This window comes from Pseudomonas sp. Sample_23 (assembly GCF_004307595.1).
In the GTDB taxonomy this organism is placed as follows: domain Bacteria; phylum Pseudomonadota; class Gammaproteobacteria; order Pseudomonadales; family Pseudomonadaceae; genus Aquipseudomonas; species Aquipseudomonas atacamensis.
This window is the reverse complement of record NZ_RCNX01000043.1, coordinates 1-56,332: the sequence shown is the minus strand read 5'-3', so window position 1 is coordinate 56,332 and position 56,332 is coordinate 1. Positions and strand designations below refer to the sequence as shown.

Genomic DNA, 56,332 nt, shown 5'->3' with positions numbered 1-56,332 from the left:
TCAGGTCAGGACGTGCCTTGCGGTCGTGATCCTTGTCGATCAGCACGGCGGTGTGCACTTTGCGCGCGCCGGCGTGTTTGCAGAAGTCGATGATCGCGCCCAGGGTGTGACCTTCGTCGAGAATGTCGTCGATGATCAGCACGTCGCGGTCGATGAACGAGACTTCCGGCTTGGCTTTCCAGAACAGGTCGCCGCCGCTGGTTTCGTTGCGATAACGGGTCGCGTGCAGGTAGGACGCTTCCAGCGGGAATTGCAGATGCGTCAGCAGTTTGCCGGAGAAGATCAGGCCGCCGTTCATCACGCAGAACACCACCGGATTGCTGTCAGCCAGTTGTTCGTTGATTTGTGCACCGACGCGGGCGATGGCCGCCTCGACTTCAGACTCGGTGTACAGGCAGTCAGCCTCTCGCATGATTTGACGGATATGCTCGAGATCAGCGGACATGGCGCTCTCCAGGGGTTGGCGGAATTGGAAAAGCGGGCAAAGGTACGCATCCCGCGAGGTCGAATCAAGCTCTTATGGACTAACGTACAGAATGTCCTATAGGACATCACCCTCGGATAGATTAATCTAGGCCGGTTTTTTTGCCCGCCGCCGGAGCCTTTCCCATGCCCATCCTCGAGATCCGCCATCCGCTGATCCGTCATAAACTCGGCCTGATGCGCCGCGCTGACATCAGCACCAAGAATTTCCGCGAGCTCGCTCAGGAAGTCGGCGCCCTGTTGACCTATGAAGCTACAAAAGATCTGCCGCTCGAATCCTACGACATTGCCGGCTGGTGCGGCACCGTGTCGGTGGAGAAGATCGCCGGCAAGAAGATCACCGTCGTGCCGATCCTGCGTGCCGGTATCGGCATGCTCGAAGGCGTGCTGAGCCTGATCCCGGGCGCCAAGGTCTCCGCTGTGGGCGTTGCCCGCAACGAAGAAACCCTGCAAGCGCACACCTATCTGGAAAAACTGGTACCGGAAATCGACGAGCGCCTGGCGATGATCATCGACCCGATGCTCGCCACCGGCAGCTCCATGGTTGCCACCATCGACCTGCTGAAAAAGGCCGGTTGCCGCGACATCCGCGCCATGGTCCTAGTGGCCGCACCGGAAGGCATTGCTGCTGTCGAACAGGCGCACCCGGACGTGACCATCTACACCGCGTCCATCGATGAACGTTTGAACGAGCACGGCTACATCATTCCTGGGCTTGGCGATGCTGGTGACAAGATCTTCGGCACCAAGCAGAAGGACGCGTAACCATGCAGCAAGAGTTCAACGATCCGCTCTGGCGCACGGTGCTGTCCGGCGCGCAGATGCTGTTCGTGGCCTTCGGCGCCCTGGTGCTGATGCCGCTGATCACCGGCCTGGACCCGAACGTGGCACTGTTCACCGCGGGTCTGGGGACGATCCTGTTCCAGATCGTCACCGGGCGACAGGTGCCGGTGTTCCTCGCGTCGAGCTTCGCTTTCATCACGCCGATCATTCTCGCCAAGGGCCAGTTCGGTCTTGCCGCGACCATGGGCGGGGTGATGGCGGCCGGTTTCGTCTACACCTTCCTCGGCCTCGCCGTGAAGATCAAAGGCACCGGTTTCATTGACCGTTTGCTGCCACCGGTGGTGATTGGTCCGGTGATCATCTCCATCGGCCTAGCCATGGCGCCGATTGCCGCGAACATGGCGATGGGCAAGGCCGGTGACGGCACTGAACTGATCCACTATCAGACGGCGATGATGATTTCCATGCCGGCGCTGCTGACCACGCTGATCGTGGCGGTCTTCGGCAAAGGCATCTTCCGTCTGGTGCCGATCATTTCCGGGGTGCTGGTGGGTTTTGCCATGTCGTTCTATTTCGGCGTGGTCGACACAGCGAAAATTGCTGCAGCGCCATGGTTCGCCCTGCCGCACTTCACCGCGCCCGAGTTCAACTGGCAGGCGATTCTGTTCATCGTTCCAGTGGCGCTGGCCCCGGCGATCGAACACATCGGCGGCGTGATTGCCGTGGGTAGCGTGACCGGTCGCGATTACCTGAAAAAGCCGGGCCTGCATCGCACCCTGCTCGGTGACGGCATCGCCACCACCGCCGCCGGCCTGTTCGGCGGCCCGCCCAACACCACTTACGCCGAAGTGACCGGCGCGGTGATGCTGACCAAGAACTACAACCCGAAAATCATGACCTGGGCGGCGATCTTCGCCATCACCCTGGCGTTCATCGGCAAGTTCGGCGCGCTGCTGCAGAGCATTCCGGTACCGGTAATGGGCGGGATTCTGTGCCTGTTGTTCGGATCGATCGCAGCGGTGGGCATGAATACCCTGATCCGCCACAAGATCGACCTGGGCGAAGCGCGCAACCTGGTGATTGTTTCGGTGACGCTGGTGTTCGGTATCGGCGGCGTGCTGGTCGGCACCGGCACCGGTCCGGATGACTTCGGCCTCAAAGGCATCGCGCTGTGCGCGGTGGTGGCGATTGCGCTGAACCTGATCCTGCCGGGCAATGATGGCTGGAAGCAGAAGAAGGCGGATGAGCCACTGATTTAACCCCCGCAATGATCGTTCCCACGCTCCGCGTGGGGATGCCTCAAGTGACGCGGAGCGTCACGGGCTGCATTCCCACGCAGAGCGTGGGAACGATCACTGTGTGAGCGGGCTTGCTCAGAGGGCCAGCGGCGCTCGTTCGCAGAGCGTGGCCAGCGCCTTGGCCCATTGCGGGTCGTCGTTCAGGCACGGCACCAGCAGCAACTCCTCGCCCCCCGCTTCGCGGAACTGTTCCTTGCCGCGATCGCCGATCTCTTCCAGCGTCTCGATGCAATCGGCAACGAACGCCGGGCACATCACCAGAATCTTTTTCACCCCGCTTTTGGCCAGTTCATCCAGCCGCGCTTCGGTATACGGCTCGATCCATTTCGCCCGGCCCAGGCGCGACTGAAACGACACCGACCATTTGCCGTCCGGCAGGCCCATGCTTTTGGCGAAGGCGGCGGCGGTGCGGAAACACTGCGCGCGATAACAGGTTGCCAATACCGCCGGCGAGGCGGTCTGGCAGCAATCGGCGCCTTTGAGGCAGTGGTTGCCCGTCGGATCGAGCTTGCTCAGATGCCGCTCCGGCAAGCCGTGAAAGCTCAGCAGCAGATGATCGTAATTCTGCTGCAGATGCGGACGCGCACTGGCGGCCAGTGCTTCGATGTATTCCGGCTGATCGTAGAACGGTTGCAGGATCGACAACTGCACATCGAGCTTCTTCTCGCGCAGTACGCGCCGGGCTTCTTCGATCACCGTGGTCGTGGTGCTGTCGGCGAACTGCGGGTACAGCGGCGCCAGCGTGATCTTCTTATGTCCCGCTTTGACCAGACGCAGCAGACAGGTTTCGATCGACGGCTCGCCATAACGCATCGCCAGATCCACCGGGCCGTGTTTCCACGTCCGGGTCATCTGCTCCTGCAAGCGGCGGCTGAGCACCACCAGCGGCGAGCCCTCTTCCCACCAGATCGAGGCATAGGCGTGTGCCGATTGTTCGGGACGCTTGATCAGGATCAGCGACACCAGCAACCGCCGCAGCGGCCATGGCAGGTCGATCACGTAGGGGTCCATCAGAAATTGATTGAGGTAGCTGCGCACATCGGCCACCGAGGTGGAGGCCGGAGAGCCCAGGTTGACCAGAAGCAAAGCGTGATCGGTCATGCAACGTCCTATTTCAGAGGCGGCTGGAGAGATCATCCAGAGCCGCGCGTAAATCCGTAAAGCGGAAGCTGAACCCCGCTTCCACCAGGCGTGCCGGCGTCGCACGCTGGCCGCCGAGCAATAACAGTGACAGCTCGCCGAGCATGACTTTCAGCGCCAGGGTCGGCATCGGCATGAACGCCGGGCGGTGCAATACACTGCCCAGGGTCTTGGCAAATTCGCGGTTGCGCACAGGTTTCGGCGCGCAGGCATTATAAGGACCGCTGGCCTTATTCCGGTGCAGAAGAAAATCAATCAGGGCGATTTGATCTTCGATGTGAATCCACGGCATCCACTGTCGACCATTGCCCAAAGGCCCGCCCAGCCCGAGTTTGAACGGCAGCAACAGCCGCGACAAAAAGCCGCCCTCGGCCGACAGCACCAGACCGGTTCGCACCAGCACCACGCGGATGCCGAGGTTCTCGGCACGCAGCGCGGTCTCTTCCCAAGCGATACACAACTGACTGGCGAAGTCGTCGATGCCGGGCGGTGATTCTTCAGTCAACTCGCGTTCGCCACCGTCGCCGTACCAGCCGATCGCCGAGCCGGAAATCAGCAGCGCCGGTTTCTGCGCGCGAGTTTCCAGCCACGCCAGCAGCGTTTCCGTCAGGGTGATGCGGCTGCTCCACAGCAACGCCTTACGGCGATGGGTCCAGGGGCGGTCGGCAATCGGCGCACCGGCGAGATTGACGATCGCATCCAGCGGCTCTTCGCCGAGGTCCTCCAGACGCGAAATTCCGCGCACTTGCGCGCCGCAGATCTGCGCGACTTTTTCCGCGCGGCGACTCCACACCGTCAGCCGATGGCCCTGCTCCAGCCAGTGCCGGCAGAGCTGACGTCCGATCAAACCAGTACCGCCGGTCAGCAATATGTGCATGACATCTTCCTCGCGTGGCGTTTAACCCGGATCACTAGTCTATTTTTATAGGCAGGGATCTTTTCGATCGGGCAGGCTCTATGGTTTAACAATAGGCCAAGCTGTCAGAACGAGAACGCTAGAAGTTATACCAAAAAACAGAATTGTACAGGTTTGATCGACGGCGTAGTCTGTACAGAAAGGTAAACGAGGCCCCTATGACTGTACCTATCGCAATCATCGGCACCGGCATCGCCGGGCTCTCCGCCGCTCAGGCTCTGACAGAGACCGGGCATACCGTTCAACTGTTCGATAAAAGCCGCGGCAGCGGCGGGCGCATGTCGAGCAAGCGCAGCGACGCCGGCTCGCTGGACTTGGGCGCTCAATACTTCACCGCGCGTGACCGGCGCTTCGTCACCGAAGTGCAGCGCTGGCAGAGCCAGGGCTGGGCCGCCGAGTGGGCGCCGCAGCTGTACACCTTCCAGGGCGGCCAACTGAACATGTCGCCGGACGAGCAGACCCGCTGGGTCGGCACGCCGCGCATGAGCGCCATCACGCGCGGCCTGCTCGATGGCCTGGACGTGCAGTTTGCCTGCCGCATCACCGAGGTCTATCGCGGTGAAGAACACTGGCATCTGCAGGACGCCGATGGCTGCACCCACGGCCCCTTCAGCCATGTGGTGATCGCCACACCGGCACCGCAAGCCACCGCGTTGCTGGCCGCCGCACCGAAACTTGCCGGCGTCGCGGCCGGGGTGAAAATGGAACCGACCTGGGCGGTCGCCCTTGCCTTCGAAACCCCACTCGATACGCCGATCGAAGGCTGCTTCGTACAGGACAGCCCACTCGACTGGCTGGCGCGCAACCGCAGCAAACCCGGGCGCGACAGCACTCTCGACACGTGGGTGCTGCATGCAACCAGCGCCTGGAGCCGGCAACACATCGACCTCTCCAAGGAAGCCGTGATCGAGCATCTGCACGGTGCGTTCGCCGAACTGCTGCACAGCGCCATGCCTGCGCCGACCTTCAGCCTCGCCCACCGCTGGCTCTACGCCCGCCCCGCTACCGGCCATGAATGGACCACACTGGCTGATGTCGATCTGGGCCTGTACGCCTGTGGCGACTGGTGCCTGTCGGGCCGCGTTGAAGGCGCCTGGCTCAGTGGTCAGGAGGCTGCACGTCGCTTGCACGAACACCTGCAATGAATCGCATCAATCCGCGCAAATTGCTGCTGTCGAAGTGGACAGCAGCCCATCCGCAAAATCGCGAAAAACATTTTCTGGTCACCGAACTGATCCGCGACGAGGAAGGTACGGTGCTGGAAGTTGAATTGCAGGCGGTGCTGACCCAGCGTAGCGAGCGACTCGATTGGCAGGTGCTGAAAGACAGCGAGCACTGGTTACTCGGCTGGAAATAGATTTCCCTTGCGGTGGCGAGCCTGCTCGCGAAAGCGCTGTATCAGATTCGAATTCGTCGACTGCCCCACTGCTTTCGCGAGCAGGCTCGCTCCCACAGATCAACGCCGCACAAAAATCTTATACAAATCATTTGACTTGTACATCCATCGATCTATGCTGAGGAAAAGTTGTACAGCGATAACTCTCTGTACAGGTATAGATTCGAGGTGCTCATGTCTACTGCTTCCCTGTCCAAGCCGAAGATCGCCATCAGCGCCTGCCTGTTGGGCGAAGAAGTGCGCTACAACGGTGGGCACAAGGAATCGCGGCTATGCAGCCGTACCCTCACCGAATATTTCGATTTCGTCCCGCTGTGCCCGGAAGTCGCCATCGGCATGGGCATTCCCCGTGAGCCGATCCGGCTGGTCGGCGACCCTGAACAACCCGAGGCCGTCGGCACCGTCGACCGGACCATCAACGTCACCAGGCCACTGGCCGAGTACGGCGAGAAAATGGCCGCCGAGTTGCAGGACCTGTCCGGCTACATCTTCATGCAGCAGTCGCCCTCCTGCGGGCTGGAACGGGTCAAGGTCTATCACGACAACGGCGCGCCAGTGAACGGTGGCGGACGCGGCATCTATGCGCAGGCATTCTGTGCCCAACATCCGGATCTGCCGGTGGAAGAAGCCGGGCGCCTCAACGATCCGGTGCTGCGGGAAAACTTCATCACCCGCGTCCTGGCCTACAGCGCCTGGCAGCAAGTGCTCGCCGAGGGCCTGAGCCGCCGCGCCCTTACCGAGTTCCATTCGCGCTACAAGTACCTGCTGATGGCGCACAACCCGCTGCAATACAAAAACCTCGGCAAGATGCTCGGCAATATGGCTGACAGCGATCCCGCCGAGCTCGGCCCGCGCTACTTCAGCGAGCTGATGGCCGCGCTGAAGAAATGCGCCACGCGCGGCACCCATTGCAACGTGCTGCTGCACCTCAGCGGTTATTTGAAACAATCGCTGAGCGCCGAAGACAAACAGGAAATGCAGCAGATCATCGGCCAGTACCGCCAAGGCATCGTGCCGCTGGTGGTGCCGTTGACGCTGCTCAAACACCATTTTCGACTCCATCCGGACCCGTACATCGCGCAGCAGGTTTACCTGCAGCCGCATCCGGAAAACCTCAGTCTGCGAAACGCGATCTAATGAACGATAAAACCGACAGCAGCGCTCGGGAAGACCTCGGCGCCGACTTCAAGAAAGCCCTCGACGAGGGCTGGTTGCCGATTCGCGAAGTCGCGCGGCAGACCGGCGTCAACGCCATCACCCTGCGCGCGTGGGAACGTCGCTACGGCCTGGTGGTGCCCCAGCGCACGCCCAAGGGCCATCGACTGTATAGCGCTGAACATGTGCAGCGAATCATGGCCATCCTCACTTGGCTCAACCGTGGCGTTGCGGTCAGCCAGGTCAAGCCACTGCTCGATGCGCCGCAGGCCTTCACGGAAACCGTGGAAAACGATTGGCAGCGTCTGCATCAGACGTTGTTGTCGGCGGTCACCTCGCTCAATGAGCGCGCGCTGGATGACAGCGTCAATCAGGCCATCGCCTTGTATCCGCCACGGACGTTGTGCGAGCAATTGCTGATGCCGCTGCTGGCCGAGCTCGAACAGCGCTGGCAGGGCCAGTTCGGCGCACAGATGGAACGGACGTTTTTCTTTTCCTGGTTGCGCAGCAAATTCGGCGCACGCATCTACCATAACAACCGCCAGCTGCATTCGGCGCCGCTGCTGTTGATCAATCATTCCGACCTGCCGCTGGAGCCACATCTGTGGCTGTGCGCATGGCTGATCAGCAGTGCCGATTGCCCGGTGCAAGTGTTCGACTGGCCACTGCCGGCCGGTGAACTGGCGCTGACCGTCGAGCATCTGCAAGCCCGTGGCGTGCTGCTGTATTCGAGCAAAGCCATGCAACTGGCGCAGTTGCCCAAGCTGTTGGCGAACGTCAATTGCCCGACCTTGATTGCTGGCCCCACGGTGCACATTCACCACACCGAGTTGTCCGCACGCACCGCCCAGACTGCCGATCTGTTCCTGGCTGAAGATCCGCTTGCCGCACACCAGGCGCTGCTCGAGCGCGGATTGATTTGATGATGGGTTTAATCACATGCAACTGATCTGGCTGCGCAGCGACCTGCGCCAACATGACAACACCGCCCTCGCGGCCGCCGCAGCGCGCGGCCCGACTGTGGCAGTGTATCTGTTGAGTCCGCAGCAATGGCTGGAGCACGACGATGCGCCGTGCAAAGTGGATTTCTGGCTACGCAATTTGCGCGAACTGAGCCAGAGCCTCGGCGCGCTGAACATTCCGCTGTTGATTCGCAGCGCGCCGCACTGGGATCAGGCACCGGCAGAATTGCTCAAACTCTGCCGGCAATTGAAGATCGAGGCGGTGCACGTCAACGAGGAATACGGCGTTCACGAAAGCCGTCGTGATGAAGCCGTGGCCGTAACGTTGCAGGCCGAGGGCATCGAATTCCACAGTTACCTGGATCAGTTGCTGTTCAAACCCGGCACGATCCTGACCAAGACCGGCACCTATTTCCAGGTGTTCAGTCAGTTCCGCAAGGTCTGCTACGAACGCCTGCACCGCTCGATGCCGGCATTGATCAAAGCACCGGGCAAACAGGCCGCGCTGGGTATCGAAAGTGACGCAATTCCGGAGGCGGTCAAAGGCTTCGCCACGCCGAGCGAATCCCTGCGCGCCTTGTGGCCGGCCGGCGAGCAAGAGGCGCGGCGCCGCCTCGACACCTTCACCGACGCGCAGATCGACTACTACCGCAGCGAACGCGATTTCCCGGCCAAACCCGGCACCAGCCAATTGTCGGCGTACCTCGCCGCCGGGGTGATCTCGCCACGCCAGTGCTTGCACGCTGCACTGCAAAGCAATCAGGGCGAGTTCGAAAGCGGCAAAGTCGGCGCAGTGACCTGGATCAACGAGCTGCTGTGGCGCGAGTTCTATAAACACATTCTGGTCGGCTACCCACGCGTCTCCCGGCATCGCGCCTTCCGCCCGGAAACCGAAGCGCTGGCCTGGCGCGATGCGCCGGAAGAACTCAAGGCCTGGCAGGAGGCACGCACCGGACTGCCGATCATCGACGCGGCGATGCGCCAATTGCTCGAAACCGGCTGGATGCACAATCGCCTGCGCATGGTCGTGGCGATGTTCCTGACCAAAAATCTGTTGATCGACTGGCGCGAGGGCGAACGCTTTTTCATGCGCCACCTGATCGACGGCGACCTGGCGGCCAACAACGGTGGCTGGCAGTGGAGCTCATCGACCGGCACCGACTCGGCGCCGTACTTCCGTATCTTCAACCCGTTGAGCCAGTCGGAAAAATTCGATGCCGAAGGCGTGTTCATCAAGCACTGGTTGCCGGAACTGGCCGGGCTCAACAAGAAGGAAGTGCACAATCCGGCGGCAGCCGGAGGACTGTTCGGCGTGGCCGATTATCCGGCCCCGATCGTCAACCTCAGCGCCTCACGCGAGCGTGCGCTGACGGCGTTCAAGAACCTGCCGTCGCGCCAGCCTGTGGGCGGCAGCGATGAGTGAATTCCTGCGCAGCTTCGCCCGCGAGTTTTGCGGGTTGAACAAAGACAACCTGCATCGCCTCGGAGAGCTGTACAGCGACGACATTCATTTCACCGATCCGCTGCACGAAGTTCAGGGCCTGCCACAACTGCGGGATTACTTCAGTGAGCTGTACGCCAACGTCAGCGATCTGCGTTTCGATTTTCACGGCTTTGACCAGATCCGCGAAGGTGAGGGTTACCTGCGCTGGGTCATGAGTTATCGCCATCCGCGCCTGGCCAACGGTCGGGAAATCAGGGTCGGTGGCTGCTCGCACCTGCTCTGGCGCGACAAGGTTTATCGCCATCGGGATTATTTCGATGCCGGGGCGCTGCTGTATGAACACTTGCCAATATTGGGCCGGGCGATTGCCTGGCTGAAAAGGAGAATGGGATGAGTCGTACACCTCCACGGCGGTATTGGTTGACCGGCGCCAGCAGTGGCATCGGTGCAGCCTTGTGTGAGGACATTCTGAAAAGCGGCGCACACCTGGCGGTCAGCTCGCGCTCGGCCGCGCCGCTCAAAGTTTTGTCCCAGCGTTACCCGGGCCAGGTGCTGGTGGTGCCCGGCGATCTGACCAACAGTCAGACCGTGCGCGAAATCGGTGAGCAGATCGCCGAGGCCTGGGGTTCGCTGGACAGCGTGATTCTCAACGCCGGCACCTGTGAATATGTCGACGCGCGCCAGTTCGATTCGTCGATCATCGAGCACGTGGTACGCACCAATCTGCTCGCCAGCAGCTATTGCATCGAAGCCGCCCTGCCGCTGCTGCGCAAAGGCACGGCGCCGCACCTGGTCGGCATGGCCAGCTCGGTGACTTACCTGCCGCTGCCACGGGCCGAAGCCTATGGCGCATCGAAGGCCGGGCTGCGTTACCTGTTCGAATCGCTGCGCATCGATCTGGCGGATGAAGGCATTGAAGTCACCATCATCAGCCCGGGTTTTGTCGAAACGCCGCTGACCGAAAGGAACGATTTCCCGATGCCGCTGAGCTGGCCTGCGGATAAAGCGGCGCGGCACATCTTCGCCAAACTCAAGGACCGTCCGCTGGAAATTGCCTTTCCGGGACTGTTCATGGCCGCTCTGTGGCCGCTGTCGAAACTGCCCGCCCGCGCGCAATTGGCGATCGGCAAACGCATGGTGCGCAAGAACCCTCCGCAGCGGGACCCGATATGAAAATCGCCGTAATTGGCAGCGGTATCGCCGGGCTCACCTGCGCCTACCTGCTGAACCGCCGCCACGACATCACCGTGTTCGAAGCGAGTGACTGGGTCGGCGGCCATACCCACACCGTACCGGTCAGCGTGGCCGGGCAATCGTTCGCCATCGATACCGGTTTCATCGTGTTCAACGACTGGACTTACCCGAACTTCATTCGCTTGCTCAACCAGCTTGGCGTGGCGTTCAAGCCGACCGAAATGAGCTTTTCGGTAACCGACCCGGACACTGGGGTGGAGTACAACGGCAACAACCTCAACAGCCTGTTCGCCCAGCGCAGCAATCTGTTGTCGCCGGGGTTCTGGGGCATGCTGCGCGACATTCTGCGCTTCAACAAAGAAGCCCAGCGCGACCTGATCGAACTGCGCATCGCCGCTGACACCACCCTCGATGATTACCTCAAGGCTGGCGGCTACGGCGAGCGTTTCATCCTGCATTACATCGTGCCGATGGGCGCGGCGATCTGGTCGATGCCGATGGCGGAAATGCTCAATTTCCCGCTGCAATTCTTCCTGCGTTTCTTCAAGAATCATGGCCTGCTCTCAGTCAGCGATCGTCCGCAGTGGCAGGTCATTGAAGGCGGTTCCAGTGCCTATGTGGCGCCGCTGACTGCTTCATTCAGCGACAGGATTCGTCTGAACTGCCCGGTCAAGCGCGTCGAGCGCAACCAGCACGGCGTGGTTATCCACAGCCCGGCCGGCCTCGAACATTTCGACAAAGTGGTGTTCGCCTGTCACAGCGATCAGGCGCTGAACCTGCTGGCCAACCCGAGCGACGCCGAGCGTTCGATTCTCGGTGCCCTGCTCTACGCCGACAACGACGTCGTGCTGCACACCGACACGCGCCTGCTGCCAACGCGCAAACTGGCCTGGGCCAGCTGGAACTATCGCCTCGGCGGCGCCGGCCATACGCGCGCGGCGGTCACCTACAACATGAACATTCTGCAGGGCATCGAGAGCGACACCACGTTCTGCGTCAGCCTCAACCAGACTGCCGGCATCAGCCCGGATAAAGTGCTGGCCCGCTATACCTACGCCCACCCGCAATACACCCTCGCCGCAGCGGCCGCGCAAAACCGTTGGGGCGAACTCGATGGCGAGCAGCACACGCATTATTGCGGCGCCTACTGGGCCAACGGCTTTCATGAAGATGGCGTGGTCAGCGGGCTGCGCGTAGCCGCCGCGTTCGGTGAAACCCTGTGAACAGCGCTCTGTACAGCGGCGTCATCGGCCACCGACGTTTTTCGCCGCGCCGCCACGAATTCCGCTACCGCATCGGTTTGCTCTACCTCGACCTGAGCGAACAGGACGCCGTGCTGGCCCTGTCGCCACTGGCCGGGCGCAGCCGCTTTGCGCCGTTCTCGTTTCGCGAAACCGATTACCTGAAAGCCTTCACCGGCAAGGGCATGCGCCTGATCGACGCCGTGCGCCAGCAGGTCGGCGCAGCCATCGGTCATGAGCCACAAGGCGCGGTGTGCCTGCTGACCCAGCCGCGCAGTTGGGGGCTGTCGTTCAATCCGGTGAGTTTCTTCTATTGCCATGAAGCCGACGGGCAACTGGCGGCGATCGTGTGTGAAGTGACCAACACGCCATGGCGCGAGCGTTATCACTATGTGCTGCCGGCGCAGACGCCGACCAGCCTGGTGGATTTCCATCAGCATTTCGCTGTGGCCAAGGCGTTTCACGTCTCGCCGTTTCTGCCCCGCGACCTCGAATACCGCATGAGCTTCAGCCCCGCTGCGCAAAGCCTTGGCGTGCACATGGCCGATTGGCAGGGCAACGAGAAACTGTTCGACGCCACGCTCAATCTGCGCCGCGAATCGCTCGATCGACGCAGCCTGCATCGCTACCTGCGGCGCTTCCCGTGGATGACTGCAAAAACCGCTCTGGCGATTTATTGGCAAGCGCTGCGACTGCTGCTCAAGCGTGCGCCGATCTTCCCTCACCAGGCTGCCGACGGCAGCTTTAAAACCGCCACTGTGCCTCCGAAGGAGCCGCACCATGAAATCCTCTAGCCTGCCGCTCGGTCGCTTCAGCACCAACGGTTTGACCGGCTCGCTGCTGCGCCGTGGCGTGTTGCGCCAATTGGCCCAGCTCAAACACGGACAATTGATGGTCGTCGAGGATGGCGAACAAATGCTTTTCGGCACCCCGGGCAGTGCTCTGCTCGGCGAAGTCCATGTACTCGACCCGGCCCTGTGGGGCATGGTCGCCAGCAGCGGCTCGATCGGCGCCGGCGAAGCATTCATTCACGGCTATTGGAGTTCGCCGGACCTGACTGCTGTGGTGCGCGTGTTCGTCAGCAATCTCGATGTACTCGATGCCATGGAGGGTGGCTTGGCGCGTCTGGGCCGGCCCTTCGTACAAGGCCTGCACTGGCTCAATCGCAACACGCGCAAGGGTTCGCAGAAAAACATCGCCGCGCACTACGACCTCGGCAATGAACTGTTCGAACAGTTTCTCGACCCGACCATGATGTATTCCGCCGCCCAGTTCCTTTCGCCGAGCGACACCCTGGAACAGGCGCAACTGAACAAACTTGAACGCATCTGCCAGAAACTCGCGCTCAAACCCAGCGACCACCTGCTGGAAATCGGCACCGGTTGGGGCAGCATGGCCCTGTACGCTGCGCAGCATTACGGTTGCCGCGTGACCACTACGACGCTGTCGAAAGAGCAGTTCGCGTTCACTGCCAAGCGCATCGAACAACTGGGCTTGCAGGATCGCGTCACCCTGCTGCTCAAGGACTACCGCGACCTCAGCGGCGAGTACGACAAACTGGTGTCGATCGAGATGATCGAAGCGGTCGGCCATCGGTTTCTGCCGACCTACTTCAAGCAATGCGCGCAGTTGCTCAAAAGCAACGGCCTGATGCTGCTCCAGGCGATCACCATTCGCGAGCAACGCTACGAACAGGCCAAGCGCAGCGTCGACTTTATCCAGCGCTACATCTTCCCCGGCGGCGCCCTGCCATCGGTGCACAAGATGCTCGATGTGGTCAGCCGCGAAACCGACATGAACCTGCTGCACATGGAGGATTTCGGCCTGCATTACGCCAAGACCCTGCGCCTGTGGCACGAGAACTTTCGTCTCGCCCATGGTCGCCTGAGCGAACTGGGCTACGACGATTATTTCCTGCGTTTGTGGGAGTTTTATCTGTGCTACTGCGAGGGCGGATTCCTCGAACGCACCATCGGCACCGCGCAATTGCTGCTGGCCAAACCGGCGGCGATGACCGCGCCGCTGCTCGGGCGCTTCGATGCGTGAGCGAATCGCCAATGCCGTGCTGTTTCAGCTCGGCTGGCTGGCCTGCGTGCTCGGCGGCAACAGTTTATGGCTGTTGCTGGCGGTGGCGGCTCTGGTGATTCATCTGCGCTGGATCAGCAGTTGGGCGGCAGAAGGTCGTTTGATTCTGTGCGTGGTGATTGTCGGCACGGCGGTGGACAGCGTCTTGCGTTACCTCGACGTGTTCCGCTTTGCAGACGCCTCACCGCTGATTCCGCTGTGGCTGATGCTGCTGTGGGCGCTGCTCGCCACCACGTTGCGCCACTGCCTGGCCTGGAGCGCGCGGCCATGGTGGCTGGCCAGCGCACTTGGCGCGGTGGGCGGCGCACTGTCGTACTACGCTGGCGGACGCCTGGCGGGCGTGCAATTTCCCTATGGCGAGGCGGCGACGCTGATCGTCATTGGCCTGCTCTGGGCAGGCTTGTTCCCACTGTTGCATTTGATGGCGCGGCGTCTGGCGCCGTGAGCGTCCGTCAGCGCTTTCACACCCACAGCGATCACTGCCTTACACTGCCACGATGAAAACCATCCCCCACACACAAATCGCCGAACCGGCGGTCACCTGCTCGACCTGTGCGGCGTGCTGCTGCCAGCTCGAAGTGATGCTGATCACCGACACCGGCGTACCTGATCGCTTTATCGATACCGATGAATGGGGCGGTGAAGTGATGCTGCGTCTGGACGACGGCTGGTGCGCGGCGCTGGATCGCGACAGCATGATGTGCACGATCTATGAACGACGCCCGCTGATTTGCCGCGAGTTTGAAATGGGCGCGCCGGAGTGCATCGAAGAGCGCCGGGGTATTGCGACAGCCTACCGCTGATTTCTTTGACAACGCAGAAACAACTGTGGGAGCGAGCCTGCTCGCGAAGGCGGTGTGTCAGCCACCATTTGAATTGACTGACACTCGGCTTTCGCGAGCAGGCTCGCTCCCACGTTGGTTCCGCGTAGCGGCGTGTTACAGCGGCATTGTGTAATGCAGCGCGTAGCTTTCTACACCATCGTTGTCGCTGGACAGGCCGGCGTTGGAGTAGTGCGTGGCGCGGATGCCGACTTCGTGGCCGCCGTTGAAGCGCAGGCCGACACCGATGCGGTCTTCGAACTGGAAGGAGCCGCCCAGTTTGTTGCTTTCGTATTCGGTGTTGGAGAAGAACGCCGCGCCGATACCCGCTTCCACGTACGGTTTGACCGACTGACCGGCAAACTCGTAAACGAATACAGGCGAGAACGACAGGCTGTTGTTGCTGGAAGTCTTGTCACCTTCCCAGTACGTGTAGGCACCGCTCCAGTAGCCAGTCAGGCGACCCACGTCGCTCTGCAGCCAGCTCTTGTCCCAGTCGAAATTCATGCCTAAGCGATACGTCATTGTCGAATCGCTGGTACCGCCGACGGCGAATTCAACGCCAGCGGCTTGTGCAGAAATGCTTTGCCCCATCAGTGCGGCCGCAATCGCGGCCAAGCAGAATAGTCGCTTCACTTTGAAACTTCCTTTTCCGGAACGATCGTTTGGTTTTTAGTTGCTGCTGTCGCTATAGAAATCCGCGCTTGGTCAGAAGTTCAGCGTTTTTTTAGTTATTTCACATTTTTTTTACAAGTCGAAGTTTTGCACATTCGACGCAGTTTGGCCCAGCAACGGTAGGATTTTTCTGAGGGATTGCGGATCGCCGCTGGTCCAGAACTTCACCGGCTGGCTCGGACGTTGCGCCAGCAGATCACGCTCGGCGAGCAGGCGCTGCAACTGCCGGGCCACGGCAGCTCCGGTATCGATCAGGCTGACATCGTCGGCGATCATCGACCTGAGTAACGATTTGAGGAAGGGATAATGGGTGCAGCCAAGAATGATTGTGTCGCAGTTTTGCGCCAGCAATGGAGCGACGTAACCTTGCAATAAAGTGCGTAATTCGGCGCTGTGCAGATCACCCGTTTCGATCAGTTCGACCAGTCCCGGACAGGGCTGGGTGATGACTTTTATGTCAGCCGCGAAACGATCGAGCAACGCGGCAAACTTTGCGCTCTGCAACGTGCCGGTCGTGGCCAGAACGCCAACCACGCCGCTTCGCGTGGCCGCTGCGGCCGGTTTGACCGCCGGCTCCATGCCGACAATCGGCCAGTCCGGGAAATCACGACGCAGGTCGGCAACACCGGCCACGGTCGCGGTATTGCATGCCAGTACCAAAGCCTTGGCACCCTGCTCGCGAAAAAATCCTGCCATCGCACTGCAACGCTGGCGGATGAATTCCGGGGTTTTCTCGCCGTAAGGAATGTGCCCGCAATCGGCGACGTAAAGCAGCGATTCGTTGGGCAGCAAGCGCTGAATTTCGCCGAGGACCGACAAGCCGCCGACCCCGGAATCGAACACGCCGATCGGCGCTTCACGCATGGCGGGCGCCACAGACGCTGCAACCCGGATCACGCTTGACCCGTAATTCACGGAAGCGCGAGCCCAAGGCGTCGATCAACAACAGTCGCCCCACCAAGGGTTCGCCAAAGCCGACCAGCACCTTCAACGCTTCCAGCGCCTGCAAGCTGCCGACCAGACCGACCAATGGCCCGACCACGCCGGCCTCGCTGCAGGTCAGTTCGGCTTCGCTGCCGTGTCCGTACAGGCAGTGGTAGCAAGGGCTTTCGGCACGCCGTGGATCGAACACCGACAGCTGCCCTTCCAGACGAATCGCCGCGCCACTGACCAGTGGCTTGCACGCGGCAACACAAGCGGCGTTAACCGCCTCGCGCGTGGAAAAGTTGTCCGAGCAATCGAGCACCAGATCCACCGCCGCCACCGCTGCGGCGAGCGAATCCTCGTCCAGCGCCTGACGATGGGCGACCAGTTGAATCTCGGGATTGATCGCGCCCAGGCGCTTGAGCGCCGAGTCGACCTTGGACATGCCGACACTGTCGGTGTCGTGAATGATCTGCCGTTGCAGGTTGGTCAGATCGACCGTGTCGAAATCCGCCAGATGCAACTCGCCGACGCCCGCTGCCGCCAGATACAACGCCACCGGCGCGCCGAGACCGCCAAGGCCGACGATCAGCACGCGGCTGGCCTTGAGCTTCAGTTGCCCGTCGATGTCGATGTGTTGCAGCAGAATCTGCCGGCTGTAGCGCAGCAATTCCTGATCATTCAGCACGGCAGGCGCCCCAGACTGATGCGTTGATGGCCGCCCAGATCGGTGCGGCTGTGGACTTCTTCAAAGCCACGGGTAAGCAGCAGATCACGCACGGCTTCGGCCTGATCATAGCCGTGTTCGAGCATCAGCCAGCCGCCGGCTTCAAGATGATCCGGCGCCTGCGCAACAATCAGGCGCAGATCGTCGAGGCCATCTTCACCGGCGATCAGCGCACTGGCCGGTTCGAAGCGTACATCGCCCTCGACCAGATGCGGATCGGCGGCGGCAATGTACGGCGGGTTGCTGATGATCAGTTGAAAGCGCTGGCCTTCAAGGGCGCTGAACCAATGGCTGCTCAGCACCGTAGCGTTGTTCAGATGCAGACGCTGGCGATTGCGTTCGGCCAGGGCCACGGCTTCAAGCACACGATCCACGGCGGTGACTTTCCACGCCGGGCGTTCGCTGGCCAAAGCCAAAGCAATCGCGCCACTGCCGGTGCCCAGATCGAGGACCTTGGCCGGGGTTGCCGGCAGCAGCTCAAGAGCTGCCTCTACCAAAAGTTCTGTATCGGGACGCGGGATCAGCGTGTGCGGCGCGACTTCCAGATCGAGTTTCCAGAAGCCCTGCTGGCCGAGAATGTAGGCCACCGGCTCGCCGCTACGCCGCCGTTGCAGATATTCGGCAAAGGTCAGCGCAGCCTCGCTCGGCACGATGCGCTCGGGCCAGGTGTGCAGGAAGCTGCGCGACTTGCCCAATGCGGCGGCGAGGAGCAATTCAGCGTCCAGACGTGCAGTCGGCGAGTCCGGCAACTCGGCAGCGCGCAACAGGCTGGCGATGATGGTCATTTATTCACCTATCGCTGCGAGTTGGTCAGCCTGATATTCGGCCAGCAACGGCTCGATCACGGCTTCGACGCCACCGGCGAGAATTTCATCCAGGGAATACAGGGTCAGGTTGACGCGATGGTCGGTGACCCGGCCCTGAGCGTAGTTGTAGGTGCGGATACGCTCGGAACGATCGCCGGAGCCGACCAGCAACTTGCGCTCACTGGCAATCGCGTTGGCTGCCGCTGCGTTCTGCTGATCGTTGAGTTTCGCCGACAGCCACGCCATCGCCCGGGCACGGTTCTTGTGCTGGGAGCGTTCTTCCTGACACTCGACGACGGTGCCGGTCGGGATGTGGGTAATGCGGATCGCCGAGTCGGTGGTGTTGACGTGCTGACCGCCAGCGCCAGAGGAACGGTAGGTGTCGACACGCAGATCCGCCGGGTTGATCTCGATGGCTTCGCGCTCGTCCGGCTCGGGCAATACCGCCACGGTGCAGGCCGAGGTGTGGATCCGGCCCTGGGATTCGGTGGCCGGTACGCGCTGGACGCGGTGCGCGCCGGACTCGAATTTCAGCTTGCCGTAAACGTTGTCGCCTTCGATGCGCGCGATGACTTCTTTATAGCCGCCGTGTTCACCTTCGTTTTCCGAGAGGATCTCGACGCGCCAGCCACGCCGCTCGGCATAACGCGAGTACATGCGGAACAGGTCGCCGGAGAAGATCGCCGCCTCGTCGCCACCGGTGCCGGCGCGGATTTCGAGGAAGACGTTGCGCCCGTCATTCGGATCTTTAGGCAGCAGCATGCGCTGCAGATCGGATTCCAGCGTGACCAGCAACTCCTTGGCTTCGCGAACTTCTTCCACGGCCATTTCGCGCATGTCCGGGTCGTTGTCCTTGAGCAGCGCCTGCGCGTCTTCAAGATCGCTTTGTACGCCGAGCAGCTTTTTATAGGCGGCCACTACCGGCTCGAGTTCGGCGTACTCCTTGGAATAGGCGCGGAATTTGGCCTGATCGGCAATGACTTCACCGTCGCCGAGCAGCGCGGTCAGTTCCTCGAAACGGTCCTGGAGAATGTCCAGCTTGTTGAGCAGTGACGCTTTCATTGCGGTTTTTTATCCGAAAAACTATCCGGTGAGCCCTCAAGGGCAAAGAGTTCCTGGGCCATGGCCAGCGCATCGAGGCGGCCTTCGGCAGACAGCTTTTTCAACTGCACGCTGGGCGCATGCAAGAGTTTGTTGGTCAGGCCACGGGCCAGTTGTCCGAGCACGTCTTCGGCGTTGCCGCCGTTGGCCAGCAGACGCAGGGCCTTCTGCAATTCCTCGTCTCGCAAGCGTTCGCTCTGTTGACGATAGGCCTTGAGCACATCGACCGCCGCCAGTTCGCGCAGGCGCACCATGAAATCGTCGGCGCCGACCGAGACCATTTCTTCCGCCGCTTGCGCAGCGCCCTGACGGCTCTTGAGGTTCTCGGCGACCACTTCGTGGAGATCGTCGACGCTGTACAGGTAAACGTCGTCGAGTTCGCCGACTTCCGGCTCGATATCGCGCGGTACGGCAATGTCGACCATGAAGATCGGCTTGTGCTTGCGCAGCTTCAGCGCACTTTCCACCGCGCCCTTGCCCAAGATCGGTAACTGGCTGGCGGTCGAACTGATGACGATATCGCTGCGCACCAGCTCCGCCGGAATGTCCGAGAGCAGCACCGCGTGAGCGCCGAACTGCTCGGCCAACTGACTGGCGCGCTCCAGTGTACGGTTGGCAACGACGATGCGCTTGACCCCCAGCTCATGCAAATGGCGCGCGACCAGCGTAATCGTCTCGCCGGCACCGATCAGCAGCGCCTGGCTGCGTTGCAGATCGCTGAAAATCTGTTTCGCCAGGCTCACTGCGGCAAACGCCACCGACACCGGGTTCTCGCCAATTGCAGTATCGGTACGCACCTGTTTGGCGGCATTGAACGTTGCCTGAAACAGCCGCCCCAGCAGCGGGCCGATGGTGCCGGCCTCGCGGGCCACGGCGTAGGCCGACTTCATCTGGCCGAGAATCTGTGGTTCGCCCAGCACCAGCGAGTCGAGCCCGGAAGCGACGCGCATCATGTGACGAACAGCCGCATCGTCTTCATGCACATAGGCACTGGCGCGCAGCTCGTCGAGGCTCAGATGGTGATAATCGGCCAGCCAGCGCAGCACGACATCGGCCGACAGCTGATCCTGTTCTATATAAAGCTCACTGCGATTGCAGGTGGAGAGGATCGCGGCTTCGCGGCTGTCGGTCAGTCGGCAGAGCTGCTGCAAGGCCTCCACCAGCTGCTCAGGGGTAAAGGCCACGCGCTCGCGGACGTCTACTGAAGCAGTCTTGTGGTTGATACCGAGTGCAAGGAAGGCCATTCAAGGTCGCTGGTGGTGACGTGAAGCCGGCAATTGTCCTACTTCGAAAGATTCAGAACAACTACCGCTGACTATTGTCCCAATCGTCAGCCCCTATAATGGCCACAATTGAGTCTCGGTTATGTTTGGCCGAAGGCTTGTGTCATGATGATCCGACCGCAGGTTAGTCGTCCTCTTCCTATATGAATAGATCTTCCGCGTTGCTCCTCGCTTTTGTCTTCCTCAGCGGCTGCCAAGCCATGGCGCCCGTTGCGCCGGACGGCACCCCGCCGGTCGAAGACACCACGCCCGCACCTGAAAAGCCCAAGGTTTACGGCTCATTCAGCGAGGAAACCGTGTTCAGCCTGCTGAGCGCCGAACTCGCCGGCCAGCGCAATCGTTTCGACATTGCCCTGGACAACTACGTGACCCAGGCCATCAACACCCAGGATCCGGGCGTTTCCGAGCGGGCTTTCCGCATCGCCGAATATCTGGGCGCCGATCAACCGGCCCTCGACACCGCGCTGATCTGGGCGCGCAACGCGCCGGACGATCTCGAAGCGCAACGCGCCGCCGCCGTGCAACTGGCCCGCGCCGGGCGCTACGACGACTCCATGATCTATATGGAGAAAGTCCTGCAGGGCAAGGGCGACACCCATTTCGATTTCCTTGCGCTGTCGGCCGCCGACACCGATCAGGAAACCCGCAACGGTCTGATGAAAAGTTTCGACCGTTTGCTTGAGCGCCACCCGAACAACAATCAGCTGATTTTCGGCAAGGCTCTGCTGTTGCAACAGGACGGCGACAATCAAGGCGCGCTGACTCTGCTCGAAGACAACCCACCGGAAGACGGCGAAATCGCACCGATTCTGCTGCGTGCGCGCCTGCTGCAATTGCTCAACCGTGGCGACGAAGCACTGCCGCTGTTGCAGAAAAGCATCAGGAAATACCCGGAAGACAAGCGCCTGCGCCTGACTTACGCGCGCATGCTGGTCGAACAGGACCGCATGGACGACGCCAAGGCAGAATTCTCCACGCTCGTTCAGCAATACCCAGAAGACGATGAACTGCGTTACTCGCTGGCACTGGTGTGCCTGGAAGCCAAGGCGTGGGATGAGGCCAAAGGTTATCTGGAAGACCTGATCGCTCGCGAAAGCCATGTCGATTCAGCGCATCTGAACCTCGGCCGGATTGCCGAAGAGCGCAACGACCCGCAAGGCGCGCTCATCGAATACGCCCAGGTCGGTCCGGGCAATGACTATCTGCCGGCACAGCTGCGTCAGGCCGATATCCTGATGAGCAACGGCAAGACCGCTGAAGCGCAGAGCAAGCTGGCGGCCGAGCGTGACGAGCAACCGGATTACGCGATCCAGCTGTATCTGATCGAATCGGAAAGCCTGTCGGCCAACAAACAGGACGACAAGGCCTGGAAGGTTCTGCAACAAGCGCTGCAGAAATACCCGGACGATCTCAATCTGCTTTACACCCGCGCCATGCTCGCGGAGAAACGCAATGATCTGGCGCAAATGGAGAAAGACCTGCGCCTGATCATCAAGCGCGACCCGGACAACGCCATGGCGCTCAATGCGCTGGGCTACACCTTGTCCGATCGCACCACCCGCTACGCTGAAGCGAAAACGCTGATCGAGCAGGCGCACCAGATCAATCCGGAAGACCCGGCGGTACTCGACAGCCTCGGCTGGGTGAACTATCGCCTGGGCAATCTGGACGATGCGGAGAAATACCTGCGCCAGGCGCTCGAGCGTTTCCCCGACCACGAAGTCGCCGCGCACCTTGGCGAAGTCCTCTGGGCCAAGGGCAATCAACGCGAAGCCAAACAAGTGTGGGGCAAGTTCCTCAAGGATCAGCCCGACAGCACCATTCTGCGCAGCACCATCAAGCGCCTGACCGGATCCGAGAATCTTTAAACCATGCTTTTGCGCCACGTTATTGTTTTCAGCTTCATCGCCCTGCTCGCCGGCTGCTCGGGGTTCGGCACTCGCGAATCGGTCGAGGGCCACGGCAGCCCGGCCCAGTGGGCGGCAAACAAACAGCAACTGACCGGCCTCGACGGCTGGCAGATCGACGGCAAGATCGGCATCCGCGCGCCGAAGGATTCCGGCAGCGGCACGCTGTTCTGGCTGCAACGTCAGGATTACTACGACATTCGCCTGTCCGGCCCGCTGGGTCGTGGTGCGGCACGGCTGACGGGGCGTCCGGGCAAAGTATCACTGGAAGTCGCTAACCAGGGCCGCTACGAATCGCAATCTCCTGAAGCCCTGCTCGAAGAACAGCTGGGCTGGAAATTGCCGGTATCCAATCTGGCCTGGTGGGTTCGTGGCCTGCCCGCTCCGGAAAGCAAAAGTCGCTTGAACCTGGACGCCAACAGTCGTCTGGCCAGCCTTGAGCAGGACGGCTGGAAAGTCGAATACACCGCCTACACCGAACAGAATGGTTACTGGCTCCCCGAGCGCATCAAGCTGCACGGCACCGACCTTGACGTAACGCTGGTGATCAAGACCTGGCAACCGCGCAAGTTGGGGCAATAAAGCATGACCGCTGCACGCCTGACCCTGCCCTCACCGGCCAAACTCAACTTGATGCTGCACATTCTCGGTCGCCGTGAAGACGGTTATCACGAATTGCAGACGCTGTTTCAATTCCTCGATTACGGCGATGAACTCACTTTCGCCGTGCGCGATGACGGCGCGATTCAACTGCACACCGAGTTCGCCGGCGTGCCCCACGACAGCAACCTGATCGTGCGCGCGGCGAAGATGTTGCAGCAACAGTCCGGCTGCGCGCTCGGCATCGACATCTGGATCGACAAAGTCCTGCCCATGGGCGGCGGCATCGGTGGCGGCAGTTCGAATGCGGCGACGACCCTGCTCGGGCTAAACCATTTGTGGCAACTGGGCTGGGATGAAGATCGCCTGGCGGAACTGGGCCTGTCACTGGGCGCCGACGTACCGGTGTTCGTCCGTGGCCATGCGGCATTTGCCGAGGGCGTCGGCGAGAAACTGACCCCGGTCGAACCCGAAGAACCGTGGTATCTGGTGCTCGTGCCGCAAGTCGCTGTTAGTACGGCAGAAATTTTTTCCGATCCTTTGTTGACACGTAACACACCGCCCATTAAAGTGCGCCCCGTTCCCGAGGGAAACAGTCGAAATGACTGCTTGCCGGTGGTAGCAAGGCGTTATCCAGAGGTACGTAACGCATTGGATTTGTTAGGTAAATTTACCGAAGCAAAGCTCACCGGAACTGGAAGTTGTGTGTTTGGGGGCTTCCCAAGCAAAGCTGAAGCTGATAAAGTCTCGGCCCTTCTGACAGAGACCCTTACAGGGTTTGTAGCGAAAGGAAGCAACGTTTCGATGTTGCATCGCAAGCTGCAAAGTCTGCTCTAAAGGAATCAAGTGCCCGGCACTTGAAAGCAACAGATACAGGGGCGTCGCCAAGCGGTAAGGCAGCAGGTTTTGATCCTGCCATGCGTTGGTTCGAATCCAGCCGCCCCTGCCATTTTCTCTACTCATCCAGGTTACCCTCAGCCTCTAGGTACTGCGCGTGTCCAAGATGATGGTCTTTACGGGGAATGCCAACCCCGATCTGGCTCGGCGTGTCGTACGTCAGCTGCATATCCCTCTCGGTGACATCTCTGTCGGCAAATTTTCCGACGGCGAAATCACAGCCGAGATCAATGAAAACGTTCGCGGTAAAGACGTCTTCATTATTCAGCCGACCTGCGCTCCGACCAACGATAACCTGATGGAACTGGTAGTGATGGCTGACGCCTTCCGCCGCTCCTCGGCTACTCGTATCACTGCTGTTATTCCTTATTTTGGTTATGCCCGTCAGGATCGCCGTCCGCGTTCCGCACGTGTGGCTATCAGCGCGAAAGTCGTTGCTGACATGCTTACCGTAGTCGGCATCGACCGTGTTCTCACGGTTGATCTGCATGCTGACCAGATTCAGGGCTTCTTCGATATTCCGGTAGATAACATCTACGGCTCCCCGGTTCTGGTGGATGACATCGAAGATCAGCGCTTCGAAAACCTGATGATCGTGTCCCCGGACATTGGTGGCGTCGTGCGTGCACGGGCTGTTGCCAAGTCGCTGGGCGTCGATCTCGGGATCATCGACAAACGCCGTGAGAAAGCCAATCACTCTGAAGTGATGCATATCATCGGTGATGTCGAAGGGCGTACCTGTATTCTCGTCGATGACATGGTCGATACCGCCGGCACCCTGTGCCACGCGGCCAAGGCCCTGAAAGAGCATGGCGCAGCCAAGGTCTTTGCCTACTGCACACACCCTGTGCTGTCGGGCCGGGCCATCGAGAATATCGAAAATTCCGTGCTGGACGAGCTGGTGGTGACCAACACCATCCCGCTGTCCGCTGCAGCACAAGCCTGTGCACGTATCCGTCAACTGGATATCGCACCGGTTGTTGCCGAAGCGGTTCGCCGCATCAGCAATGAAGAATCGATCAGCGCGATGTTCCGTTAAGGGCCCTGCCCTTCGCGAAATGTCTCGTTGACGAAAAGCGCCCCGCCCCGGCATTCCTGTCGGGGCGGGGCTTTTTTGCCCATACCGTGTTCGGCGCTGGTCGCAAACGCCACTCGGTCATGGCTATTTTGGAGATACAAAATGAACGATTTTACTCTGAATGCTGAAGTGCGTTCCGACCTGGGGAAAGGTGCGAGCCGCCGCCTGCGTCGTCTCGCCGCTCTGGTTCCAGCTGTTGTTTACGGTGGCGACAAAGCCCCTGAATCCATCAGCATGCTGGCCAAAGAAGTTGCCAAACTGCTCGAAAACGAAGCGGCTTACAGCCACATCATCGAGCTGAACGTTGGTGGCACCAAGCAGAACGTCATCATCAAGGCTCTGCAGCGTCACCCGGCCAAAGGCCACGTGATGCACGCTGACTTCGTACGCGTTGTTGCCGGCCAGAAACTGACCGCCATCGTGCCTGTACACTTTGTTGGCGAAGAAGCTCCAGTGAAGAAAGGCGGCGAAGTTTCGCACGTTGTTGCTGAAATCGAAGTGACCTGCCTGCCAAAAGATCTGCCTGAGTTCATCGAAGTCGACCTGTCGAAAGCAGAAATCGGCACCATCATTCACCTGTCGGACCTCAAAGCTCCTAAAGGTGTTGAGTTCGTTGCTCTGGCACACGGCGATGACAAGGCTGTTGCCAACGTCCACGCTCCACGTGTTGCTGCAGAACCTACCGAAGAAGGCGAAGCAGAGTAATTCACTCTGTCATGCCGGAGTGAGCAAGTAACATCGCGGACTGGAACGTAGCGAGAAAGCGGGCGAGAACGCGGAGTTTACATCCATGGTAAATGAGCATTTTTCGTCCACTTTCGCCGCTTTCCCCGATCGCGGCGATGTTATCCACCACTCCAAGGAAGGGCCCCTATCGTGACTGCCATCAAACTGATCGTTGGCCTGGGAAATCCAGGCGCTGAATACGAACAGACCCGGCATAACGCAGGGGCCCTTTTTGTTGAGCGCATCGCCCACGCACAGAATGTGAATCTTGTGGCCGATCGCAAATATTTCGGCCTGACCGGGCGCTACTCGCATCAGGGTCAGGATGTTCGTCTGCTGATTCCCACCACCTACATGAACCGCAGCGGCCAGGCCGTGGCGGCACTCGCCGGTTTCTTCCGCATCAAGCCTGAAGAAATCCTCGTGGCGCATGACGAACTCGACTTGCCTCCGGGCGTTGCCAAGCTCAAGCAGGGCGGCGGCCATGGCGGTCACAACGGGTTGCGCGACATCATTGCGCAACTGGGCAATCAGAATACGTTCTACCGCCTGCGGCTTGGCATCGGCCATCCGGGCGTTGCCAGTATGGTTTCAAATTTCGTCCTGGGTCGTGCGCCACGCGCCGAACAGGAAAAACTCGATGCCAGCATCGACTTTGCCCTCGGCGTGCTGCCGGATATCCTCGCCGGGGAATGGAACCGCGCGATGAAAAACCTGCACAGCCAGAAGGCCTGACTTTTACCCGAGGGGAAACACCATGGGATTCAATTGCGGCATCGTCGGCCTGCCTAACGTCGGCAAGTCCACCCTGTTCAACGCCCTGACCAAATCCGGTATCGCGGCCGAGAACTTCCCCTTCTGCACCATCGAGCCGAACAGCGGCATCGTGCCGATGCCGGATCCGCGCCTGGAAGCTCTGGCGGCCATCGTCAATCCGAAGCGCATCCTGCCGACCACCATGGAATTCGTCGACATCGCCGGCCTCGTCGCCGGCGCCTCGAAAGGTGAAGGCCTGGGCAACAAGTTCCTGGCCAACATCCGCGAAACCGACGCTATCGCTCACGTGGTGCGCTGCTTCGAAGACGACAACGTGATCCACGTGTCCAACAGCGTCGACCCGAAACGCGACATCGAAATCATCGACCTGGAACTGATCTTTGCCGACCTCGACAGCTGCGAGAAGCAACTGCAGAAAGTCGCGCGCAACGCTAAGGGCGGTGACAAGGACGCCGTGGTTCAGAAGGCTCTGCTCGAGCAACTGATCGCGCACTTCACCGAAGCCAAACCGGCGCGCAGCCTGATGAAGAACATGAGCGCTGACGAAAAGGCAGTGATCAAGGGCTTCCACCTGCTGACCACCAAGCCGGTCATGTACATCGCCAACGTTGCCGAAGATGGTTTCGAGAACAACCCGCACCTTGACGTGGTCAAGGCCATCGCCGAAGAAGAAGGCGCCATGGTCGTTCCGGTGTGCAACAAGATCGAAGCGGAAATCGCCGAGCTCGACGACGGCGAAGAGAAGGACATGTTCCTCGAGGCCTTGGGCCTGGAAGAGCCTGGCCTGAACCGCGTGATCCGCGCCGGCTACGAAATGCTCCACCTGCAGACCTACTTCACCGCCGGTGTCGAAGAAGTCCGCGCCTGGACCGTCAAGGTCGGTGCCACCGCCCCACAGGCCGCTGGCGTGATCCACACCGACTTCGAAAAAGGCTTCATCCGTGCCGAAGTCATCGCCTACAACGACTTCATCCAGTACAAAGGCGAAGCCGGCGCCAAAGAAGCCGGCAAATGGCGTCTGGAAGGCAAGGATTACATCGTCAAGGACGGCGACGTGATGCACTTCCGTTTCAACGTCTAAGCAACAGCCGGGCAAGAAAAAGCCGCGTTTGATACGCGGCTTTTTTGTGCCTGAAATTCAGTGACTGAGTATATTTCCCCGTGGGAGCGAGCCTGCTCGCGAATGTGGCGTGTAAGCTAAGCATTCGTCAACTGACCCACCCATTCGCGAGCAGGCTCGCTCCCACAGTTCGATTCGTCTGTTCAGGCCTTTCTGGTACGCGGTAAAAAGATCGCCAACACACCAAACAACGGCAAGAACGAGCACAGGAAGTACACATACTCAATCCCGTGCACATCCGCCAGATGCCCGAGCAGCGCGGCACCAATCCCGCCGAAACCGAACATCAGGCCGAAGAAGATCCCGGCAATCATCCCGACATTACCCGGCACCAGTTCCTGCGCGTACACCACGATCGCCGAGAATGCCGACGCCAGAATGAAGCCGATCACCACGCTGAGAATGCTGGTCCAGAACAGATCGACATGCGGCAGGATCAAGGTGAACGGCGCCACCCCCAGGATGGAAAACCAGATCACTGCCTTGCGCCCGATCTTGTCGCCAATCGGCCCGCCGAAGAACGTCCCCGCCGCCACTGCGCCCAAGAACAGGAACAGATGCAATTGCGAGCTGGCCACCGACAGGTCGAACTTCTCGATCAGGTAGAAGGTGAAGTAACTGGTGAAACTGGCCATGTAGAAATACTTGGAGAACACCAGCAGCCCGAGCACCACCAGCGCACTGGTCACCCTGCCCTTCGACAAGCCGTGCGTCGCCGCCTGGCCGGCCTTGAGCTTGAACAAGTTGAGGTGATTGGCGTACCAGCGGCTGATGCGGTACAGCACGAACAGCGCAAACACCGCGAACAGTCCAAACCACGCCACATTGCCCTGGCCGAAGGGAATGATGATCGCTGCCGCCAGCAACGGGCCGAACGCGGAGCCGGCATTGCCGCCGACCTGAAAGGTCGATTGCGCCAGACCAAACCGGCCGCCCGAGGCCAGTCGCGCAACACGCGAGGCTTCCGGGTGAAAGGTTGACGAGCCAATGCCGATCAGCGCCGCCGCCAGCAGAATCAATGGGAAGCTGCCGACCACCGACATCATCAGAATGCCGATCAACGTACACACCGTGCCCGCCGGCAACAGCCACGGCTTGGGGTGGCGATCAGTGTGGTAACCGACCCACGGCTGCAACAGCGACGCGGTCAACTGGAAGGTCAAGGTGATCAGGCCGACCTGGGTGAAGGTCAGGCCATAGTTGGCTTTGAGCATCGGGTAGATCGACGGCAGAACCGACTGGATCAGGTCGTTGATCAAATGCGCCAGCGCCACCGCGCCGATGATGCGCATCACCAAGGGGCTGCTTTGCGGAGCAGCGGTCGCCGAGGCAGCGGCGGTCTGAACGTTGCTGATAGCCATGGAAAATTCCGGACAGCAGATGGGTGCCCGCAGGCAGGTGCGTCAATGTGCCATTTTTCGGTGCGCTCGCGCCATCCCCTTAGGCAGCTAACTAACTGACTGGTCGTCGAGCAAACGGTGATAGCGCAACGCCATGGTCTGAATCTTGCCTTGCTTCTGCCCTTGAACACGATCGCCTTACAAAGGCGCTCGACAATGGGAAGTTTCGCTACAGAGCCGGCCTACAGAGCGGGCATGGGTGAACTTTCGAGGCCTTTTAGAGGGCACAGGTCGCAGCCGAAAGGTTCGCGATGCACGCCAATGGTGCGTGGTGTCCAGAGGAGTCATGAGGCATGCAGGCTTTCCTTTCACCGGGGATCAAATTGCTGGGGCGGTTTGGCTTCGCAGGTAAATTCCAATTGTTGTTTCTGCTGTTCATTCTGCCGCTGGCCGGCAGCCTGTTGATGATCGGCCATGACTATCGCGAGAAGCTCAATCTGATCGCCGGCGAACGTGCCGGCGTGCGTCAGCTGCTCGCGCTGGATGCGCTGGACAACCTGCTCGCCGCTCAACGCGACCGCGCCGCCCGCTGGCGCGCCACCGAGACCAATCGTCAGCCGACACCGGCCACCCTCGCCGCCATGGCTGCCTTCGACGGCGTGCAACCGGCGGTGCTGCAAGCCACCACCGAGCTGGGCAATGCTCTGAACCAGCAAGGCGCCGACGGCGCAATCCTCGAACGCTTTCAGGCGCTGCAAACCGCACTCAATGGCCTTGATTCGAAAAGCCTCAGCAGTGTCGGCTGGTGGCCGGACGGTTATGACCGCTTCACCAATGCCCTGGGCGCGCTGCAAGCCTTACGCGAGCAGATCGTCATGGACAATCGCCTGACCCTCGCGCCGTGGCTGGAAACCTACCTGCTGACGCAGATTTCCACGCAACACGCGCCGGACCTGATCGAGCGGGTCGGCCGTCTCGCCGCGGTCGGCCAGGCTTCGGTCGTCTCCGGGCAGTTCACCCTGCAGAGCCGCCTGCAGTTGCGCGACCTGCGCAGTCGCATCGGGGACGCCCGCGAGCAACTGGTGAAAACCGCCGGCCTGCTGGAGGCGCATCTGCCAGCCGAGCTGCAAGCCTGGGCTGGCCAGTATCACGACAGCCTGAAACACCTCGACAGCGGCCTGAAAGTTCTCGACGACGGTGTGTTTGGCGGCAGCATCAACCTCAAGCCAGAGGACTTCGAACGCAGCCTCGACGCGCTGCTCACCGACCTTGCTTCCCTGCGCCAGCAATCCCTGGTCGCGCTGGATCAGCGGCTCGATGCTTATTACAGCTCGGCGATCCGCCAGTTCATTGTTGTCGCCGCAATCTTCGGTTGCCTGCTGCTGGCCGCGTTGTACCTGTTCGTCTGCCTGCAAGCCTCGATCCGCCGCAGTGCCAGCGGCATCACCTTGCTCGCTGAGGCCTTGCGCGACGGCAACCTGAGCCTGCAAGTACCGGTGGTGGGGCGCGATGAGCTGGCAGCGATCAGCACCGCGCTCAACGTCGCCGTGGTGCAATTGCGCAGCAGCATGCTCGGCGTCGACCACGAGACCTCGCAGTTGAGCAATGCGGTGCGCAGCCTCAACCAACACTCCAGCGGCGCCCTCGGTGAAGTCGAGGCGCAGCAGTTGCAGATCAGCCAGATTGCCGCTGCCGCCACGCAATTGGCCGCCACCTCGCAAGGCGTCGCGCAGAGTTGCGAACAGGCCTCGGGCAGCGCCCAGCAGACCCGGCGCATCGCCGCCGACAGCAGCCGCGACAGCCAGCGCACCACGGCCAGCATTCAGCAGCTCAATCAGCGCCTGAACGACACCGCCGCGGCGCTGGGCCGGGTCAGCGAGCAAGGCCAGCAGATTCAACTGGTCGTGGACACCATTCGCGGCGTCGCCGAGCAGACCAACCTGCTCGCGCTCAACGCGGCTATCGAAGCCGCCCGCGCCGGTGAACAGGGTCGCGGCTTTGCCGTGGTCGCCGACGAGGTGCGCAGCCTCTCGCAACGCACGCAATCGTCCACCGCGCAGATCGCCGGCACTGTCGACAGCCTGCGTGCCACGGTCAACGAAGCGGTAAGCCTGATGGAAGCCGCCTGTGGTCAGGCGCAATCGGATGCCGAGGCGGTCACCGGACTCGGCGAACGCCTGGGAGAAATCGCCAGCGCCGTACAGAGCGTCACCGACACCCTGGCGCAAATCGCCACGGCAGTTGAAGAACAGGCCAGCACCGCCGACGAAGTCAGCGGCAATATCCAGCAGGTCGATCAGGCCGCGGTGCGTTTGCTTGAAGGTGCACGCGCCGTAAACCTCGCGGCGGACACCTTGAGCCAGGGCAGCGAGGCCCTGAGCGCCAATACCGCCAGATTCCAACTGCGCTGACGCCCTCCCCGGCCCCGATTTTCGGGGCTGGAGGATAAGCGGTTGAAAACAGGAAGAAATATTTTCGATTTACGCTTGACGCTTTGCCATTTCAGGGGAATAATGCGCGCCACTTGGCTACATAGCTCAGTTGGTTAGAGCATAGCATTCATAATGCTGGGGTCCGGGGTTCAAGTCCCTGTGTAGCCACCAAGTACTAAAAACGGCTTACCGAAAGGTAGGCCGTTTTTTATGCCTGCAATAATTCCCCCTCCGGTTCCCCACCCACAGAAGGTCGATCTTCAGCCCTTTCGATTGATCAGTGGGCTCGCAGCCGCTCATCCGTCAGACTTTCTTACAGTTTGCACTGCGCCTTTTTTCATATAAGCCACATATCAAATTCAAGATAATGCCTTCCTCCCAACCAGGCTTTTAGCCAGGTATTACGGGCCCCGCCCGCCATAAAACTCTAGATAATCAAGAGCGCTATATGAGAAAAAACGCCGCTATCCCTTGAGGGTTAGCGGCGTTTTTCCTACGCAAATGGCGTTGCGGCTTTACTTGGATGATTCATCTATTCCGCTGTAATCACCAGTCACCCTTTCATCACGCGCACTTTGACGTTCTCGTTTACCTCGAATCCCGCTTGCCCCAACCACAGCCCGCGCAGCCTGATCCAAGGCACAGGCTTGCCGGGGTTGTAGGGTGTGTCCTTTGTGTGGACCGGGTAAAAATCAGCGGCGATTTTCAACCGGCGTTCAGTGATGGGGGTTGATGACGTATGCTTGGTTTTAGCCATGATTAGCTCCTGTTTAGCTGCTTGTGGTTAGCGGAGCCAGGGTGTTGGCGCACCCTGGTTCCGCGTTCTTAGGGTTACTTCAAATTTCTCTTTCTTCGTCGCTTGTTTTGGTCGCTGCCTGTGCGATCAGCGCGTCAAGCATCTGCGCAATTACCTTCTGTTGGACCTTCGAAAGCTCATTGATGGACTGCAGCCGTCGATACCACGTCGAGGTCAAGCTGCGTCTGGGCGTCTCCGTGTACGAGGGAACCCCGAGCAGGTCTTCAACGGGAACGCGAAGCGCAAATGCCATCTTCACCAGTGTCGTGACCGGCATGCTGCGCGTGCCCTCCTCGTAACCCTGAAAGGTCTGCCGGGAAAGACCTAAAGCCCTTGCAAACCGCGTCTGTGTTATCTCGTGCACCGTGCGTAAATGTGCAATGCGACTGCCCAACGCCACCAGAAAATCACGATCCTCATTGGAAATGCTCATGACAGCGGCCGACTGAAAATAAAATCGAAAGGCAACGGACTCATCCTCTTCATCTGATATCCATCCTGGAAAAACTACAGAAACCATCCTCAGGCAGCGGCGCGTAGGTTGTCGACCTGAATAATCTGTAAGAGAAATCCGGCGTAATCCGCCATTCATACGAAAAGACTACAGGCGCGACCGACGATAATTTCGCCTGAATCAGGCGCAAAACCGACGCACTGAGATAGCCCTGTAGGAAGCAGGCTCTGCTCACGTAAGAACTAGATTTTTCGTCATTTCAAGTACCCGCCCCTCTCTCCCCGAACTCCCCCTGGACCGACAAGCTTCCCCGGCTCGATTCAAAGCCATACAGGGAGTTGTCATGGCTCGATTCAAATCTCTTTTCGACGAAGACTGGGCTTGGGCACGCGATTACGGCGGTGCGTCATGGGGCGGGTGGTTGCCACCTCGAGCGCCGGAGGAGTCGGTGTACATCGAGAAGGACGAGTGGCCTGCGCCCAGGCCACGCGAAGACAGGGTCTTTGCCAAGTCCTGCACGCCGGACAACTGGTGTCGCACGGACGCTGGCACTGCCAAGGAGCCAGCCAGCAACTTCGGCAAGATCATGGTCGCCGGCGCCATGCTCATGCCCTCCGCCAGTACCGCGGTCGCGACGGCGATAGGTGCTGACCTGGCTTTGGGGCGTCTGGCCGGCGGCGGGATTTTGCAACAGCGCCTGAACTGGGCCATCCGTGGCGCCGGCGGGCCGGCCAGCGTGTTTGTGCTGGGAATGCTGCCGAGCAAAATGGCCGACGGCACGCTTCACACCGACGAAGAACTACGCCGCATGAGCCGCGCCACCACGCGCGTGCGCTTCCAGTTTCGTCGTGATGCCGAAGGTGTTCTGCGGGTTTACGGCATCCATTCCGGCGCCTCTGGCGACGACGCCGTACGCACGGTGAACGTCAAGTGGAACGCCGACAAGACAGCCATGGAGGCCAAGCTCAACGGCATCACCATTCTCTGGACGCCGCAACGCGGGCCGCTGGGGTCGATGCCTCCGCTGGTTTATCCCGACCACGGTGAGGCACTCGACCCGATCCTCGTCCACCCGATCCCGGACAACACCGATAGCCAGATTGAGGGTCTGCCGGGCGAGGATGTAACGGCCGAGGATTGTATTCTGGTGTTCCCGGCGGACACCGGGCTGAAGTCGTTATATGTGGTTTATTCGAGGCCGGCGAGGCAGACGCCGGGGATCGTTACGGGGGTGGGGGAGGATGTGGGCGGTATTTGGCTTGACCATGCTCAAGCTCAGGATGGCGCCCCTATTCCGACCAGCATCGCGGATAAACTCAGAGGGAGCGAATATTCTAGTTTTGATTCGTTTAGGCGGGCTTTTTGGGCCGTTGCCTCAAAAGACAGCGCAGTGGCACAACAGGTCAGCGAAGATAATCTACGACGTATGCGCAACGGAAATGCGCCCCGCGCCCGCTTAGGTGATGCAGCAGGGAAAAGGATCTCTCATGAGATTCATCATGTGGAACCGATATCCGAAGGTGGTGATATCTACAACGTAGATAACCTAAGGGTCTACACACCCAAAAACCATGTCGACGTACACCGTAAATAAGGGCATAGCATGAGCGACCCATTCATCAAAAGCAGCTTTTCCGACTATACCGAGCAGGATTTCATTGATCTCATAGATGAAATAAGAAAGGAAGATATAGCGCCGACAGATCTCCGTGCAGATGCATTGATTCTGCACTTCAACAAGATAGTAGGACATCCGAGCGGGATGGATCTGATCTACTACCCCGAGCCCGGAGCAGATACAACATCTGCCGGAATAGCTCGTACAGTCATGGCATGGCGCGAAGCGAATCGACTACCCGGGTTCAAGACATGAATCCTGCCGCCCGTTTCATTTGAGCTGTGGAACTTCAACTTGAGAACGTTATGACTAACATATCCGACTACACCGAAGCAGAATTCTTGAAATTTGTGCAATCTGTTCTTGCAGCCAACACAAGCCCAGACGAGATTCTCGATCCGCTGTTATTTGAATTTGTACGTCTGTGTGAGCACCCAGCGGGCACTGACCTCATCTATTGGCCCGAGGATATGAAACAACAAACAGCCGAGGGCATTACCAAAATTGTGAAAGACTGGCGTTCTACCCGTGGTCTGTCCGGCTTCAAGCAATAAATTACCCTGCAATACTCTCAAGAAGATCGCACCACCCTAGCTACCGCTTTCGCGAGCAGGCTCGCTCCCACAAGGGCATCGTTTTCGGCCAATCGATTGGCGCGGCCGCTGAGCGGGAGTGCTGTAATCCTCACGCAGTTTGCACCCCGCCGGCCCGCTCGATAAAGTCCCCCAAGACTTCTACCCCACGGACGGAGATCCCGCGTGTTTCCAGCCCAGCCTTTGAAGCGCTTTCGCCTGCCAGCCCTGACACTGCTTGTCAGCGCTCTGACCCTCACCGCATGCAACGCCCCGCCCTCTTCTTCATTGCCGCTGGCACCGGAAGCTGCATCCGGTTACCGCACTGATCTGCAAACCCGGCACGCCAATAAACACATGGCTGCCGCTGCCAATCCGCTCGCGGCCGAAGCCGGGCGGGAGATGTTGCGTCAGGGTGGTTCGGCGATTGATGCGGCGATTGCGATGCAGGCGGTGTTGACGCTGGTTGAGCCGCAGTCTTCCGGGATCGGTGGCGGGGCGATGATTGTGTTGTGGGATGGCAAGCAGGTGCGCACCTATGACGGCCGCGAAACGGCGCCGGCCGGGGCCACCGAGAAGCTGTTCCTGAAGGCTGACGGTAAACCGATGGCCTTTACGCAAGCGCAGATCGGCGGGCGCTCGGTCGGTACGCCCGGGGTATTGCGCGCGCTGGAGCTGGCGCATCGGCAGCACGGTCGCTTGCCATGGGCGAAGCTGTTTGAGCCAGCGATCAAACTGGCCGAGCAAGGCTTTGCGATTCCCCCGCGTCTACATTCGCTGCTGACTGCCGATCCACTGATACGCCAGTCGCCAGACATGGCTGCGTACTTCCTGAATGAGGATGGCAGCGTCAAAGCTGTCGGCACGCGCCTGCAGAACCCGAAGTTGGCGGCCGTGTTCAAACGTATCGCCAGCAAAGGTGCCGATGCGCTGTACAAAGGTCCGATCGCCGAAGAGATCGTCGCCAAGGTTCAACAGCACGCCAACCCCGGCAGCCTGTCGCTGAACGATTTGCAGCGCTATCAGGCCAAGGAACGCGCGCCGCTGTGTACCGACTACAAGCGTTGGCAGGTCTGCGGCATGCCGCCACCGTCGTCGGGCGGGATCGCCGTGGCGCAGATTCTCGGCACGTTGCAGGCGCTGGAGACTCGCGATCCACGCCTGTCGCTGACCCCGCTTAAACCAGTGAACAGCAATAGGCCGGCCGGCATCGAACCGGCGCCGCAAGCGGTGCATCTGATCGCCGAGGCTGAACGTCTGGCCTATGCCGACCGTGCGCAATACGTGGCCGACACCGACTTCGTCCCGGTGCCGGTCAAAGGTCTGCTCGATCCTGCCTACCTGGCCAGCCGCGCCAGCCTGATCGGCGAGCGCAGCATGGGCAGCGCCAAACCGGGCACACCGCCGGGCGTACAGGTGGCCTACGCACCGGACCGCTCGCCGTTGCGCATCTCGACTTCGCAAGTGGTCGCGGTTGATGATCTCGGCGGCGCCGTGTCGATGACCACCACCATCGAAGCCGCGTTCGGCTCGCACCTGATGGTTCAGGGTTTTCTGCTGAACAACCAGATGACCGACTTCTCTTTCATCCCCGAAGAGAACGGGCAGAAAGTCGCGAACCGCGTCGAACCGGGCAAACGCCCACGCTCGTCGATGGCGCCGACGCTGATCTTTGATCGCAACACTGGTGAATTTGTCGCCACGGTCGGCTCACCCGGCGGCTCGCAGATCATCGAATACGTGGCGAAAACCACCATAGGCCTGCTCGACTGGAACCTCGATGCACAAAGTGCGATCAACCTGCCCAACTTCGGCAGCCGCAATGGCCCCACCGAACTGGAACAGGGACAGTTCAGCCCAGCGCTGATTCAGGCACTCAAGGACAAGGGCCACACGCTCAGCGAAATCGACATGACCAGCGGCACCCAAGCGATCGTGCGGGTGAAGGATGCGCAGGGCAAAGCGACATTGACGGGGGGTGCCGATCCTCGGCGTGAGGGAGAGGCGTTGGGGGATTGAGTATTACGAAGTGGGCAGAAAAGGCTTACCGGGAGGTAGGCCTTTTTTTGCGCACAGCGATTGCTCTCATTGATCAGCGATTCGCCACCAAATGCACCCCAAACAACAAATAGCACCCACCTGCCAACCGATCCAGCCACTGGCGTGACCGCTCGTAGACACCGGCAACCCGGCGGCTGGCGAAGAACAGAGCGACGCTGCAATACCAGCTGAACGACAGCGTGGCCATGGTCAGCACGGCCAGCGCCAGCAGTAGCGGCGGCACGTGGGGCGGCATGGCGGTGGCGAAGATGGTGGCGACAAAGAGTGCCGATTTCGGATTAGTCATGTTGCCCAGGAAACCGCGAGCGTAGACGCCGAAATAAGTCTGCCGGGGCGCAGCCGATGCACCGGGGGCAATCGCAGCCTTGCGCTTGAATTGCTTCAGCCCCAGATAAATCAGATAGCAACCGCCGGCAATCTTGAAGCCCAGATAGAGGGTCGGCGCGGCGTTGAACAGCGTCTTGATTCCCAAGCCGCCAGCAAGGCCCCACAGCACCGTGCCGGTGGCCACGCCCAGCGCAGCCACCACGCCATGTCGGCGCGAGTGACTGGCCGCGAGTTGCGCGATGTTGAAGAAATTTGGCCCGGGCGTGACCACCGCCACTGTCCACAACAGCGCCAGCGACAGCAACGGGGCAAGATAACCGGCAACAGAAACGTCCATGAGCGTTGCGCCTGAGCAGTGGAATCAAGCCTCTACCTTGCTACATCCGCTGACGGTTTTCCATCAACGTCATTTAAACCGCCAACGTCTTGCCATCCACCCCATCCCCAATCTTCAGGAAATGCCCGCCCGCCACGTGGTGCAAGGTACGCAATCTATCCTGCCCCTCGAAATGCCAGCGCCCGTCGCTGAACACACGCTCATCGGCCTGGGCAGCAATGACTTCGGCAAGGAACAGGTCGTATTGCTCGTGATTGCGCGGCTCCGGCAGCAGGCGGCATTCGAGCCAGGCGACACAGCCCTCAAGCAGCGGCGCTTCAATCTGTTCGCCAGCGAAGGTGTGCAGGCCGTACGCCTGAAACTTGTCCTGACCTTGGTTGCGGGTGATTGCCAGGCCGGAGGTGTTGCCGACGGTTTGCACGATATCGGCCTGATTGACGCAAGGCACGTTCAGCACAAAAGTGCCGGAGGCTTCGAGCAACTGGCGGGTCCAGGTGGATTTGTCGAGGACGACGGCGACTTTCGGCGGTTCGAAATCCAGCGGCATGGCCCAGGCGGCGGCCATGATGTTGCGCTGGCCGTCGTGAGCGGCGCTGACCAGTACGGTCGGCCCGTGGTTGAGCAGGCGGTAGGCTTTGTTCAAGAGCACCGGACGGCGGTGGGAGACGCTCATGGGGATCTGCTCCGGAGGAAAAGGAGCCGATTGTAGCGCTGCCACTGGAGAAACACAGAACCTGTGGGAGCGAGCAGATGCGGCGCTGCCCCTCTGTGGTCGTTCCCACGCTCTGCGCGGGAATGCATCCTGTGACGCTCTGCGTCACGCCAGCGAAGGAACGCGGAGCGTCCCGGGCGGCATTCCCACGCAGAGCGTGGGAACGATCAGTGCGGTGTCAGTGAGAGAGCTGATTGGCAAACTGCCCCACCGCATCCACCACTTTCTGCGCACCGTCCTGAATCTCGACAATCACCGTGCCCGCCTCCGCCGCCAGCGCCAGGCCCTGTTCAGCCTGAAGCTTGCCGTCGGTCATCAGCGCCACGGCATTGCGGGCCATTTCCTGGTTCTGCCGTACCACGCCGACGATTTCGTCCGTCGCCTGGCTGGTGCGCGAGGCCAGTTGCCGAACCTCGTCCGCGACCACGGCAAAACCACGGCCCTGCTCGCCGGCCCGGGCGGCTTCGATCGCGGCGTTGAGCGCCAGCAGGTTGGTCTGTTCGGCAATGCCGCTGATGGTTTTGACGATCGTGCCGATCACCAACGACTGCTCGTTGAGCGCCTCGATACCTTCGCCGGCGGCTTGCATGTGCCGCGACAAGTCACGCATCACGTTGACCGCTTCGGTGACCACCGTGGTGCCACGTTGCGCGGTGCTGTCGGTCTGTTGCGAGGTGCTGTAAGCGATGCTCGCTGCGTCGGCAACCGCCTGCTCGCGGTTGACCTGATCCGTGATCACCGTGGCGAACTTCACTACTTTGTACAGTTTGTCGTTGGCATCGACCACCGGGTTGTAGGACGCCTCCAGCCACACCGTCCGACCATGGCTGTCGATACGCTTGAAGCGGCCAGCGACAAATTCACCGCTGTTCAAGCGCCGCCAGAAGTTCTGGTACTCGGCGCTGTTGTACTCATCCGGGGCGCAGAACGTGCGGTGATGTTTGCCTTTGATCTGCGCCAGGCTGTAACCCATGCCGTTGAGGAAGCGATCATTGGCGCTGAGCACATTGCCGTTGAGGTCGAACTCGATCACGGCGGTAGAGCGCACCAGCGCGCCGATCAGGTTCTCATGCTCGCGGGAGGCTTCGATGGTGCGGGTCAGGTCGCTGGCGTAGAAGGAGATGTGTCTGATCCGGCCATCGGACGAGCGCACCGGTTGCACGATGGAACGCAGCCACGCCTCGTCGCCATTGCCGCGCAACAGGCGCACGGCGCCGGCAAAATGCTCGCCACGGCTCATCGAGTTTTTGAAGCGCTGATGGAATTCGTCGGTTTTGACGTGGGCCGGCACGATGTCTTCAATTGCCCGGCCGACCAGGTCCTGGCTCTTGTAGAGCATTTCATCGAGAAAATTCTGGTTGACCGAACGAATCCGCCCGTCGGGCTCAAGGGTCAGCGCGAGCATTTCGCTTTCCAGGCTTTCCTTCACTTGTACAAGGCTGGAAAGTTCTTCGCGCAGAGCGGCCAGCTCTTGTTTCAAGCGTTTATTGAACATGGGAAAGCACCGATGGCAGGGTAGTTAGCGGATACAACCTAGCCATCGGCCTTGCGCAGCTTTTCTGAAGCCAGCTTCAGACCCGTCAGTCGAAAATAATCCGGCGCTTGCGGTTCAGGCAGCGCCGGCCGCCTGACACGGTCCGGTACGTGGCATGCGCGCACCGAAATACGCCGCCGTCACAATCCCCACCGCGCCCATCACTGCACAGAAGAACACGCAGATCCATGGGCTCCACGGCATCAGACCAATCAGCAACAGCGGCGTGATACTTGCCCACGCCGCGTACGCAATGTTGTAGGTGAAGGAAATGCCCGACACGCGAATCCGCGCCGGAAAAAGCCCGACCATCACCGAAGGCACCGCACCCACTACCCCACAAGCGAGACCGGCGACCGCATAGGCCATGCCGATCCAATGGCCGCCCATAATCAGGCAGCCATACAACACGCCAATGCCCAGCGGCAGCAACAGGCTGTAGAGCATGACCGTGCGCCAGGCGCCGATGCGGTCGACCAGCAGACCGGCGATCACGCAGCCGATATTCAGAAAAACGATGCCCAAGGCACTGAGGCCGAAGGTGTGGCTGGCGGTCATGCCGAAGGTTTTCTGCATCATGGTCGGGGTGATGACGACGAACACCACCACTGCCGAGGTGAGTACGCAGGTGAGCAACATGGCCGGGAGCATGGCCAGACGATGTTCACGCAGCACCGTGCGCAGCGGCAGCTCGACCCGCGCCTCGCGTTGCGCCTCCATGGCCATGAACACCGGGGTTTCGCTGAGCCAGCGGCGCAGATAAACGCCCACCACGCCGAACACGCCGCCGAGCAGAAACGGATAGCGCCAGGCGTAATCGAGTATTTCCGCAGGCGTGAACACCTGCGCAAGGAAGGTCGCGGTAAGTGCGCCGATCAAGTAACCGAAGGTCAGGCCGGCTTGCAGGAAACCGAGGGCGTAACCGCGATGGCCGACAGGCGCATGCTCGGCGACGAACACCCAGGCACTTGGCACTTCACCACCCACCGCAGCGCCTTGCAGGATGCGCAGCGCCAGCAACAGCAAGGGCGCGAAATAGCCGATCTGCGCGTAGGTCGGCATGATCCCGATCAGCAGACACGGCAGCGCCATCATCAGGATGCTCAGGCTGAAGACCTTCTTGCGGCCCAGACGATCGGCGAAATGCGCCATCAGAATCCCGCCCAGCGGCCGCGCCAGATAACCGGTGACGAAGATGCCGAAACTCTGCAGCAAACGCAGCCACTCGGGCATTTCCGGCGGGAAGAACAACTGACTCAGGGTCAGTGCGAAGAATACGAAAATGATGAAATCGTAGATTTCCAGCGCCCCGCCGAGCGCCGCAAGGCCGAGGGTCTTGTAATCGGCACGGCTGAACGGCGCCGGTCGGGCTGGAGAATTGGCAGTCATGACAAAGAACTCAGGCATCGGCAAAAACCAAGGCGCTCATGGTCTACGCAAAAGCGCGGATCGACAACCCGTCAGACCATAGTCTCGGTTTGCGAAAACCTGCTCAACAAAAGGGCGGCGCTTGATTTACTGTTAGCGCCTGTCCAAGGGACCACGCCAACACCGACCAGCCGCCCATGTGGGAGCGAGCCTGCTCGCGAAAGCGTCAGTTCAGACAACCTGATGCTGAATGTGCCGACGTCTTCGCGAGCAGGCTCGCTCCCACAGGGGTCTCTGTGGCTGTCGAGCCGGGCGACTGCTCCCACGGATCAAAATAACCATAAAAAATCCGAGGTACTTCCTGTGGCCGTTGATATCGAAGATAGCCGCTCCGCGCGCTTTGCCCTGCGCTGTTCCGGTTTTGCCGAACGCTGGTTTCCCGATTCCTGGGTGTTCGCCGCGTTGGCCGTCATCATCGTTGCGCTGGCCACTCTGGCCATGGGCGCCAAACCCACCGCTGCAGCGATGGCCTTTGGCGACGGCTTCTGGAGCCTGATCCCGTTCACCATGCAGATGGCCTTCGTGGTGATCGGCGGCTACGTCGTCGCTAGCTCTCCGCCCGCAGTCAAGCTGATCGACAAACTGGCACGCATCCCGAAAAACGGCCGCTCCGCCGTGGCCTGGGTAGCGTTGATTTCGATGGTCGCATCGCTGCTCAATTGGGGTCTGTCGCTGGTATTCGGCGGGCTGCTGGTACGCGCCCTCGCCCGCCGCACCGATCTGAAAATGGATTACCGCGCGGCCGGTGCTGCGGCATACCTTGGCCTTGGCGCGGTGTGGGCGCTGGGCTTGTCATCGTCAGCCGCACAGTTGCAGGCCAACCCGGGCAGCCTGCCGCCGTCGATCCTGTCGATCACTGGCGTGATCCCGTTCACCGAAACCATTTTTCTCTGGCAATCCGGGGTCATGCTGCTGGCGCTGATCGTGATCTCGATCATCATCGCCTACGCCACCGCGCCCGGGCCGAATTCGGCACGCGACGCCAAGGCCTGCGGCATCGACCCGGCGTTCAACCTGCCGCCGCTGCAACCGCGCACTCGCCCCGGTGAATGGCTGGAACACAGCCCGTTGCTGATCATTGTGCTGGTGCTTCTGGCGGCGGGATGGCTGTTCCACGAGTTCTCGACCAAACCCGCGATCACTGCAATTTCCGGCCTGAACACCTACAACTTCCTGTTCATCATGCTCGGCGCGCTGTTGCACTGGCGCCCGCGCAGCTTCCTCGATGCGGTGGCCCGTGCGGTGCCGACCACCACTGGCGTATTGATCCAGTTCCCGTTGTACGGCTCGATCGCCGCGCTGATGACCACGGTCAAAGGCGCCGACGCGCAAACCCTCGCGCATCACATCTCGACCTTCTTCGTCAGCATCGCCTCCCACGACACCTACGCGCTGCTGATGGGCGTCTATTCGGCGATTCTCGGTTTCTTCATCCCGTCCGGCGGCGGCAAATGGATCATCGAAGCGCCCTACGTGATGCAAGTCGCCAATGACCTGCAATACCACCTCGGCTGGGCAGTGCAGATCTACAACGCCGCCGAAGCCTTGCCGAACCTGATCAACCCGTTCTACATGCTGCCGCTGCTGGGCGTGCTCGGGTTGAAGGCGCGGGACTTGATAGGCTTCTCGTTCGTGCAACTGCTGGTGCACACGCCACTGGTGCTGCTGCTGTTGTGGGCGCTGGGGACGACATTGGCGTATACGCCGCCGGTGATGCCGTAGCAAAAACGAGCCAGGCCTGTGGGAGCGAGCGCTCGCTTGCACAGGTCTGGCGTGGAAATCATGAAATCCATACTCAACCGCTTTTCTGTCAAACACCACTGATCCACTATGAAGCGCCCCCAAATCGAGGGGAACCCACGCTGAAAAGGATCTGAGCATGTTCAAACTCGCAGGACTTACCCTCGTTGCACTGACGCTAAGCGCCGCCGCTCACGCCGATGTCGACGTGAAACTGGGCAGCACCGAGCGCGTCACCCGGCTCTTCGCCTACCCCAACAATTGCAGCGTGATCTGCTTTCGCAACTGGACGCTGGAGCAGACCGTTGCTCACTATCTGAGTCAGAGCGTCCAGCGCGACGGTTACGCCGATGCCAAGGTGCTGGTGAAGACCGACAACGATCAGCTCTACGCCGAGATCACCGGTGTGCCGGACGGCTATGACAAGCCGCTGTCAGCGTTGCTCGACGCCGGCGATCTGGCTTATGCCGGCGCCAGCAAGCTGAATGCCGATGGCAAATGGGCCTATAGCTGGTATCTGTTCCTGCCGTTGGGCATGGCCCTGGAGAATCGCAAGAGCGTCGAGTTGCTGCACTTCCCGCCTGACTACTCGCTGACCCAGGCGCAGGACTACCTGCGCTCGAACACCACCGATCGCTGGGCGACGTTGCTGACCGATAACGGCATCCCTGCCGGGCAGACGCCGGCTTACCAGACCATCATCGACATCGCGCCGATCGCCGCGCCGTCCAATGCCGGCGGGGATCTGGAGGACGTCTACGACTACTTCAAGGATTACCAGACCACGCTGGTCAAGCAGTTCAGCCAGACCGCCAGCGGCACGACGTTGCCGATGGTTGCGTTCGGGGCGCCGGTGCGCAACTGGATCAAGGAACAGTATGGGCCGACGGTGGGCGTATTGGGTCTGGCAAGCATCAGTCCGAGCGAAGGAGTGAATGTGCCGGTGCTCGGCTCGAATCATCCGAGCTATATCTGGTACGCCGCCGATCCGAAGAGCTATACCGGCGACGATGCCCAGGCCAAGGCTGACGCGGCGGGCCTGAAAGTCATGGGCCAGGATTTGAGCGCGGCTTGCTGGCAGGCCGGGATGGGCAGCAAACCGGGCAGCGATGCGCAGGCCACGCTGAACAGTTGCACGCAAACATGGCAGGTGACGCAAAAGGTCAAAACCTGCGAGTTGTTCTACACCTCGATCCGCAACCTCAGCGCTGAACAAGCGGCTGCCAAGTGCGCCACGCGACCGGTCAAGACACAACTGCAGCAGCTGAAAGCGCCACTGCCTGCGGCCGCCGTGCCCGCACCCGCTCTGTAGTCGCTGCCGGAGCCCCGTGTCAGCCAATGCTGACGCGGGCCAACGGTGATCGCGCCTGTCAGGTTTGACAGTAGACCGGTACCTTCAATTGCGCGACGCTTGGATCCAATCATGCTTCGCCTGGCGAGGCATGGGCACAACCCGGAGGCAACACTCAACAACAAGGATCGTTATGAACAATCAAGCCATGGGCCGGCACCTGCCGCGCGACACAGAAGGCATCTATCCGTTCGCCGACTTCCGGTGCGGCTGGGTTTTCCATCCTGCGACGACTTCCAGATCATCCACGACGAACGTGGCATGGCCACGGCGGTGGTCGCGCGTCGCGAATTTCTGCGTATCAGCCGAATGTGCCGGGTTTCCGGGCAATTGCTGCCCTATCGCTGTCGACAGACCCGTCAGCTGCAAACCGGCATACACGTTTACGATCCGCGCTTTTGCGGGGTGCTGGAACACGCCTGCGACCCGAATGTATTTCTCGACATGAGCGAATTGTGGCTGTGGGCCTTGAAAGATATCCACAGCGGCGAACATCTGAGCATCGATTACGCATCGACCGAAGACAAACTGCTACGCCAGTTCGCCTGTGATTGCGGTTCGTCGCGCTGCCGTGGCTGGATCACCGGTTACGACGAACCACCCACGCCTGAAGGCCAGCGCCTTTTACAGCGCTGGCGGCATCCAGGCCGAAGCTGAAAGCTGCGGTTACGGCGCGCCGACCGGACGCAAACGGTATTGCGGCGGCAACTGTTCGAAACCACTGATGGTGGTATTGAGACTTTTCCAGCGGCCATCCTTGATGCCGTAGATGCAGCCGTGGATCGACAGCGGCTGCCCGCGATGCCAAGCGTTCTGAATGATGCTGGTGTGCGCGACGTTGGCCACTTGCTGGATCACGTTGAGTTCGCACATGCGATCGACCTGCTCTTCTTCGGTCGCCAGCTTGGCCAGTTCTTCGCGTTTCTCGTAGTACAGATCGCGGATCGAGCGCAGCCAGCCGTCGATCAGGCCGAACTGGCGATCCTGCATCGATGCGCGCACGCCGCCGCAGCCGTAGTGGCCGGTGACGAGGATGTGTTTGACCTTGAGCACATCCACCGCGTACTGGATCACGGACAGGCAGTTGAGGTCGGTGTGCAGCACGACGTTGGCGACGTTGCGGTGCACGAACAGATCGCCCGGCAGCATGCCCACGATTTCATTGGCCGGTACGCGTGCGTCGGAGCAGCCGATCCATAGATATTCCGGAGTTTGTTGGCGCGCCAGTTTGGCGAAGAAATCCGGGTCTTCCTTGGTGATCGCGTCAGCCCAACGCTCGTTGTTATCAATCAGGTCTTGTAGATCGTGCATGGATAAGGCCTCAAGAAAGATGCGCAGGTTTGATAGACGACCCCCCGTCGAAGTCACGCCGCCAGCGCAAAGTGTTTTCGTTGGAATTCTCGCGCGCCCGGTGAGTCCACTCAGTAAGGCCCACACTATGAGGAATTGCCATGACTGATTCACGACGCCCTTATGATGCGGTGCAACCGGAACCCATCGATGATAACGAAGACCGCATGGGCTCGGTGCACGAGCTGGACTTTGACGACGAAGAGCCCAGCGCGAAGATCGGCGATGAGCTGCCCGAGCGTGAACGTGAACAATTGATGCCTGCTGAGCGAGTGCGTGAGGCGGGTATGACCGGGGCCTCGGTGGACGATCACCAGCCGACTGACGATGACCTGAGCCCGGAAACGTTGATTCGCGAGGATGGTGCGCGCGATGCCGAGGAAGTCGGCGATGGTAATCAGGCGGATTGGGATCTGAGCGTGGTCGATGAAAATGACATCGGCGGCGGTGACGGGCTGGATGAGGCGGAACTGGCGGATCTGGATCCGCTGGATGGCAAGCGGAGATAAGAGGCGCCTGATCTGACGCGTTCGCGAGCAGGCTCGCTCCCACAGGTTCAGGGATGGTTACAAAATCCAATGTGGGAGCGAGCCTGCTCGCGAAGCTTTCAAGGTCGATCAGTCAACCAGGGTACAGACCATCACCACCGCATCCTCACGTCCACCCACCGCCGGATAATAATCACGACGCCGGCCAATCTCGTTGAAGCCATACCGCTCATACAACCTGAACGCAGCCGTGTTGCTGTCGCGCACTTCGAGAAAGCATTCCCGAGCCTCGGCCGCATACGCCCGCGACATCAAATGCTCAAGCAACGTCAGGCCCAACCCGCGCCCCTGATTTTCCGGCTTGACGGTGATATTGAGCAGGTGCGCCTCATCAAGAATGATCTGCACCACACCGTGGCCCACCTGCTGCTGCCCTTCGAACATCAGCCAGATCTGGTATTTGCCCAGGCCATCGAGAAAAATCCCCCGGGTCCACGGATGGCTGTACGCGGCGTATTCGATCTTCAACACAGCGTCCAGGTCCGCCTCGGTCATCGGGCGAAAGGTTACAGCCTCACTCATCGGATTGTTTCCAGCGCGCCATCAGCCGACGCATGGCTTGCCACACAGCGGCCTTGCGCTGTGGCTCTTCCATTAACAGTTCCAGACCGGGAATCGCCCAGGCCAGGCCCAGACCTTCGATCTGCAATTCACTATTGAACGCTTCGGCGTCCGCTTCCCCGGCAAATTTCACCGCCGGCAGGCCGATCAGCCACAGACAGGCGCAGGGCGCCGCTTCCATCTGCACCGAGAGGAAACCCTGCACGAAGTCGCGCGCCGCTTCCGGGCCTTGATCCAGCGTGCCGCGATTGAGCCACGGCCAGCGCACAGGTTCGCCGACGATTTGCGGCGCATCCGGCAGACCGGCGGCGCGCAGCATGTCCTTGAGCAGCAGGTAGGCCGGATCGCGACTCTGAAACGCTTCGCCTGTGGGTAACTCGACCAGCAGCAGGCAGCGCCCGGCGCGCAGCAGTTGCAGGGCGAAACGCGGTGGCGGCACTGGCGCTGGCTTGACCACCACCGGCGTGTCGTCGACTTCTTCCACCGGTTTCGCGCCGTTGCGGGTACTGGCCAGCGACGGACGCGGCACCTCGATTTTCGGTCGCTCGGCCTGACGCGCGGCAGGCTGCGCCGGTGCTTCGGCCAGAGGCGCCGGAACAACCGGTACCTCAAGCTCAGGCTCGGGCATCTCCAACAGCTCGGGCCGCGACGGTGCGGCGAAAGGCAGTTCGGTGCGCGGCAGCCAGTTGACCACCTGCATGGCGTTCAAATAGGCGCGGCGGCGGGACTCGATAAGCAAAGGTCGGCCACTTGTGGATAACGGAAAGTGCGCTGATTCTACCGCCCTTCGCACAAGATCGCTCGCTGTTGATCGATACCCCGCGCTGCGCTGCGCCGCTGCCCTTTGGGCAAAGAATGCGACAGCCCGTCCCGAGAGTGAATCGCCGCGCCTGTGATGCAGTACAATCGCCGCTTTTAATCGCCAACCAGCCGGCCATTCCGATGATCGAACCCAAGCGCGTCTTGCGCGCCCTCGCTGAACACTGGGCACTTCTGGAGCCACTGTGCGAGCACTTCGACCAAGGCACCCTGAGCCTCAACGAACTGCGCACGCAACTGGCCGCCCAACAACTCGACAGCACGCCGCAGGACATCACCAGCCTGCTCGACGTGTGGATTCGCCTCGATATTCTGGTTCCGGTGGCGAAAAGCCCGAACCGTTTCGAGCTCAACGCGCAGATCCACGACTTCCTCGCCTACCTGCGCCGCGAACACCGCCTCGGTCTGTGCCTGGAAATCGAAGCCTATCTGCGTCACCTTGAGCGTCTGGCCGGTTATATCCAGGACGCTTTCGACGTTCGTGATGGCAACGATCTGGCGCGCCAGCTGCGCTTGCTCGACATGCGCGTGCGCGACGTACTGAAGAAACTCGACAACGATGAACAGGCCCTGGTGGCAGTCGCCGAACGGGCGAAGACCAGCGACCGGCAGATTCCGCTGCGTCAGCGTTACGCCGAAGTGCTGGCGACGTGGGACGAATACGTCGAGCCGATGATTGATCTGGTCAACGCCGACGGCGCCTTCGAACAAGGCGTGCGCAAGGTCGAAACGGTGCTACTGAAGATGCTCAGCGAACAGCAGCGCCTCGGCCATCTGGTCGATGACGACATGCTCCTGCGCACCCACGCGCGCATCCTCGAAATGCAGACCAGCGCGCAACTGACCCTGCGCCATGCCCGCGAACTGCTGCTGCCGTTGCGTGAAGAAGCGCGTCGGCACAACGCCGTGACCCGTGGCGCCGCACTGGCGCTGGCGGCGATCCGGCGTAAAGGCATCGACGCCGTGCCGCAAGCGGCGATGCCGCTGTTCACCCGTCCGCAAAGCACCTTCCTCGGCAGCGCCAGTCAGGTCGAAGCCTACGTCTATGCGCTGGCGCGTTTCGAGCCGAAACCGGCGCGCTTCCCCAAGGCGCACAAAACCCAGAAGGCGGGCGACGCGCCACGAGCCCCCCGCACCGTGCGCGAGATGGTCGATCGTTGCGAAGAATCGTTGCCGATGCCGGACCTGATGACCTGGCTGCTGGAGCAGGAACCGGATGGCGCCACCGACGAATTGCTTTATTGGTTCTCGCGCCTGTCGCGGGAAAAACGCTTCAAGCGCGAGCGTCTGGAACGCCGCGAATACCACACTCACGAGCACCAGGTCAGCCTGCGCTCCTTCGCCCTGCTCTCGGCCAGCGACACCGCCGCCGAGGATTCTGCGAGCATCCCAAATGCATCTTGATCTTTCCGAACTGTCGCAACTGGCGCCGATTTTCCGCGAGTTGTTCAAGGGTTACCACGTCAGCCGCCGTGATCCCGAGCTGTACGCACAACTGTCGAATTTCCAGGACCAGTACCGGACGCTGTTCAAGGCGTTGGGCTTTGAACTGGTCTGCGACACCCGTGGTTTCTACTACTTCGTGCCGGACATGGCCGCCGCAGCGGTGAACAAGACCGCCCAGCGTCTGGCGCTGTTCACCTTCATCCTCGTCGAGCACCTGGCCGATCAGGGCCGCGACCCGATTGCCGTGCTCGACGGCGGCAGCCTCGGCCGCGAAGAATTGCCGTCGCTGCTGGACAAGTACCGCGACCTGTTCATTCAGGCCGAAGTGCAGACCGTCGAAGAACTCGAAGAAAAAATCATGCGCCGCATGACCCAGCTTGGTTTTGCCGGCGAAGAAAACGGTGTCTACCGCTTCCTGCCGCCGATGCACCGTTTCCTCGACGTGTGCCTGTCGGTACAACAGGACCGCGATCTGGCGGCCAGCGTCCACAGCGTTCTGCCGCTGCCGGCGCCGGTGCTGATCGACGAAGAAGCCGAAGCGAAATTCCTCGAAACCGACGATCCGCTCGATCTTTCCGAATTTGAAGAAGAAAGCGAAGAAGACGCACTGGCCCGCGCCATTGCCGAAGAACAGGAGTCCGATGCATGAGCCAGGAACGCTACGGCATCCGCCGCTTTGCCCTTTTGAACACCGCCGGTTACAGCCTTGGCCTGTTCCCGCTGGAGGAACCGCTGTCGGTCTATGGCGCGAACAACCTCGGTAAATCGGCGTCGATCAACGCGTTGCAGTTCCCGATTCTGGCGCGCATGTCGGACATGAGTTTCGGCAAGTACAGCCTCGAACAATCGCGGCGCTTCTACTTCGCCTCCGACACCAGTTACATCCTCGTCGAAGTCAACCTGCCCCACGGCCCCCACGTGATCGGCGTGGTCGGTCGCGGCCCGGGCGGCGGTTTCGGGCACCAGTTCTTCGCCTACGCCGGCAAGCTCGATCTGGCCCACTACCAGAAAAACGACACCTGCCTGCGCCAGAAAGAACTGTTCAGCAATCTCGAAAAAGAAGGCCTGAAAGCCTACGAACTCAAGCCGGATGAACTGCGCCGCTTGCTGGTTGGCGGCCACACTTCGATCCCGCTCGACCTGACGCTGATCCCGCTGCGCTCCACCAGCGAGCAGAGCCTGAAGACCTTCCGCGCGCTGTTCATCAACCTGCTGCACATGCGCGAAATCACCGCGGCCAAGCTCAAGCAACTGTTCCTCGATGCCTTCGAACACAGCCTGCGTTCGGGCAGCGTCGATTACATCGCCGCGTGCGAAGAAGCCTTCCGCGATGTGCGGCGCATGGAGCAGGACTACAACTCGCTGGTCGCCGCCGGTCCATTGGTTGAAGCGCTGGCCAACGGCGTGAAACAGCGCGACGTGCTGCGCGGCAAATTGCATCGCCTGTCACCGCTGCTCGACTCGTTGCTCGGCACTTGGTCGGACTACGCCACGGCGCGCAAGGAAGAGCTGACCATCCAGGCCGAGCACTACCGTCGCGAGCAGGACGATCTGCAAAACGATCAGCGCGGCGGCACTCAGGAACTGATGCGTCTGGAGCGGGAGATTTCCGGCATTCAGCGCTGGCTCGGTGAGCTGTCGGTGCTGAAGAACCGCTTCGCGCTGGTCGATGACGTCAAAGTGCTCGAGCAACAATTGCTCGCCGCCAAGGATGCTCACGATGAACTGGCCGGTGCCCTGGCGCAGTCGCGTCAGTTCAGCGCCGAAGACCTCGAAGAGCGTCTGCGCGATCTGGAAAAACGCCTGAAGTCGGTGAAGCAACAACTCGATCACGCCGACAACAACAGCTACGCCCGCCTGCGCGAAGAGTTCTCGCAACAGGACGTCGAACGCCTGATGCGTCTGTTCAATAGCGCGCTGTTCAGCCTGCCGCTGGGCGAGCACGGCATCACCCTCGATGAGAACGGTGAGTGGGTCAAATCGGTCGAGCTGATACTTGATGGCTTCAAGGGCGAGCGCTTCGAAGTGCCGGGCCTGTCGATCGACATCTCGCACCTTGAGCCGCCGGCCCTGCAAGCGCTGGCCGACCGTGCCGCGTTGCGCGATCAGAAAGAGCGTCTGGAAAAAGAACTCAAGCAACTGAAAACCCAGCAAGCCGTGGCCGCCGACCGCGCCGCGAGCAAGACCCAGACCGAAGCGCTGTATCAGCAAGTACTGGACGCGCAGAAAGCGCTGGAAGATTTCCGTCGCACCCAGACGCTGAGCGCCGAAGAAAACGACAAGCTCGAGCAACTGGCGCAGATGGAAGCCGCGCAGGACGAACTCAAGCGTTCCAGCGATGCCTTCACCGAGCGCGTCCAGCAACTGTCGGCCAAGCTGCAACTGGTCGGCCGGCAGATCGCCGACATGGAAGCCAAGCAGCGCACCCTCGACGACGCGCTGCGCCGTCGTCAGTTGCTGCCAGCGGACCTGCCGTTCGGAACGCCGTTCATGGATCCGGTCGATGATTCGATGGACAACCTGCTGCCGCTGCTCAACGACTATCAGGACAGCTGGCAGGGTCTGCTGCGTGCCGATGGGCAGATCGAGGCGCTGTATGCGCAGGTGCGTCTGAAAGGTGTGGCCAAGTTCGACAGCGAAGACGACATGGAGCGGCGTCTGTCGCTGCTGATCAACGCTTACGCACACCGCACCGATGAAGCGCTGACCTTGGGCAAGGCGCGGCGCGCGGCGGTCACCGACATCGCCCGCACCCTGCGCAACATCCGCAGCGACTACGACAGCCTCGAGCATCAACTGGCGTTGTTCAACCGCGAGATCAACAAGCGTCAGGTCTCCAACCTGCAGAGCTTCCGCATCGTCCTCGCGCCGAACAAGGAAGCCCTCAAGCACATCGACCAGATCATCCACAGCGCCGGGCAGTACGAAGAAGGCGAAACCCTGTCGGTGTTCGACCTCAGCCAGAGCGCCGAGCAGGACAACAAGAACGAAGAGGCCAAGGAATATCTGGCGCGGCTGGTGGCGGCGAACCACAACCAGCTCGGCCTCAAGGACTTGTTCGAACTGGCTTTCGAGATCACCAAGGTCAACGGCCAACCGGTGATCCACACCGACATCGACGGCGCGGCGTCCAACGGCACGACCATGACCATCAAGGCGCTGACCAACATGTACTTGTTGCTGCACTTGATGGATCGCGACCTGGCCGGCCGCGTGCGTCTGCCGTACTACCTCGACGAGGCGGCGGACATCGACGAGAAGAACCAGGCGGCGCTGCTGGAAACCAGTCTGCAACTGGGCTTCGTGCCGATTCTGGCGAGTGTGAAGCCGCAAGTCTGCGCCAGTGTCGCAATCGACCTGGAAGGCGGCAGCGGCCCGGCAGGCATCTACATCGATGAAGCGGACTGGAAGTACATTCGCCGGCATGATGTGGTCAAGGCCACGCTGAATGTGCAGGCCGATGAGCCGGAGCTGGATGCGGTTTGATCGGCTTTAGCTGAAGGCAAAAAAAGGGCCGCGATCTGATGGGATCGCGGCCCTTTTTTATCGCCTGGATTTTGTGTTGATTTGGCTGGCCCCTTCGCGAGCAGGCTCGCTCCCACAATTGGAATGCGTTCTCCTGTGGGAGCGAGCCTGCTCGCGAAGGCGTCTCAACAGACGCTGCTATTTACCAAGCTGAATCTTCGGCGCCCAGGTCAGCCATTCATCCTCGAACTTGTCGAACAACGGGAACGTCTGCTCGGCCCGAGCCGGATTGCCCATGCGCTCGCCATCCGGGGTGGCGAAGGCAATCCCGCCCTGAATCAGTGTCTCCAGCGACTCGGTGCGCACCGTCACGCCCTTGAACAACCCATAATCGAAGCCCACGCCGCTGGTGTTCCAGAAGCGGCTGCCGCTGCGCACCAGCGGCGCATACTTCGGCTCGATCAGGATGTGCACCAACACACGGTCAGCGGTCTGGCCCAATTCATAACCGGTCACCTTTCCGACGGTGATTTCACGGTAGGTCACTGGTACGCCAGGCTTAAGCGAACCACGACGTGCGGCGCTCAACACCAGACTCAGACCCGCTTCTTGCTTGGTGACTTCCGGCGCCTCGGCCAAGGCAACGAAGTTCTTCTGCGGGCCGAGATTCTTTGCCGCCGGCTGGACTTCGATGTATTTACCGGTGACCAGCGTTTCCAGATTCTGCGTCTTGATCAGGCCCAGTTCCGGCTTGACCACCCAGAACTGACTGCCGACCCGGGCGATCTTTTCCGGTACTTCGGTGATGCGTGCGGTGAGGATTACCGACTGCATGTCATCGGTCAGATCGACGCTTTCAATCTTGCCGACATCGAGCCCCTTGAAACGTACCGGCGTACCGCTGCTCAAGCCGTCAGCGCGATCAACCTTGATCGTCACTACCGCGCCTTTCTTGTTTGCCTCATCGTGGTCGGCGAACAGACGGAAGCGCGGTATGCGTTTCTTCAACGGCGCATTGGCTTGCGGCGTTTCGAACGCGATACCGCCGGCCATCAGGGTTTGCAAAGATTCACTCTTGACCTGAATGCCGCCGGTCAAGCCACCCGTGAGGGTAATGCCGCTGACATTCCAGAAACGCGTCGAGGCGTTGACCAGGTTTTCGTATTCCTTCTCGATGTGCACGCCGATGACCAGCTGCTTCTTGGTTCGGGAGAACTGGTAGCTCTGCACCGAACCGACCTTGACCTGCTTGTACAGAATCGGACTGCCGACATCGATCGAACCCAGCGAATCGGTAAACAACACCAGATGCAGGCCCGGCGAACGCAGATCCAGCGGCGGTGCTTTCGGTCGCGCCTCGAACTCGCGTTTCGGCGCAGCGCCTTTGTCGCCCGGACGCACGGCGATGTAGTTACCTTTCACCAGCGCTTCCAGGCCGGTAATACCCGCCAGGGAAATCGACGGTTTGACCACCCAGAACTGCGTGCCCTCAACCAGATAGTCTTCGGCCAACGGATCAAGGGTCAGCTCGGCTGTTGCACTGTTCAGGTCCGGATCGACTTTGAGCGCTTTCAGGTTGCCGACCTGAATGCCTTTGTACATCACCGGTGTGCGACCCGCCTGCAGGCCCTCGAAATCACTGAGTTTGACCTTCACGCGAATCCCGGCGGCGGCGGCGTCGAAGTCTTCATAGAGACGGAACGGCAGGCTCGGATCGGTCGCTGGGCTGTCCTTGCGATTCTCCGGCGTGGCGAAGGCGATGCCCCCAGCGACGATGCTGGCCAAGGACTCGCTACGGACTTTCACTCCGGACAGGTTGGCGTCGATGCTGATGCCGCTGGCGTTCCAGAAACGTGTGTGTTTGCGCACCAGTTTGGCGTAAGTCGGCTCGATGAACACTTTCAGTTCAACGGTGCTCTGATCCTCGGAAAGCACGTAGCTTTTGACCTGACCGACCTTGATCTGCTTGTAGAACACCGGGCTGCCGCGATTCAGCGAGCCAAGGCGATCGGCCTTGATGGTCAGGTGCAGACCGGGCTTGGCGTCGGACAGCGGCGGTTCTTCGGCGAGTGCCTTGAACTTGCGCACGGGCTCGCCTTCACCGGGACTGATCGCGACATAGTTACCCGAGACCAGCGTTTCCAGACCAGTGATACCGGCCAGGGTCACGCTCGGTTTGACCAGCCAGAACCGCGTGCTGGTCTTCAGGTACTGCTCGACGTCCTTGTTCATTTCGATGGTGGCGATCACCCCTTTGGAGTTGCCCTCATCGTCGAGCTTGAGCGTCTTGACCTTGCCGACCGGCATGCCTTTGTAGACCACTTCAGTCTTGTTGGCCTGGATGCCTTCGCCGCTTTCAAAGCGCACCTGAATCTCGATACCAGTCTCGGAATAAGCACGCCAGCCGAGCCAGCCGCCGATGATCAAAGCGATCAGCGGCAGCACCCAAATGGCCGACCAGTTTGAAGCCGGTCGGGTTTTCGCTACAGGCAAATCAGTCATGGTCGTCGTCCGACTCCGTGTTATCCCAAATCAGTCGGGGATCGAAAGTTACTGCGGCGAGCATCGTCAGAATCACCACAGAGGCGAAGGCGACGGCGCCCAAATTGGCTTCGACACTGGCTATCCGGCCGAAGTTAACGACCGCCACGAGAATGGCGATCACGAAAATATCGAGCATCGACCAGCGGCCAATGAACTCGATGAATCGGTACATCCAGATGCGCTGACGGGCCGACAATGGCTGCCGGCGCTGCACGGAAAACAGCAACAACGCGATGCCGACCAGTTTGAACGTGGGCACCAGAATACTGGCGATGAACACCACGCTCGCGATCGGAATCATGCCGTGCTGCACCAGTTCAATCACGCCGGACATGATGGTGCTCGGTTCACCCTGGCCCAGGGAGCTGACCGTCATGATCGGCAAGACGTTGGCCGGAATATAGATAATGGCTGCCGTGATCAACAGCGCCCAGGTACGGGTCAGGCTGTTGGGGCGGCGAGCGTGAACCTGCGCGCCGCAGCGGGTACAGCTCTGCTCATCGACGTCAGCTTCCTGCTTGTTCAGTTCGTGGCATTCGGTGCACACCAGAATGCCCGCATCAATCGCCCGCATGGGCATCCTCTCCTGATAATGCCTGCCAGATCTGATGCGGTGACATCACCACCTCCAGCCAGACTTGTACCAACAACAAGCCAATGAAACATGCCAGCCCGAGGCCGACGGTGATGGCTGCCATATCCGCCAGCTTTACGATCGCGACAAGGACGCCCATGAGGTAGACCTCGAGCATGCCCCAGTCTCTGAGGTGGTGGTAAATACGATAGAGCAACAAGCCATAACTACGGCCGACATTGAAGCGGATCGTCAGTAGGACAAACAGCTGGCACAACAACTTGAGTAACGGTATGGCCATGCTGCAAAGGAAGACGACAATCGACACTCCTTGCATATCGGTGTTGAACAGACCGACCACGCCACTCCAGACAGTATCCTGCGAAGATTGCCCGAGGATATTGAGTTGCATGATGGGTAAAAAGTTTGCCGGTACGTAAAGTAATAATGCGGCGATTACCAGGGCGAGGCTGCGCTGCACCACGTTATGGCGGTGGGCGTACAGTTCGTAACCGCAGCGCGGGCAGAGCGCTTTCTCACCATGGGCAAGTGTCGGCTTGCGCATCAGCAAGTCGCACTCATGGCAGGCTATCAAGTCTTCCAGCGGTAAATCTGACAGCCCGGGGGCGTCAACCGATTCTGACATACAGGCTCTGACTCCGATAAAGATGGGGCTATTCTAGTGTTCTGATTCGAAAATAACTGTGCAATTTTGTTCGCCATAGCGCTGAAAACTTTCTCGCAGGCAAAACAAAACCCCAACTGCTTTCGCAATTGGGGTTTC

Annotated in this window: 54 protein-coding genes, 2 tRNA genes and 1 pseudogene (1 of these 57 cut by a window edge); 35 read left to right on the top strand and 22 right to left on the bottom strand. The window is 60.5% G+C overall.

Annotated elements, in window-relative coordinates; genetic code table 11:
• On the bottom strand, positions 1-445 hold the 5' portion of the coding sequence (locus D8U82_RS11235; RefSeq protein ID WP_016773231.1) for a hypoxanthine-guanine phosphoribosyltransferase. It extends 113 nt beyond the left edge of the window; 445 of the gene's 558 nt are visible here — the first part of the coding sequence; it begins with the start codon at positions 443-445; its stop codon lies off the left edge, out of view.
• 164 nt (positions 446-609) lie between these two features.
• Here D8U82_RS11235 and upp point away from each other — a divergent pair, with 164 nt between their 5' ends.
• Together upp and D8U82_RS11225 are read left to right on the top strand one after the other, a co-directional pair.
• Positions 610-1,248, top strand: coding sequence for a uracil phosphoribosyltransferase (gene upp, locus D8U82_RS11230; RefSeq protein WP_024014279.1), 639 nt, complete (start codon positions 610-612; stop codon positions 1,246-1,248).
• A 2-nt stretch (positions 1,249-1,250) separates the two neighbouring features.
• Positions 1,251-2,525 carry a uracil-xanthine permease family protein gene (locus D8U82_RS11225; RefSeq protein WP_016773229.1) on the top strand — a complete coding sequence of 425 codons (1,275 nt, stop codon included), beginning with the start codon at positions 1,251-1,253 and terminating at the stop codon, positions 2,523-2,525.
• A gap of 114 nt (positions 2,526-2,639) precedes the next feature.
• Here D8U82_RS11225 and hemH read toward each other — a convergent pair whose 3' ends face one another.
• The gene (hemH, locus tag D8U82_RS11220) at positions 2,640-3,665 is read right to left on the bottom strand and encodes a ferrochelatase (protein WP_130902213.1); all 1,026 of its coding nucleotides are present in this window, start codon (positions 3,663-3,665) and stop codon (positions 2,640-2,642) included.
• Positions 3,666-3,678: 13 nt separating this feature from the next.
• Positions 3,679-4,581 carry a TIGR01777 family oxidoreductase gene (locus D8U82_RS11215; protein WP_130902212.1) on the bottom strand — a complete coding sequence of 301 codons (903 nt, stop codon included), beginning with the start codon at positions 4,579-4,581 and terminating at the stop codon, positions 3,679-3,681.
• A gap of 197 nt (positions 4,582-4,778) precedes the next feature.
• On the opposite strand from D8U82_RS11215, the gene D8U82_RS11210 reads away from it, so the two are divergent.
• From D8U82_RS11210 to D8U82_RS11155, 12 genes are all read left to right on the top strand, one after another.
• Positions 4,779-5,765 carry an NAD(P)/FAD-dependent oxidoreductase gene (locus tag D8U82_RS11210; protein WP_024014282.1) on the top strand — a complete coding sequence of 329 codons (987 nt, stop codon included), beginning with the start codon at positions 4,779-4,781 and terminating at the stop codon, positions 5,763-5,765.
• Positions 5,762-5,977: a TIGR02450 family Trp-rich protein gene (locus tag D8U82_RS11205; protein ID WP_076564097.1), complete on the top strand. Its 216-nt coding sequence runs from the start codon at positions 5,762-5,764 to the stop codon at positions 5,975-5,977. The genes D8U82_RS11210 and D8U82_RS11205 overlap by 4 nt, the downstream gene beginning before the upstream one ends.
• 213 nt (positions 5,978-6,190) lie before the next feature.
• Positions 6,191-7,153, top strand: a complete 963-nt coding sequence (locus tag D8U82_RS11200) for a DUF523 and DUF1722 domain-containing protein (RefSeq protein ID WP_041479992.1) — start codon at positions 6,191-6,193, stop codon at positions 7,151-7,153.
• Entirely contained in the window at positions 7,153-8,094 is a 942-nt protein-coding gene (locus D8U82_RS11195; protein ID WP_016773222.1) for a MerR family transcriptional regulator, read from the top strand. Before D8U82_RS11200 ends, D8U82_RS11195 begins: the two co-directional genes overlap by 1 nt.
• Before the next feature lie 16 nt (positions 8,095-8,110).
• A complete protein-coding gene (gene phrB / locus D8U82_RS11190) occupies positions 8,111-9,556 on the top strand; it encodes a deoxyribodipyrimidine photo-lyase (protein WP_130902211.1) in 1,446 nt (481 codons plus the stop codon).
• The gene (locus D8U82_RS11185) at positions 9,549-9,971 is read left to right on the top strand and encodes a nuclear transport factor 2 family protein (protein WP_125925721.1); all 423 of its coding nucleotides are present in this window, start codon (positions 9,549-9,551) and stop codon (positions 9,969-9,971) included. Before phrB ends, D8U82_RS11185 begins: the two co-directional genes overlap by 8 nt.
• Positions 9,968-10,750 carry an SDR family NAD(P)-dependent oxidoreductase gene (locus D8U82_RS11180; protein ID WP_016773219.1) on the top strand — a complete coding sequence of 261 codons (783 nt, stop codon included), beginning with the start codon at positions 9,968-9,970 and terminating at the stop codon, positions 10,748-10,750. Before D8U82_RS11185 ends, D8U82_RS11180 begins: the two co-directional genes overlap by 4 nt.
• A complete protein-coding gene (locus D8U82_RS11175) occupies positions 10,747-11,994 on the top strand; it encodes an FAD-dependent oxidoreductase (protein ID WP_016773218.1) in 1,248 nt (415 codons plus the stop codon). Before D8U82_RS11180 ends, D8U82_RS11175 begins: the two co-directional genes overlap by 4 nt.
• Positions 11,991-12,806, top strand: a complete 816-nt coding sequence (locus D8U82_RS11170) for a DUF1365 domain-containing protein (RefSeq protein ID WP_125925723.1) — start codon at positions 11,991-11,993, stop codon at positions 12,804-12,806. Before D8U82_RS11175 ends, D8U82_RS11170 begins: the two co-directional genes overlap by 4 nt.
• Positions 12,793-14,058 (top strand): cyclopropane-fatty-acyl-phospholipid synthase family protein, encoded by a 1,266-nt coding sequence (locus D8U82_RS11165; RefSeq protein ID WP_016773216.1) that lies wholly within the window; start codon positions 12,793-12,795, stop codon positions 14,056-14,058. Before D8U82_RS11170 ends, D8U82_RS11165 begins: the two co-directional genes overlap by 14 nt.
• Positions 14,051-14,542: a DUF2878 domain-containing protein gene (locus D8U82_RS11160; protein WP_123444163.1), complete on the top strand. Its 492-nt coding sequence runs from the start codon at positions 14,051-14,053 to the stop codon at positions 14,540-14,542. Before D8U82_RS11165 ends, D8U82_RS11160 begins: the two co-directional genes overlap by 8 nt.
• 52 nt (positions 14,543-14,594) lie before the next feature.
• Positions 14,595-14,900, top strand: a complete 306-nt coding sequence (locus D8U82_RS11155; protein WP_024014290.1) for a YkgJ family cysteine cluster protein — start codon at positions 14,595-14,597, stop codon at positions 14,898-14,900.
• Between the two features lie 135 nt (positions 14,901-15,035).
• On the opposite strand, the gene D8U82_RS11150 is transcribed toward D8U82_RS11155, so the two are convergent.
• From D8U82_RS11150 to hemA, 6 genes are all read right to left on the bottom strand, one after another.
• A complete protein-coding gene (locus D8U82_RS11150) occupies positions 15,036-15,554 on the bottom strand; it encodes an acyloxyacyl hydrolase (protein ID WP_122507863.1) in 519 nt (172 codons plus the stop codon).
• Positions 15,555-15,665: 111 nt separating this feature from the next.
• Positions 15,666-16,457, bottom strand: a complete 792-nt coding sequence (murI, locus tag D8U82_RS11145) for a glutamate racemase (protein ID WP_130902210.1) — start codon at positions 16,455-16,457, stop codon at positions 15,666-15,668.
• Complete coding sequence (locus D8U82_RS11140; protein WP_130902209.1) at positions 16,450-17,205, bottom strand: molybdopterin-synthase adenylyltransferase MoeB; 756 nt, start codon at positions 17,203-17,205, stop codon at positions 16,450-16,452. The genes murI and D8U82_RS11140 overlap by 8 nt, the downstream gene beginning before the upstream one ends.
• Entirely contained in the window at positions 17,199-18,029 is an 831-nt protein-coding gene (prmC, locus tag D8U82_RS11135) for a peptide chain release factor N(5)-glutamine methyltransferase (protein ID WP_016773211.1), read from the bottom strand. Before prmC ends, D8U82_RS11140 begins: the two co-directional genes overlap by 7 nt.
• A complete protein-coding gene (prfA, locus tag D8U82_RS11130; protein ID WP_130902208.1) occupies positions 18,030-19,112 on the bottom strand; it encodes a peptide chain release factor 1 in 1,083 nt (360 codons plus the stop codon).
• Positions 19,109-20,395 carry a glutamyl-tRNA reductase gene (gene hemA / locus D8U82_RS11125; RefSeq protein WP_016773209.1) on the bottom strand — a complete coding sequence of 429 codons (1,287 nt, stop codon included), beginning with the start codon at positions 20,393-20,395 and terminating at the stop codon, positions 19,109-19,111. Before hemA ends, prfA begins: the two co-directional genes overlap by 4 nt.
• Positions 20,396-20,577: 182 nt before the next feature.
• Here hemA and D8U82_RS11120 point away from each other — a divergent pair, with 182 nt between their 5' ends.
• The 8 genes from D8U82_RS11120 (at position 20,578) to ychF (ending at position 27,500) form a co-directional block, all read left to right on the top strand.
• Complete coding sequence (locus D8U82_RS11120; protein ID WP_130902207.1) at positions 20,578-22,302, top strand: tetratricopeptide repeat protein; 1,725 nt, start codon at positions 20,578-20,580, stop codon at positions 22,300-22,302.
• A gap of 3 nt (positions 22,303-22,305) precedes the next feature.
• Positions 22,306-22,923 carry a lipoprotein insertase outer membrane protein LolB gene (gene lolB / locus D8U82_RS11115; RefSeq protein WP_123444159.1) on the top strand — a complete coding sequence of 206 codons (618 nt, stop codon included), beginning with the start codon at positions 22,306-22,308 and terminating at the stop codon, positions 22,921-22,923.
• A gap of 3 nt (positions 22,924-22,926) precedes the next feature.
• Positions 22,927-23,778, top strand: coding sequence for a 4-(cytidine 5'-diphospho)-2-C-methyl-D-erythritol kinase (ispE, locus tag D8U82_RS11110; protein ID WP_130902206.1), 852 nt, complete (start codon positions 22,927-22,929; stop codon positions 23,776-23,778).
• A 37-nt stretch (positions 23,779-23,815) separates the two neighbouring features.
• Positions 23,816-23,890, top strand: a tRNA-Gln gene (locus tag D8U82_RS11105).
• Positions 23,891-23,935: 45 nt separating this feature from the next.
• On the top strand, positions 23,936-24,877 hold the full coding sequence (locus D8U82_RS11100) for a ribose-phosphate pyrophosphokinase (protein WP_003171603.1): 942 nt from the start codon (positions 23,936-23,938) through the stop codon (positions 24,875-24,877).
• 141 nt (positions 24,878-25,018) lie between these two features.
• Positions 25,019-25,621 (top strand): 50S ribosomal protein L25/general stress protein Ctc, encoded by a 603-nt coding sequence (locus D8U82_RS11095; RefSeq protein WP_024014298.1) that lies wholly within the window; start codon positions 25,019-25,021, stop codon positions 25,619-25,621.
• Between the two features lie 171 nt (positions 25,622-25,792).
• Complete coding sequence (pth, locus tag D8U82_RS11090; protein WP_016773203.1) at positions 25,793-26,377, top strand: aminoacyl-tRNA hydrolase; 585 nt, start codon at positions 25,793-25,795, stop codon at positions 26,375-26,377.
• A gap of 22 nt (positions 26,378-26,399) precedes the next feature.
• A complete protein-coding gene (gene ychF / locus D8U82_RS11085) occupies positions 26,400-27,500 on the top strand; it encodes a redox-regulated ATPase YchF (RefSeq protein ID WP_016773202.1) in 1,101 nt (366 codons plus the stop codon).
• 182 nt (positions 27,501-27,682) lie between these two features.
• Here ychF and D8U82_RS11080 read toward each other — a convergent pair whose 3' ends face one another.
• Positions 27,683-28,900, bottom strand: a complete 1,218-nt coding sequence (locus D8U82_RS11080; RefSeq protein ID WP_073473520.1) for an MFS transporter — start codon at positions 28,898-28,900, stop codon at positions 27,683-27,685.
• A gap of 332 nt (positions 28,901-29,232) precedes the next feature.
• Between D8U82_RS11080 and D8U82_RS11075 the strand changes: the two genes are divergently transcribed.
• The gene (locus D8U82_RS11075; RefSeq protein ID WP_130902205.1) at positions 29,233-31,290 is read left to right on the top strand and encodes a methyl-accepting chemotaxis protein; all 2,058 of its coding nucleotides are present in this window, start codon (positions 29,233-29,235) and stop codon (positions 31,288-31,290) included.
• 115 nt (positions 31,291-31,405) lie between these two features.
• Positions 31,406-31,482: transfer RNA gene (locus tag D8U82_RS11070), tRNA-Met, on the top strand.
• A gap of 382 nt (positions 31,483-31,864) precedes the next feature.
• Here the strand turns inward: D8U82_RS11070 and D8U82_RS11065 are convergent.
• Positions 31,865-32,068 (bottom strand): SymE family type I addiction module toxin, encoded by a 204-nt coding sequence (locus D8U82_RS11065; protein ID WP_130902204.1) that lies wholly within the window; start codon positions 32,066-32,068, stop codon positions 31,865-31,867.
• 79 nt (positions 32,069-32,147) lie between these two features.
• Complete coding sequence (locus D8U82_RS11060) at positions 32,148-32,540, bottom strand: helix-turn-helix transcriptional regulator (protein ID WP_232245458.1); 393 nt, start codon at positions 32,538-32,540, stop codon at positions 32,148-32,150.
• Between the two features lie 364 nt (positions 32,541-32,904).
• Here D8U82_RS11060 and D8U82_RS11055 point away from each other — a divergent pair, with 364 nt between their 5' ends.
• From D8U82_RS11055 to ggt, 4 genes are all read left to right on the top strand, one after another.
• A complete protein-coding gene (locus tag D8U82_RS11055; RefSeq protein WP_130902203.1) occupies positions 32,905-34,155 on the top strand; it encodes an S-type pyocin domain-containing protein in 1,251 nt (416 codons plus the stop codon).
• A gap of 9 nt (positions 34,156-34,164) precedes the next feature.
• Positions 34,165-34,434, top strand: coding sequence for a bacteriocin immunity protein (locus tag D8U82_RS11050; protein WP_130888171.1), 270 nt, complete (start codon positions 34,165-34,167; stop codon positions 34,432-34,434).
• 50 nt (positions 34,435-34,484) lie between these two features.
• Positions 34,485-34,733 carry a bacteriocin immunity protein gene (locus tag D8U82_RS11045; protein WP_130888170.1) on the top strand — a complete coding sequence of 83 codons (249 nt, stop codon included), beginning with the start codon at positions 34,485-34,487 and terminating at the stop codon, positions 34,731-34,733.
• A gap of 204 nt (positions 34,734-34,937) precedes the next feature.
• Positions 34,938-36,770: a gamma-glutamyltransferase gene (gene ggt / locus D8U82_RS11040; RefSeq protein ID WP_130888169.1), complete on the top strand. Its 1,833-nt coding sequence runs from the start codon at positions 34,938-34,940 to the stop codon at positions 36,768-36,770.
• A 73-nt stretch (positions 36,771-36,843) separates the two neighbouring features.
• Here the strand turns inward: ggt and D8U82_RS11035 are convergent, their stop codons facing one another.
• From D8U82_RS11035 to D8U82_RS11020, 4 genes are all read right to left on the bottom strand, one after another.
• The gene (locus D8U82_RS11035; RefSeq protein ID WP_130888168.1) at positions 36,844-37,476 is read right to left on the bottom strand and encodes a LysE family transporter; all 633 of its coding nucleotides are present in this window, start codon (positions 37,474-37,476) and stop codon (positions 36,844-36,846) included.
• A 73-nt stretch (positions 37,477-37,549) separates the two neighbouring features.
• Entirely contained in the window at positions 37,550-38,149 is a 600-nt protein-coding gene (locus tag D8U82_RS11030) for a flavin reductase family protein (protein ID WP_130902202.1), read from the bottom strand.
• Between the two features lie 217 nt (positions 38,150-38,366).
• Positions 38,367-39,683, bottom strand: coding sequence for a PAS domain-containing methyl-accepting chemotaxis protein (locus tag D8U82_RS11025; protein WP_110602983.1), 1,317 nt, complete (start codon positions 39,681-39,683; stop codon positions 38,367-38,369).
• A 114-nt stretch (positions 39,684-39,797) separates the two neighbouring features.
• Positions 39,798-41,111 (bottom strand): MFS transporter, encoded by a 1,314-nt coding sequence (locus D8U82_RS11020; protein ID WP_130902201.1) that lies wholly within the window; start codon positions 41,109-41,111, stop codon positions 39,798-39,800.
• A 342-nt stretch (positions 41,112-41,453) separates the two neighbouring features.
• Here D8U82_RS11020 and D8U82_RS11015 point away from each other — a divergent pair, with 342 nt between their 5' ends.
• From D8U82_RS11015 to D8U82_RS11005, 3 genes and pseudogenes are all read left to right on the top strand, one after another.
• Positions 41,454-42,872 (top strand): TIGR00366 family protein, encoded by a 1,419-nt coding sequence (locus D8U82_RS11015; RefSeq protein ID WP_130902200.1) that lies wholly within the window; start codon positions 41,454-41,456, stop codon positions 42,870-42,872.
• Positions 42,873-43,029: 157 nt separating this feature from the next.
• On the top strand, positions 43,030-44,202 hold the full coding sequence (locus D8U82_RS11010) for a hypothetical protein (protein ID WP_125927913.1): 1,173 nt from the start codon (positions 43,030-43,032) through the stop codon (positions 44,200-44,202).
• 172 nt (positions 44,203-44,374) lie between these two features.
• A pseudogene (locus D8U82_RS11005) lies at positions 44,375-44,898 on the top strand (lysine methyltransferase).
• A 9-nt stretch (positions 44,899-44,907) separates the two neighbouring features.
• On the opposite strand, the gene can reads toward D8U82_RS11005, so the two are convergent.
• A complete protein-coding gene (gene can / locus D8U82_RS11000) occupies positions 44,908-45,552 on the bottom strand; it encodes a carbonate dehydratase (protein ID WP_039761245.1) in 645 nt (214 codons plus the stop codon).
• 140 nt (positions 45,553-45,692) lie between these two features.
• On the opposite strand from can, the gene D8U82_RS10995 reads away from it, so the two are divergent.
• Complete coding sequence (locus D8U82_RS10995) at positions 45,693-46,100, top strand: serine kinase/phosphatase (protein WP_110602979.1); 408 nt, start codon at positions 45,693-45,695, stop codon at positions 46,098-46,100.
• Positions 46,101-46,208: 108 nt separating this feature from the next.
• On the opposite strand, the gene rimI is transcribed toward D8U82_RS10995, so the two are convergent.
• Together rimI and D8U82_RS10985 are read right to left on the bottom strand one after the other, a co-directional pair.
• Positions 46,209-46,661, bottom strand: a complete 453-nt coding sequence (gene rimI, locus D8U82_RS10990; RefSeq protein WP_024014312.1) for a ribosomal protein S18-alanine N-acetyltransferase — start codon at positions 46,659-46,661, stop codon at positions 46,209-46,211.
• Positions 46,654-47,400 (bottom strand): energy transducer TonB, encoded by a 747-nt coding sequence (locus D8U82_RS10985; protein ID WP_110602976.1) that lies wholly within the window; start codon positions 47,398-47,400, stop codon positions 46,654-46,656. The genes rimI and D8U82_RS10985 overlap by 8 nt, the downstream gene beginning before the upstream one ends.
• Positions 47,401-47,642: 242 nt before the next feature.
• Between D8U82_RS10985 and mksB the strand changes: the two genes are divergently transcribed.
• The 3 genes from mksB to mksF are packed head-to-tail and all read left to right on the top strand — an operon-like array spanning position 47,643 to position 52,451.
• On the top strand, positions 47,643-48,923 hold the full coding sequence (gene mksB, locus D8U82_RS10980; protein WP_160768349.1) for an Mks condensin complex protein MksB: 1,281 nt from the start codon (positions 47,643-47,645) through the stop codon (positions 48,921-48,923).
• On the top strand, positions 48,913-49,614 hold the full coding sequence (gene mksE, locus D8U82_RS10975; RefSeq protein WP_016773189.1) for an Mks condensin complex protein MksE: 702 nt from the start codon (positions 48,913-48,915) through the stop codon (positions 49,612-49,614). The genes mksB and mksE overlap by 11 nt, the downstream gene beginning before the upstream one ends.
• Positions 49,611-52,451 carry an Mks condensin complex protein MksF gene (gene mksF, locus D8U82_RS10970; RefSeq protein WP_130902199.1) on the top strand — a complete coding sequence of 947 codons (2,841 nt, stop codon included), beginning with the start codon at positions 49,611-49,613 and terminating at the stop codon, positions 52,449-52,451. The genes mksE and mksF overlap by 4 nt, the downstream gene beginning before the upstream one ends.
• 177 nt (positions 52,452-52,628) lie before the next feature.
• Here mksF and D8U82_RS10965 read toward each other — a convergent pair whose 3' ends face one another.
• From D8U82_RS10965 to D8U82_RS10955, 3 genes are read right to left on the bottom strand one after another with little or no spacing between them, the layout of a single operon-like run.
• Positions 52,629-54,932 (bottom strand): MlaD family protein, encoded by a 2,304-nt coding sequence (locus D8U82_RS10965; protein WP_016773187.1) that lies wholly within the window; start codon positions 54,930-54,932, stop codon positions 52,629-52,631.
• Entirely contained in the window at positions 54,925-55,548 is a 624-nt protein-coding gene (locus D8U82_RS10960; RefSeq protein WP_071173597.1) for a paraquat-inducible protein A, read from the bottom strand. Before D8U82_RS10960 ends, D8U82_RS10965 begins: the two co-directional genes overlap by 8 nt.
• Positions 55,535-56,194 (bottom strand): paraquat-inducible protein A, encoded by a 660-nt coding sequence (locus tag D8U82_RS10955; RefSeq protein ID WP_071173598.1) that lies wholly within the window; start codon positions 56,192-56,194, stop codon positions 55,535-55,537. The genes D8U82_RS10960 and D8U82_RS10955 overlap by 14 nt, the downstream gene beginning before the upstream one ends.
• Between the last annotated feature and the right edge of the window lie 138 nt (positions 56,195-56,332).

Coding starts and splice junctions, on each gene's coding strand:
- upp (WP_024014279.1), top strand. CDS start 610: ATGCCCATCCTCGAGATCCGCCATCCGCTGATCCGTCATAAACTCGGC.
- D8U82_RS11225 (WP_016773229.1), top strand. CDS start 1,251: ATGCAGCAAGAGTTCAACGATCCGCTCTGGCGCACGGTGCTGTCCGGC.
- hemH (WP_130902213.1), bottom strand. CDS start 3,665: ATGACCGATCACGCTTTGCTTCTGGTCAACCTGGGCTCTCCGGCCTCC.
- D8U82_RS11215 (WP_130902212.1), bottom strand. CDS start 4,581: ATGCACATATTGCTGACCGGCGGTACTGGTTTGATCGGACGTCAGCTC.
- D8U82_RS11210 (WP_024014282.1), top strand. CDS start 4,779: ATGACTGTACCTATCGCAATCATCGGCACCGGCATCGCCGGGCTCTCC.
- D8U82_RS11205 (WP_076564097.1), top strand. CDS start 5,762: ATGAATCGCATCAATCCGCGCAAATTGCTGCTGTCGAAGTGGACAGCA.
- D8U82_RS11200 (WP_041479992.1), top strand. CDS start 6,191: ATGTCTACTGCTTCCCTGTCCAAGCCGAAGATCGCCATCAGCGCCTGC.
- D8U82_RS11195 (WP_016773222.1), top strand. CDS start 7,153: ATGAACGATAAAACCGACAGCAGCGCTCGGGAAGACCTCGGCGCCGAC.
- phrB (WP_130902211.1), top strand. CDS start 8,111: ATGCAACTGATCTGGCTGCGCAGCGACCTGCGCCAACATGACAACACC.
- D8U82_RS11185 (WP_125925721.1), top strand. CDS start 9,549: ATGAGTGAATTCCTGCGCAGCTTCGCCCGCGAGTTTTGCGGGTTGAAC.
- D8U82_RS11180 (WP_016773219.1), top strand. CDS start 9,968: ATGAGTCGTACACCTCCACGGCGGTATTGGTTGACCGGCGCCAGCAGT.
- D8U82_RS11175 (WP_016773218.1), top strand. CDS start 10,747: ATGAAAATCGCCGTAATTGGCAGCGGTATCGCCGGGCTCACCTGCGCC.
- D8U82_RS11165 (WP_016773216.1), top strand. CDS start 12,793: ATGAAATCCTCTAGCCTGCCGCTCGGTCGCTTCAGCACCAACGGTTTG.
- D8U82_RS11160 (WP_123444163.1), top strand. CDS start 14,051: ATGCGTGAGCGAATCGCCAATGCCGTGCTGTTTCAGCTCGGCTGGCTG.
- D8U82_RS11155 (WP_024014290.1), top strand. CDS start 14,595: ATGAAAACCATCCCCCACACACAAATCGCCGAACCGGCGGTCACCTGC.
- murI (WP_130902210.1), bottom strand. CDS start 16,457: ATGCGTGAAGCGCCGATCGGCGTGTTCGATTCCGGGGTCGGCGGCTTG.
- prmC (WP_016773211.1), bottom strand. CDS start 18,029: ATGACCATCATCGCCAGCCTGTTGCGCGCTGCCGAGTTGCCGGACTCG.
- prfA (WP_130902208.1), bottom strand. CDS start 19,112: ATGAAAGCGTCACTGCTCAACAAGCTGGACATTCTCCAGGACCGTTTC.
- hemA (WP_016773209.1), bottom strand. CDS start 20,395: ATGGCCTTCCTTGCACTCGGTATCAACCACAAGACTGCTTCAGTAGAC.
- D8U82_RS11120 (WP_130902207.1), top strand. CDS start 20,578: ATGAATAGATCTTCCGCGTTGCTCCTCGCTTTTGTCTTCCTCAGCGGC.
- lolB (WP_123444159.1), top strand. CDS start 22,306: ATGCTTTTGCGCCACGTTATTGTTTTCAGCTTCATCGCCCTGCTCGCC.
- ispE (WP_130902206.1), top strand. CDS start 22,927: ATGACCGCTGCACGCCTGACCCTGCCCTCACCGGCCAAACTCAACTTG.
- D8U82_RS11095 (WP_024014298.1), top strand. CDS start 25,019: ATGAACGATTTTACTCTGAATGCTGAAGTGCGTTCCGACCTGGGGAAA.
- ychF (WP_016773202.1), top strand. CDS start 26,400: ATGGGATTCAATTGCGGCATCGTCGGCCTGCCTAACGTCGGCAAGTCC.
- D8U82_RS11080 (WP_073473520.1), bottom strand. CDS start 28,900: ATGGCTATCAGCAACGTTCAGACCGCCGCTGCCTCGGCGACCGCTGCT.
- D8U82_RS11075 (WP_130902205.1), top strand. CDS start 29,233: ATGCAGGCTTTCCTTTCACCGGGGATCAAATTGCTGGGGCGGTTTGGC.
- D8U82_RS11065 (WP_130902204.1), bottom strand. CDS start 32,068: ATGGCTAAAACCAAGCATACGTCATCAACCCCCATCACTGAACGCCGG.
- D8U82_RS11060 (WP_232245458.1), bottom strand. CDS start 32,540: ATGAGCATTTCCAATGAGGATCGTGATTTTCTGGTGGCGTTGGGCAGT.
- D8U82_RS11055 (WP_130902203.1), top strand. CDS start 32,905: ATGGCTCGATTCAAATCTCTTTTCGACGAAGACTGGGCTTGGGCACGC.
- D8U82_RS11050 (WP_130888171.1), top strand. CDS start 34,165: ATGAGCGACCCATTCATCAAAAGCAGCTTTTCCGACTATACCGAGCAG.
- D8U82_RS11045 (WP_130888170.1), top strand. CDS start 34,485: ATGACTAACATATCCGACTACACCGAAGCAGAATTCTTGAAATTTGTG.
- D8U82_RS11035 (WP_130888168.1), bottom strand. CDS start 37,476: ATGGACGTTTCTGTTGCCGGTTATCTTGCCCCGTTGCTGTCGCTGGCG.
- D8U82_RS11030 (WP_130902202.1), bottom strand. CDS start 38,149: ATGAGCGTCTCCCACCGCCGTCCGGTGCTCTTGAACAAAGCCTACCGC.
- D8U82_RS11025 (WP_110602983.1), bottom strand. CDS start 39,683: ATGTTCAATAAACGCTTGAAACAAGAGCTGGCCGCTCTGCGCGAAGAA.
- D8U82_RS11020 (WP_130902201.1), bottom strand. CDS start 41,111: ATGACTGCCAATTCTCCAGCCCGACCGGCGCCGTTCAGCCGTGCCGAT.
- D8U82_RS11010 (WP_125927913.1), top strand. CDS start 43,030: ATGTTCAAACTCGCAGGACTTACCCTCGTTGCACTGACGCTAAGCGCC.
- can (WP_039761245.1), bottom strand. CDS start 45,552: ATGCACGATCTACAAGACCTGATTGATAACAACGAGCGTTGGGCTGAC.
- D8U82_RS10995 (WP_110602979.1), top strand. CDS start 45,693: ATGACTGATTCACGACGCCCTTATGATGCGGTGCAACCGGAACCCATC.
- rimI (WP_024014312.1), bottom strand. CDS start 46,661: ATGAGTGAGGCTGTAACCTTTCGCCCGATGACCGAGGCGGACCTGGAC.
- D8U82_RS10985 (WP_110602976.1), bottom strand. CDS start 47,400: ATGCAGGTGGTCAACTGGCTGCCGCGCACCGAACTGCCTTTCGCCGCA.
- mksB (WP_160768349.1), top strand. CDS start 47,643: ATGATCGAACCCAAGCGCGTCTTGCGCGCCCTCGCTGAACACTGGGCA.
- mksE (WP_016773189.1), top strand. CDS start 48,913: ATGCATCTTGATCTTTCCGAACTGTCGCAACTGGCGCCGATTTTCCGC.
- mksF (WP_130902199.1), top strand. CDS start 49,611: ATGAGCCAGGAACGCTACGGCATCCGCCGCTTTGCCCTTTTGAACACC.
- D8U82_RS10965 (WP_016773187.1), bottom strand. CDS start 54,932: ATGACTGATTTGCCTGTAGCGAAAACCCGACCGGCTTCAAACTGGTCG.
- D8U82_RS10960 (WP_071173597.1), bottom strand. CDS start 55,548: ATGCGGGCGATTGATGCGGGCATTCTGGTGTGCACCGAATGCCACGAA.
- D8U82_RS10955 (WP_071173598.1), bottom strand. CDS start 56,194: ATGTCAGAATCGGTTGACGCCCCCGGGCTGTCAGATTTACCGCTGGAA.